The organism is Amycolatopsis sp. CFH S0740, from assembly GCF_004522315.1.
GTDB lineage: Bacteria > Actinomycetota > Actinomycetes > Mycobacteriales > Pseudonocardiaceae > Amycolatopsis > Amycolatopsis nivea.
The window spans coordinates 1-41,532 of sequence record NZ_SDLS01000051.1 but is presented as its reverse complement, the minus strand read 5'-3'; the positions used below and the strand labels follow the sequence as shown (position 1 = coordinate 41,532).

The 41,532-nt window shown below is 70.3% G+C and carries 38 protein-coding genes; 20 read left to right on the top strand and 18 right to left on the bottom strand.

Going from position 1 to position 41,532, the window contains the following annotated elements; translation table 11 throughout:
• Positions 1-62: 62 nt before the first annotated feature.
• From EIZ45_RS44225 to EIZ45_RS44215, 4 genes are read right to left on the bottom strand one after another with little or no spacing between them, the layout of a single operon-like run.
• Positions 63-1,037 carry a pirin family protein gene (locus EIZ45_RS44225; protein ID WP_134667689.1) on the bottom strand — a complete coding sequence of 325 codons (975 nt, stop codon included), beginning with the start codon at positions 1,035-1,037 and terminating at the stop codon, positions 63-65.
• Between the two features lie 21 nt (positions 1,038-1,058).
• Complete coding sequence (locus tag EIZ45_RS47240) at positions 1,059-1,538, bottom strand: lysophospholipase (RefSeq protein ID WP_240690861.1); 480 nt, start codon at positions 1,536-1,538, stop codon at positions 1,059-1,061.
• Positions 1,535-1,846, bottom strand: a complete 312-nt coding sequence (locus tag EIZ45_RS47235; RefSeq protein WP_240690862.1) for an alpha/beta fold hydrolase — start codon at positions 1,844-1,846, stop codon at positions 1,535-1,537. The genes EIZ45_RS47240 and EIZ45_RS47235 overlap by 4 nt, the downstream gene beginning before the upstream one ends.
• A gap of 10 nt (positions 1,847-1,856) precedes the next feature.
• Complete coding sequence (locus EIZ45_RS44215) at positions 1,857-2,915, bottom strand: hypothetical protein (RefSeq protein ID WP_134667691.1); 1,059 nt, start codon at positions 2,913-2,915, stop codon at positions 1,857-1,859.
• A 96-nt stretch (positions 2,916-3,011) separates the two neighbouring features.
• On the opposite strand from EIZ45_RS44215, the gene EIZ45_RS44210 reads away from it, so the two are divergent.
• On the top strand, positions 3,012-3,932 hold the full coding sequence (locus EIZ45_RS44210) for a hypothetical protein (RefSeq protein WP_134667693.1): 921 nt from the start codon (positions 3,012-3,014) through the stop codon (positions 3,930-3,932).
• Positions 3,933-3,938: 6 nt separating this feature from the next.
• On the opposite strand, the gene EIZ45_RS44205 is transcribed toward EIZ45_RS44210, so the two are convergent.
• Positions 3,939-4,406: a MarR family winged helix-turn-helix transcriptional regulator gene (locus EIZ45_RS44205; protein ID WP_043835735.1), complete on the bottom strand. Its 468-nt coding sequence runs from the start codon at positions 4,404-4,406 to the stop codon at positions 3,939-3,941.
• A 136-nt stretch (positions 4,407-4,542) separates the two neighbouring features.
• Between EIZ45_RS44205 and EIZ45_RS44200 the strand changes: the two genes are divergently transcribed.
• From EIZ45_RS44200 to EIZ45_RS44180, 5 genes are all read left to right on the top strand, one after another.
• On the top strand, positions 4,543-5,730 hold the full coding sequence (locus EIZ45_RS44200) for an FAD-dependent monooxygenase (protein ID WP_134667695.1): 1,188 nt from the start codon (positions 4,543-4,545) through the stop codon (positions 5,728-5,730).
• 184 nt (positions 5,731-5,914) lie between these two features.
• Positions 5,915-7,747: an FUSC family protein gene (locus EIZ45_RS44195; protein ID WP_134667697.1), complete on the top strand. Its 1,833-nt coding sequence runs from the start codon at positions 5,915-5,917 to the stop codon at positions 7,745-7,747.
• A gap of 72 nt (positions 7,748-7,819) precedes the next feature.
• A complete protein-coding gene (locus tag EIZ45_RS44190) occupies positions 7,820-8,587 on the top strand; it encodes an NPP1 family protein (RefSeq protein ID WP_205670206.1) in 768 nt (255 codons plus the stop codon).
• A 69-nt stretch (positions 8,588-8,656) separates the two neighbouring features.
• Positions 8,657-9,850: a CaiB/BaiF CoA-transferase family protein gene (locus EIZ45_RS44185; protein ID WP_134667700.1), complete on the top strand. Its 1,194-nt coding sequence runs from the start codon at positions 8,657-8,659 to the stop codon at positions 9,848-9,850.
• 33 nt (positions 9,851-9,883) lie between these two features.
• Positions 9,884-10,312, top strand: a complete 429-nt coding sequence (locus tag EIZ45_RS44180) for a MarR family winged helix-turn-helix transcriptional regulator (RefSeq protein ID WP_134667702.1) — start codon at positions 9,884-9,886, stop codon at positions 10,310-10,312.
• Positions 10,313-10,337: 25 nt separating this feature from the next.
• On the opposite strand, the gene EIZ45_RS47485 is transcribed toward EIZ45_RS44180, so the two are convergent.
• The 4 genes from EIZ45_RS47485 to EIZ45_RS44160 form a co-directional block, all read right to left on the bottom strand.
• The gene (locus EIZ45_RS47485; protein ID WP_043835726.1) at positions 10,338-11,264 is read right to left on the bottom strand and encodes a LysR family transcriptional regulator; all 927 of its coding nucleotides are present in this window, start codon (positions 11,262-11,264) and stop codon (positions 10,338-10,340) included.
• A 421-nt stretch (positions 11,265-11,685) separates the two neighbouring features.
• Entirely contained in the window at positions 11,686-14,061 is a 2,376-nt protein-coding gene (locus tag EIZ45_RS44170) for a CoA transferase (protein WP_134667704.1), read from the bottom strand.
• 21 nt (positions 14,062-14,082) lie between these two features.
• On the bottom strand, positions 14,083-15,264 hold the full coding sequence (locus tag EIZ45_RS44165) for an acyl-CoA dehydrogenase family protein (RefSeq protein WP_134667706.1): 1,182 nt from the start codon (positions 15,262-15,264) through the stop codon (positions 14,083-14,085).
• Between the two features lie 2 nt (positions 15,265-15,266).
• A complete protein-coding gene (locus tag EIZ45_RS44160; RefSeq protein ID WP_134667708.1) occupies positions 15,267-16,328 on the bottom strand; it encodes an acyl-CoA dehydrogenase family protein in 1,062 nt (353 codons plus the stop codon).
• A 218-nt stretch (positions 16,329-16,546) separates the two neighbouring features.
• Here EIZ45_RS44160 and EIZ45_RS44155 point away from each other — a divergent pair, with 218 nt between their 5' ends.
• The 6 genes from EIZ45_RS44155 (at position 16,547) to EIZ45_RS44130 (ending at position 22,925) form a co-directional block, all read left to right on the top strand.
• Complete coding sequence (locus EIZ45_RS44155) at positions 16,547-17,731, top strand: thiolase family protein (RefSeq protein WP_043835779.1); 1,185 nt, start codon at positions 16,547-16,549, stop codon at positions 17,729-17,731.
• Positions 17,728-18,147 carry a Zn-ribbon domain-containing OB-fold protein gene (locus EIZ45_RS44150; protein WP_134667710.1) on the top strand — a complete coding sequence of 140 codons (420 nt, stop codon included), beginning with the start codon at positions 17,728-17,730 and terminating at the stop codon, positions 18,145-18,147. Before EIZ45_RS44155 ends, EIZ45_RS44150 begins: the two co-directional genes overlap by 4 nt.
• Complete coding sequence (locus EIZ45_RS44145; protein WP_134667712.1) at positions 18,137-18,931, top strand: crotonase/enoyl-CoA hydratase family protein; 795 nt, start codon at positions 18,137-18,139, stop codon at positions 18,929-18,931. Before EIZ45_RS44150 ends, EIZ45_RS44145 begins: the two co-directional genes overlap by 11 nt.
• A 79-nt stretch (positions 18,932-19,010) precedes the next feature.
• Positions 19,011-21,662 carry an FtsX-like permease family protein gene (locus tag EIZ45_RS44140; protein WP_134667714.1) on the top strand — a complete coding sequence of 884 codons (2,652 nt, stop codon included), beginning with the start codon at positions 19,011-19,013 and terminating at the stop codon, positions 21,660-21,662.
• Positions 21,649-22,311 carry an ABC transporter ATP-binding protein gene (locus tag EIZ45_RS44135; RefSeq protein WP_240690863.1) on the top strand — a complete coding sequence of 221 codons (663 nt, stop codon included), beginning with the start codon at positions 21,649-21,651 and terminating at the stop codon, positions 22,309-22,311. Before EIZ45_RS44140 ends, EIZ45_RS44135 begins: the two co-directional genes overlap by 14 nt.
• Before the next feature lie 14 nt (positions 22,312-22,325).
• The gene (locus tag EIZ45_RS44130; protein WP_240690864.1) at positions 22,326-22,925 is read left to right on the top strand and encodes an ABC transporter ATP-binding protein; all 600 of its coding nucleotides are present in this window, start codon (positions 22,326-22,328) and stop codon (positions 22,923-22,925) included.
• Between the two features lies 1 nt (position 22,926).
• On the opposite strand, the gene catC is transcribed toward EIZ45_RS44130, so the two are convergent.
• Genes catC through EIZ45_RS44110 form a run of 4 tightly spaced genes read right to left on the bottom strand, consistent with a single transcriptional unit; the run spans position 22,927 to position 26,103 of the window.
• Positions 22,927-23,205, bottom strand: coding sequence for a muconolactone Delta-isomerase (gene catC / locus EIZ45_RS44125; protein ID WP_037812322.1), 279 nt, complete (start codon positions 23,203-23,205; stop codon positions 22,927-22,929).
• 15 nt (positions 23,206-23,220) lie between these two features.
• Positions 23,221-24,063 carry a catechol 1,2-dioxygenase gene (gene catA / locus EIZ45_RS44120; protein ID WP_134667719.1) on the bottom strand — a complete coding sequence of 281 codons (843 nt, stop codon included), beginning with the start codon at positions 24,061-24,063 and terminating at the stop codon, positions 23,221-23,223.
• Positions 24,064-24,094: 31 nt separating this feature from the next.
• Positions 24,095-25,198 (bottom strand): mandelate racemase/muconate lactonizing enzyme family protein, encoded by a 1,104-nt coding sequence (locus EIZ45_RS44115; protein ID WP_037812318.1) that lies wholly within the window; start codon positions 25,196-25,198, stop codon positions 24,095-24,097.
• Positions 25,195-26,103, bottom strand: a complete 909-nt coding sequence (locus EIZ45_RS44110) for a LysR substrate-binding domain-containing protein (RefSeq protein WP_037812316.1) — start codon at positions 26,101-26,103, stop codon at positions 25,195-25,197. The genes EIZ45_RS44115 and EIZ45_RS44110 overlap by 4 nt, the downstream gene beginning before the upstream one ends.
• Before the next feature lie 229 nt (positions 26,104-26,332).
• On the opposite strand from EIZ45_RS44110, the gene benA reads away from it, so the two are divergent.
• The 4 genes from benA to EIZ45_RS44090 are packed head-to-tail and all read left to right on the top strand — an operon-like array spanning position 26,333 to position 33,377.
• On the top strand, positions 26,333-27,703 hold the full coding sequence (gene benA / locus EIZ45_RS44105) for a benzoate 1,2-dioxygenase large subunit (RefSeq protein ID WP_134667720.1): 1,371 nt from the start codon (positions 26,333-26,335) through the stop codon (positions 27,701-27,703).
• Positions 27,700-28,209, top strand: coding sequence for a benzoate 1,2-dioxygenase small subunit (gene benB, locus EIZ45_RS44100; RefSeq protein WP_037812312.1), 510 nt, complete (start codon positions 27,700-27,702; stop codon positions 28,207-28,209). Before benA ends, benB begins: the two co-directional genes overlap by 4 nt.
• 12 nt (positions 28,210-28,221) lie before the next feature.
• Positions 28,222-30,711 carry a benzoate 1,2-dioxygenase electron transfer component BenC gene (benC, locus tag EIZ45_RS47220; RefSeq protein ID WP_134667721.1) on the top strand — a complete coding sequence of 830 codons (2,490 nt, stop codon included), beginning with the start codon at positions 28,222-28,224 and terminating at the stop codon, positions 30,709-30,711.
• 29 nt (positions 30,712-30,740) lie between these two features.
• Positions 30,741-33,377 (top strand): LuxR C-terminal-related transcriptional regulator, encoded by a 2,637-nt coding sequence (locus EIZ45_RS44090; RefSeq protein ID WP_134667722.1) that lies wholly within the window; start codon positions 30,741-30,743, stop codon positions 33,375-33,377.
• Between the two features lie 538 nt (positions 33,378-33,915).
• On the opposite strand, the gene EIZ45_RS44085 is transcribed toward EIZ45_RS44090, so the two are convergent.
• Positions 33,916-34,827 carry a DUF5829 family protein gene (locus EIZ45_RS44085; RefSeq protein WP_205670207.1) on the bottom strand — a complete coding sequence of 304 codons (912 nt, stop codon included), beginning with the start codon at positions 34,825-34,827 and terminating at the stop codon, positions 33,916-33,918.
• 211 nt (positions 34,828-35,038) lie between these two features.
• Between EIZ45_RS44085 and EIZ45_RS44080 the strand changes: the two genes are divergently transcribed.
• The gene (locus EIZ45_RS44080; RefSeq protein WP_078870432.1) at positions 35,039-35,878 is read left to right on the top strand and encodes a GH25 family lysozyme; all 840 of its coding nucleotides are present in this window, start codon (positions 35,039-35,041) and stop codon (positions 35,876-35,878) included.
• Here the strand turns inward: EIZ45_RS44080 and EIZ45_RS44075 are convergent.
• The 3 genes from EIZ45_RS44075 to EIZ45_RS44065 are packed head-to-tail and all read right to left on the bottom strand — an operon-like array spanning position 35,835 to position 38,017.
• Complete coding sequence (locus tag EIZ45_RS44075) at positions 35,835-36,503, bottom strand: DUF3159 domain-containing protein (RefSeq protein WP_167756723.1); 669 nt, start codon at positions 36,501-36,503, stop codon at positions 35,835-35,837. The two genes, EIZ45_RS44080 and EIZ45_RS44075, sit on opposite strands and share 44 nt — an antisense overlap.
• Complete coding sequence (locus tag EIZ45_RS44070; RefSeq protein WP_134667724.1) at positions 36,500-37,111, bottom strand: TetR/AcrR family transcriptional regulator; 612 nt, start codon at positions 37,109-37,111, stop codon at positions 36,500-36,502. Before EIZ45_RS44070 ends, EIZ45_RS44075 begins: the two co-directional genes overlap by 4 nt.
• Positions 37,112-37,150: 39 nt before the next feature.
• Positions 37,151-38,017, bottom strand: a complete 867-nt coding sequence (locus EIZ45_RS44065) for a LysR family transcriptional regulator (protein WP_134667725.1) — start codon at positions 38,015-38,017, stop codon at positions 37,151-37,153.
• Positions 38,018-38,115: 98 nt separating this feature from the next.
• Between EIZ45_RS44065 and EIZ45_RS44060 the strand changes: the two genes are divergently transcribed.
• Positions 38,116-38,472 (top strand): DUF488 domain-containing protein, encoded by a 357-nt coding sequence (locus EIZ45_RS44060; protein WP_037812305.1) that lies wholly within the window; start codon positions 38,116-38,118, stop codon positions 38,470-38,472.
• 3 nt (positions 38,473-38,475) lie between these two features.
• Here the strand turns inward: EIZ45_RS44060 and EIZ45_RS44055 are convergent, their stop codons facing one another.
• Entirely contained in the window at positions 38,476-38,808 is a 333-nt protein-coding gene (locus EIZ45_RS44055; RefSeq protein ID WP_134667726.1) for a helix-turn-helix domain-containing protein, read from the bottom strand.
• Between the two features lie 74 nt (positions 38,809-38,882).
• On the opposite strand from EIZ45_RS44055, the gene EIZ45_RS44050 reads away from it, so the two are divergent.
• Together EIZ45_RS44050 and EIZ45_RS44045 are read left to right on the top strand one after the other, a co-directional pair.
• Positions 38,883-39,647 carry a group II truncated hemoglobin gene (locus EIZ45_RS44050; protein ID WP_134667727.1) on the top strand — a complete coding sequence of 255 codons (765 nt, stop codon included), beginning with the start codon at positions 38,883-38,885 and terminating at the stop codon, positions 39,645-39,647.
• Positions 39,648-40,033: 386 nt separating this feature from the next.
• The gene (locus EIZ45_RS44045) at positions 40,034-40,942 is read left to right on the top strand and encodes a LysR family transcriptional regulator (protein WP_134667728.1); all 909 of its coding nucleotides are present in this window, start codon (positions 40,034-40,036) and stop codon (positions 40,940-40,942) included.
• Positions 40,943-41,532 lie beyond the last annotated feature (590 nt).

The window sequence follows — 41,532 nt, the reverse complement described above, 5'->3', positions numbered from 1 at the left end:
GAGACACCAACTGTCGGCGATGTCCTGAGACTCAACACCCTCGCCTACACCGCGACAGCCGCTCACGAGGGGTTCCGGCGCGGTTTGATCCGCACCGCGGGCAGTGGGGGAGCGGGCAGCCGTGCCGGCCCGCCGGGGTACGGCTCGATCGCGCCGAACTGGTCGGAGTTCGCCTCCCAGGCTTCGCGGTATTCGGCGATCTCGTCGTGGCTGCGTCCGACGAAGTTCCACCACATCAGGATTTCCTCGCCGAACGGCGGCCCGCCGAGCACGATCGCCCGAGCCGGGGACGACCCGGGGTTGTGCAGGTCGAGCGTGGTCGCGCCGATGCCGAGGTAGCCGAGCTGGGCCCGCTGCAGCGGGGTGCCCGCGAAGGTGAGCTCTCCGGTGTCGAGCAGGACGCCGTGCTCGAAGGACGGATCCGCGGCGAGGCTGAGCGATGCGCCCGGGTCGAGGACGATTTCCGCGCCCAGCAACGGAGTGAAGGTCTTGACCGGCGAGGTTTCCCCGGCCAGCGTGCCGAGGAAGACGCGTACGGTGGCCCCGTCGAGGGCGGTGGCCGGCGGGACGTAATGCTGGAAGTCGCGAGCGGTGTGCCGGTGCTCGTCCGGCAGCGCTACCCACAGCTGGACCCCGTGCAGCGTCGTGGTTTCCGGCGTCGACACCTCTTCGTGGCAGATGCCGTGCCCGCCGGTCATCAGGTTCAGCTCGCCGGGCCGGACCATCGCGTGCGAGCCGAGGCTGTCGCGGTGCTCGATCTCGCCGGTGAACAGCCAGCTCACCGTCTGCAGCCCGGTGTGCGGGTGCGGGCCGACGGACATGCCGCCGCTGACGGAGGTGTCGTCGGGACCGTAGTGGTCGGCGAAGCACCACGCGCCGATCAGCGACCGCTGGCGTTGCGGCAGTGTGCGGCGGACCGGCATCGCGCGCGGGCCGCCGAGCGGCACGGAGCGGGCGTCGAGGATCTCGACCTTGCCGGGGTCAACAGGGTCGCCGCCGCACGCCAGTTCGGCCGGGTCGGTCTCGACGTTGCTCATGCCCGACACGATAACCGGCGGTCAGCGGGCGGGGAGGTTGCGCAGCCAGTCGAGCGCGGTCGGGAGCGCGTTGAGCACCGAGATGTGCCCGTCGTGCGGGCGGAGCCACAGTTCGGCGTCCGGGAGGTTCCGCAGGAGCCATTCGCTGTGGCTGACCGGAACGATCCGGTCCTCGCCGCCGTGCACCAGCAGCACCGGGACCCGCACGTCGGCGGCGGAGAAGCCCCACGGCGCGACGTACGCGAGGTCGTCGTCGGCTTCCGCGGCCACGTCCCCGGCAGCCCCGGCGTCCTCGCCGAGGGGACCCCACGTGCCGCGCAGCGCCGACCAGTCCGCGTCGGTGAAGCTTGTCGGGTCGAATTCCTGCGTTTCTCCGTGCTGCAGCCGGGTTTCGCGGCCCTTGCGGGCGGCCCGCAACGAGCTGTCGTCGACCATTCCGCCGTACCAGTCGTACTCCTCGGAGTACGGAGCCAATCCGGCCAGGCACACCGCCGCTGTCACCCGATCCGGCAGCAGCGCGGCGCTCCCATCACCGCGAACCGCGGCAAGTCCAGTGCGTCGGCCAGCTGGCGCACGTCGTCGGCAGCCGAGCCCACCGTGCGGCTGACCTGCGGAGTGGATCCGCCGTACCCGGGCCGCGCATAGGAAACGACCCGGAATCCTCGCGCGGACGCGGCCTCGACCACCGGCGGCAGCAGGCGACCGGATTGCGGAGTTCCGTGGTGCCACACCAACGGAAAGCCGTCGCCTCCGCTGTCGTGGACCCGAAGGTTGCGGCCGTCTGGCAGCGGCAGGTCAGTCGTCCCCATGCGGAGGACTCTAGCCACCCCGCCGCGCTCGATCGGCGAAATTGTCCCAAGCCTGGCGCACCAGCGCGGGATGCGCGAGGAGGTCCGACGCGGTGCGCGCCAGCGCCGAGGCCGTCGCGAGCAGCACCGTCCGGGCTCGCGGCGATCCGGTCGCCTCGGCGAACGCGCGGCTGCCGACCGCGCGCACCGGATCGTGGAGGGCGACGGACGGGTGGATCGTCGGCATCCGCACGCTCAGGTCGCCGACCTCGGGCCGGCCGGGGATCGCCGCGGACCCGGACGGGGACGCGTGGATCCCGCACGCCGCGAGATGCCGGGCGAAATGCCCGGACAGCACCGGATTGTCCTGGAACCGCGCGTGAATCGGGCCGAACCGTTCGACGTTCGCCTTGGTCCCGGTCGCCATCGCGGCGCCTTCGGCGGCGGTGGTCACTTCGGTGACGACGTGTCCGAGCGTTGCGGAGTCCGGCGCGCGCAACCCGAAGCGGGCTTCGGCGAAATCGGGCACTACATCGGTGGATTCCCCGCCGTGCGTCACGATTCCCTGCACCGCCGCGCCGGCGGGCAGCCGGGCCCGCAGCGCGGCGATCGCGGTGAAAACCTGCACCAGCCCGGCGACCGCGTCGGTGCTGTCTTCGGGCGCCGGCCCGGAATTCCCGTGGACGGTCACCCGCAGCTCGGTCCGCGCGGCGAGCGGCGCGGCGGCCCAGGTGTGCACGCCGGGCTGGAAGGTCAGCACTGCGTCGATCTCGTCGCCCGCGCGGTCGGTGACGACGACGGAACCGGATTCCAGCGTCGCGGCGGTGGCGAGCGCGGCGCCGAGCACCGCCGCGGCGACGAGGTTGTGCCCGAACTCCCGGTGCCGGTCGGAGGGGAGCAGCAGGGCGACGCACGGACGGCCGGAGCCGTACCGCGCGACACCGCCGTCGACGGCGAACCCGGCCTCGGCGAGCGGGCCGAGCTCCGGCCCCCGCTCGCCGTCCGGTTCGCGGGACCAGGCCCAGAGCCGCTCGGCGAGCAGCTCGATCTCGTGGTCGGTCCGGTCGTGCCGGTCCTCGTCGGACTCCATGCCGCCCAGGTACCCACCGGGCAGCGATTCGATCCCCTTCGAAAGTGGGTAATTCGGCCGTTGGCGCGCCCGGGCCGGTGCGCGAGGGTCACGGGCATGACAGCGGGAAGCTACCGGGTGCTGCCGGCCGAGGTGTCGGCGATCGTGAAGAACGTGGAGGGCCTCGGCGCCGCGGCGTTCTCGGCCGTCCGCGACCTCGAGACGCTCGTGATCGACGCCTTGTCGTTCGCGGGCATCGGCAGCGGGGTCGCCGCGGCGAACACCTTGCTGCAGTCGAAACTCGTGTCCTCGCTCGGCGATTTCGTGAAGCTGATCGAACAGGTCAACGGCAAGGTGCAGCACGCGGCGCGGAACTACGCCGACGCCGACACCGCCGTGGCCCAGGGCTACGGCGGCGGCACGGGCGGCGGGGGAGCCGGGGCGGGCGGCGGCGGTGCGGCTGCTGGGGGTGCCGCACCGCACCAGCTGGACGACCGGGTCGTCGATTCGATCATGCGCTCCGAGGGCGCGACCGGCGAACAGGGCGGCGTGCGCGAGGCGTACGGCTTCCGCGAGAGCATGAACAACGGCTACGACCAGATCATGGCCGCCCGCCGGGAATACGGCCTCGGCAGCGCCGAAGAACGCGCGGTGGTCGCGCAGCTGATGACCGCCAACGCGCGCCGCGCCGGGGCGATGGAGTTCACCGACGCGGGCACCCAGGCCGCGATCATGTCCGGCGCGCACATGCGCGGCGCGGGCGGCGTCCGGGCGATCCTCAACCACATGGGCGGCGCGGACATCGTGCAGAGCGCGCGCACCCTCGACCCGGATGCCGTGCAGCATCTGCAGAGCCTGACGCCGCAGGAATTCCAGCAGCAGTTCCACGACGCGCGGATCGAATACGACCGCGAGGTCTACGGCGACACGACCACCCGCCAGAACGGGCACACGCAGAACTGGTGGGACCGCTACGGAAACGGCCTGACCCAGCGCTACGACCGCGAGCAGCAGGAGTTCCTGCGGATGTCGCGGTAGTCCTCGTCAGTCCAAATCGGACAACCCGGCCGTCAGGTCCTCGACCAGCTTCTTCATCAGCCGGTCGAGGAGCTGGCGGTCTTCCGCTGTCCAGCCGCTGAGCGCTTGGGCGAACCAGCCTTCGATCACCCCGACGTAGCGTTCGGCCGCGGTTTTCCCTTCCGGCGTCAGCTCGATCAGCCGCGCCCGCTGGTCGTCCGGGTCGGGCACGCGCCGCACCAGCCCTCGGCTTTCCAGCCCCTGCACCTGCCGCGTCGCGTGCGGGCCGACGACGTTCATCCGGTTCGCGATCTCGCCGACCCGCAGCGGCGCGTCCTCGATGTGCAGGATGCCGAGCACGGTCATCGCCGGGCGGTCCAGCGGGAGCCCGGTGGCCTCGACCGCGCGCTCGAAGAGCTTGCCCCGGCGCAGCGTCCCGCTCAGTTCGTTCAGCCGGGGGAGCAGGTCCCGGAGCAGGGAAGGGACGGCAGACATCGCGGGCTCCTTGATTAGATACCTAACTTAGGTATACAGTTGGGTCACCGGGATCGCGCGAGGCGGTTCCGGCCGGTCTCGAAAATAATACCTAAGGTAGGCATCTATCGCCTGCCGGGGAACAAAGGGGAGAACCATGAGCAGGAGTGTGCTGATCTCGGGGGCGAGCATCGCGGGCCCGGCGCTGGCGTACTGGCTGAACCGCTACGGCTTCGCGGTCACTGTGGTGGAGAAGGCGGCCGCGGTGCGCGGCGGCGGGTACCCGATCGACATGCGCGGCCCGGCCGTCGAGGTGCTGCGGCGGATGGGGCTGGCGGAGCAGGCGCGGGAGCGGCACGTCGCCACCCGGCGGCTCTCGTTCCTCGACGCGGACGGCAGCGTGCTGAACAGCGTCGCGCCGACCGTGATCACCGGGGACGAGGCCGGGCACGACATCGAACTGGCCCGCGGCGACCTCACCAGCCTGCTGTACGACGCGGTCCGCGACGACGTCGAGTTCCGCTTCTCGGAGTCGATCGCCGCGCTGGACGACCGCGGCGACGCGGTCGACGTGACCTTCGCCAGCGGCCGGAGCCAGACGTTCGACCTGGTCATCGGCGCGGACGGGCTGCACTCGAAGACCCGTTCGCTGGCGTTCGGGCCGGAGGAGCAGTTCCACCGCTACCTCGGCTACTGCTTCGCCGGATTCACCATGCCGAACTACCTCGGCCTCTCGCACGAGGGCATGTCTTGGGCGGTGGCAGGCCGGTCGGCGTCGCTCTACGCCGCGGGCGACCGCGGCGGTGACCACGTGCACGGGTTCCTGGTGTTCACCCGCGCGGACGCGCCCTTCGAAGCGTTCGCCGACCCGGCCGCACAGCGCGACCTGGTCGCGAGTCGTTTCGAGGGCTGTGGCTGGGAGGTGCCGCGGATGGTCGAGGCGATGCGCTCGGCGGACGACCTGTTCTTCGACGTCGTCAGCCAGATTCACATGCCGGTGTGGTCGAAGGGGCGCGTCGCGCTGGCCGGGGACGCCGCGCACGCGACGTCGTTCCTGTCCGGGCAGGGGTCGAGCCTCGCGATGATCGGTGCGTATTTGCTGGCGTACGAGCTGACGGACGCTCCGCACGACGTCGCTTTCGCGGCGTACGAGCAGCGGTCGCGGGAGTTCGTGGAGGCCAACCAGGCGTTGGCGACGGGCGGGTCGGCGCTGATGTCGCCGCGGACCGAGGCGGAGGTGGCGGCGCGGAGCGCGGCGTTGCGGGCGCTGGACGGGCTGCCGGGGGAGGAGCACAGCGAGGTGCACAACCTGCTGACGCTGCCGCCGGAGCGCACGACCGTCTGAAGTCGTGCGCGGCTACGCCGGTTAGAACCGGAATTGCCGCGCACGAGGACGAGCGGTGAGGCGGTCGTGCGTGCCTGCCCGGGTTTGAACCGCGATCGCCGCACGGGCTTTCCCCGACGCGCGGCGCCCGGGCGCGGCGTGCGAGGCTACCCGGCGGCATTGCGCGGTGACGGAACGGGGCGGGATGAACGCGATTGCGCGCGGCGGCGGGATGCTCGCGGCGGTTCTGGTGGTCGTCGGCGGCACGGCCGGGCTCGGGGTGGCGCTCGGGCTAGGCGGGACGGCGGTGCTGGCCGGGCTGACCGCGTTGTTCTGCTTCATCGCCGCCACCGGCGGGCCGTTGCGGCCGGATCTGTGGCTGCTCGCGGCGTTCGCGCCCGCGGTGGTGATCGGCGGGGCCGGGCCGCGGTTGCTGGGCGAGGTGTCGCCGGTCGCGTCGATCGCACTGCTCGTGCTGGTGGTGTTCGCGGCGGCGGTGGTGCCCGCGCTCGGGCCGCGGTACGTGACGGTCGGGCTCGGACTCGGCATGGCTTCGGTGTTCGGTTACGGCTTCCAGTTGAGCGGGGCGGCCAGCCCGGTGCAGATCATCTGCGCGCCGGCGCTGGCCGTCGCGGTCGTGTTCGTGCTGCGGCTGCTGATGGGCCTGAGCGACCCGGGCAAGCCGACCCGCACTGCGCTGGCCGACGCGCTCGCCGGACCGGATCGCGCGAGCGCGGAGCGGGCGGTGCGGTTGTGGGTGACCGACCGGCCGCGCGCGTGGCAGGCGCGGGTTCTCGCTGGCGGCGCCCGGTACCACGGCACCGCCGCATTGCTGCGGGACCGGCTGCGCGCGCTCGACGAAGAGCAGGCAGCGGCGGTTTCCCGCGTGCTCGACGCCGCGGACGAACAGGTCGCGGAGTTGGCGGAAGCCGTGCGGGCCAAGACCGTTTCGGATCCGCCGGAGATCGAGCGGGTCGACCCGGACGTCGCGTTGCCCGGCGACACCGCTGCGCTGCTTGATGAAGCGTGGGCTGGGTTGTTCGCGATCCGGGAAGCCGTGCTGAACCGCGACGAGTCCATTGTGGACTTTCCGCGGCATCTCGTCCGCGAGGCCTTGCGGCGCGAGGCGACCGGGGTGTTCTCGTGGCGGTCCGCGCAGTTGCGGCACGCGGTGCGGTGCGCGCTGGGGATGCTGGTCGCCGCGGTGATCGCGACGTTCCGGCCCGGCGATCCGCTCACCGTGTCGTTCCTCATGACGACGTTCGCGCTCATGCAGCCGGAATGGCGGGACACGCTGGCGAAGGCGTGGCAGCGCGCGGCCGGTGCGGCGGCCGGGGCCGTGGTGCTGGCGGTCGCGTTGTGGTTGCTGCCGCCGGGCGCGTTGCTGCCGCTGGGGATCGTCGCGCTGCTCGTCGGGTTTCCGTTCATGCAGGTGCAGCCCATGGTGTTCAACGGGTGCATGGTGCTGATGAGCGTCGGGATGAACGCGACGACACGGCATCTGGACGCGGTGTCGGTGCTCGTGGAGTACCTGCTGCTCGTCGTGCTGGCGGTGGTGATCGGCCTGTTGTTCGGCTTCGCCGCGGTGCCCGGGGTGCCGAAACCTTCGGTGGCGCAACGGTTTTCCGACGCCGTCTCCGAAACTGGCGAGCTGCTCGCGTCGGTGGCGGAGCGGTTGCGCGGCGGAGGCGGCCGGCGTGAGGTCGGGCTGCGGTTCCGCGCGGCGGCTCGGACGCATCAGGACCTGCTGAGCCCCGAGCCCGGCAGCCGAGAGCCTTCGTCGGAGCAGCGAGAAGCCTTGGAAGAGGCCGGACAGGGGTTGCGCGGTCTCGCGGCTTCGGCGGGCGCGCTGCTGCAGCGGGACGGACAGTCGCCGACGATGGCGTCCTTCGCGGAGGCCGCGGCAGGTGCGCTGGCCGGAAGCGGGGAACTGCCGCCGCGACCGTCGGAGGCGGACGAAGAGGAACGGCTGCTGGCCGACCTCGTACGGGCTGACCTGCTGCGCGTGCACCGTGGCGCGGAGGTCCTAGCGAGCTGAAGGTCCGTGCGGACACCGGATGCTTCCCCTGCGTCCCTTCACCTTCCGCGTTCGCGGTGTCACCATCCGGACATGAGGAAACTCCCGCTCGCCCGGGTCGCGACGGTGGCAGCCTGCGTCGCGTTGCTGTTCCCGGTGTCCGCGGCGTACGCCGATCCGCCGCACAACCTGCCGCAGAACGCCAACGGATACGAGCAGTCCTTCTCGCCCGCCTACGACTACGACGGCGACGGTTGCTACGCCACGCCCGCGATCGGCCCGGACGGCACCCTCGCGCCCGGCCTCAAGACGACTGGCGCGGTCAACGGCAACTGCCACGACCAGTCCGACCTGGACAACTCCCAGACCTACTCGCGCTCCACCTGCAACCACGGCTGGTGCGCGGTCGTCTACGCGAGCTACTTCGAGAAGGACCAGGCCGTCGACGGCAGCGGCCTCGGCGGGCACCGGCACGACTGGGAGCACGTGATCTCGTGGATCGACCAGTCGTCGAACCAGGTCGAGTACGTGACGACCACGCAGCATTCCTCGCAGGTGACGTACCCGCGGTCGAAGGTGAGTTTCGACGGCGCCCACCCGAAGGCGGTGTACCACAAGGACGGCCCCGGCACGCACTTCTTCCGCCTCGCCGACGCCCACGACGAGCCGCCGGAGAACCACTACCACGATTGGCGCTACCCGCCGCTGGTCGGCTGGGACGGGTGGCCGTCGAGCGCGCTGCGCGACCGGCTCATGGCCGCGGACTTCGGCGCCGCGACGATCAAGATCAGCGACGGCCGGTACCAGGACCTGCTGGAGAAGTCGAAGCCGTCCGGCATCCCGTTCGACCCGCGCGGCTAGCTTTCCGGGTGCTCCACGCGACACAACTCACCCGAGCACCCCCGCGAAAACCGGGTAATAGTAATCGGCATGCACTCGGACTCCGCGCTCCCGCTCGACGGAATCACCGTCGTCTCCATCGAACAGGCAGTCGCCGCCCCGCTAGCCACCCGCACCCTGGCCGACCTGGGCGCGCGGGTCATCAAGGTGGAACGCGCCGACGGCGGCGACTTCGCCCGCGAGTACGACCACGTCGTGCACGGAACCGGTGCCCACTTCGTCTGGCTCAACCGAGGCAAAGAATCCCTGGCCGTAGACCTGAAAACCGCGGAAGGCCGCGACGCGGTCCACCGCCTGATCGCCCGGGCCGACGTCTTCGTCCAGAACCTGGCTCCGGGCGCGGCCGCGCGGCTCGGGTTCGGGGCCGAAGAACTCCGCGCCGGCCATCCGGAACTGGTGGCCGTCGACCTCTCCGGCTACGGCACCGGCGGGCCGCGGGAACAACGCAAGGCCTACGACATGCTGGTCCAGGCCGAAGCGGGCCTGATCGGCATCACCGGCACCCCGGACACCCCGGTCAAGACCGGCATCCCGACCTCCGACATCGCCTCCGGAATGTACTGCGCGCAAGCGGTGCTGGCCGCCCTGCTGCGCCGCTCGCGGACCGGGCAAGGTGCGACGGTCGAGGTGTCGATGCTGGAGGCGACCGTCGAGTGGATGGGCTACGCGATGTACAGCCAGATGTACTCCGGACGCCAGCCCGCGCGCATGGGCTTGAGCCACGCGTCGATCGCCCCCTACGACGCGTACCCGACGAAAGACGGTCAGATGCTGATCGGGGTCCAGAACGACAGCGGCTGGCGGACGTTGGTCACCTCAGTCCTCGAAGCCCCGCAGCTGGCCGACGACCCGCGATTCACCACGAATGTGCAGCGCGTCGAACACCGCGCTGAATGCGATGCGGCGGTCGCGGCCGAGACCGCCCGATGGTCCACAGTGGAATTGGACGAGCGGCTCGCGAACGCCGGAATCCCTGCGGCGCAAGTGAAACAGGTCGCCGACGTCGTGGCGGACCCGCAGCTTCGCGCGCGCGACCGCTGGCGCAAGATCGGCACCGAACACGCGACCGTCGACGCGCTGCTGCCGCCGGTGACGTTCGCGGACGTCGAGGCGCGGATGGGCGACGTGCCCGCGTTCGGGGCGCATACCCGTGCGCTGCTTGAAGAAGCCGGGGTCGACGCGGAAGACCTGCTGCGCCGGGGGATCGCCGCCGGGCCGCGTTGACAGTTGTATGGTGCATCTCTAGCATGCGGGGACATGCCGGGAGAAGACCGCGACGGCGATGCCCTGGACGCTATCCACCGCGCGATGATCCTGTTTTCCCGCGGGTCGCGGGTGCGCTCGAACGAACTGTACGAGGGGCTCGGGTTCGTGCAGTACACGATGCTGTCCTCGATCGACCTCGCGGACTGCGCGCACGCGGCGGATCTCGCCCAGGAGTACGGGCTCGACCCCTCGACGGTCAGCAGGCAGCTGGCGGAACTGGAGACCGCCGGGCTGGTGGTGCGCGGCCCGGACCCGCGGCATTCGCGCAGGCAGCGGCTCGAACTGACCGAAGCCGGGCATCGCGCGCTGGCGATTACCCGTGCGGCGCAACGGAACCGGCTCGAAGAGCGGCTGCGCGACTGGCCGAGCCGCGACGTGGCCGAGTTCGGGCGGTTGCTGAGCAGGTTCGTCGAGTCCTGACCGGTCCACTGTGGACGGACCCGGCTCAGCCGCGGCGGATCGGGCCCAGTTTCGCGGAAAGGGCCTCGGCGAGGTCGGCCGGACGGGGCGGCCCGGCGGCGCGGTCGGCGGCCCAGGCGAGCGCGAGCCTGCTCGGTTCCCAGCCGTCCTCGTCGATCCGGACCAGCTTGAACTCCGGCGGCGAGAACATCCGGCCGATGAACGACGCCGGCGCGTAGGACACGAGCGCGACCAGCCGCCGGTTGAACACCTGCGCGGCCATTTCGAGTTCCCCGCCGCGCCCGCTGACCGCGCGCACGATGTTCCGCACGCCGCGTTTGGCGAGTCTCCTGGTCAGCGCGGCGAGGATGACCGGGTTCGGCCGGGCGAAGTCGATGACCACCTCGCGGTCGCGCAGTTCCTCGATGTGCACGAGATCGCGGCAGGCGAGCGGATCGTCCGCGCGGACCGCGATCGCTCCCTGGTACTCCGCGACGGTGCGGGCGCGCAGCCGCTGATCCTCGACCGACAGGTGGATCAGCCCGAGCTCCAGATGCCCGGACACGAGCTTCGCGGTGACCTCGGCGGCGGAACCGGCGACCTCGAACGTCGCCGGAGCGGCCAGCCCGCCGACCGCGGTTTCCAGGTCCTCGAGCAGATCCGACGGCGCGTACGCGGTGGCCCCGACCCGGATCGGCGTGCCGTCCTCGAGAACTCCGGCCGCGATGTCCTTCAGGTCGTCGACCTGGCGCAGGATCGCCCGCGCCGGACCGAGCAGCGCCTGGCCGAGCGGGGTGAGCCGGACCTCGTGGTAGTGCCGCTCGAACAGCGGCCCGCCGAGCTCGCGTTCGAGCAGCTTGATCTGCTTGCTGAGCGGCGGAGGGGTGATCCGCAGCCGGTCCGCCGCGCGCTTGAAGTGCAGTTCGTCGGCGACCGCGACGAAGTACTTCAGCCGGGTGAAATCGATCTCCATCGTCCAATGTCCAGCGAGGCGAGCGGGTTGCGGCGATCATACGGCGGGGAGCGAAGTTCGGCGGGGCGCCGGGCGGGTTCCCGGGGTGGCTGGGCCGGGTTAGCGGGTTGGCGGGAGTGGCTTCGCGGGGCGGCCAGGCGGGCTTGGCGGGTTGCTGGGGTGGACAGGCGGGGCGGCTTCGTTCGGGCCGCTGGATTCTGGGGTGCCTGGCCACTCGGCGAGGGGCTGGGGCGGGTTCGCCGAGCGGCCGGGCGGATTGTGGCGTGGCGGGGTGCTTTCGCTTGGCTCCGTCGGGCCTGGGGCGGCGGACTGCCAGGCGGGCACTCGGCCCCGCCGCATCCTCGGGCGGCAGCATCGGCGAGGCGTCGGATGCGGCTTCGCGGGAAGCAAACGTTCGCCTCGAAGCTCGCCCCGCCGGAAATCACCCGGCGCGAGCAGCCCGCCCGCCCTGCTCCTCAGGCGCCTCCAACACCCCGCGAGCGACCAACCCAGCCGTCTCCGCGACCCCCAACCCCAGCAGTTCCGCCGCGATCTCGAACGTCTGCTCGCCCAGCAACGGCGCCTGCCCCGTCGGCGGATCGGCGACATGCGCGGCATGGATCTGCACGTTCTCCAGCACGTACGGCTCCTCCGCGCACGGATGCAACTCCTCCCGAAACACCCGCCGCTCCCGGTACTGCTCCCACTCCGGCAAATCACCCGCCCGCAGCATCGCCCCGGCCGGAACACCGGCGGCCTGCAGCAGATCCATCGCCTCGAACGGGGAATGCCGCTCCGTCCACTCGGTCACCGCCGCGTCGATCCGGGTCCGGGAAGCGGCGCGGCCGGAGCGGGTGGCAAGACCGGGGTCGGCAGCCAGGTCAGGGCGGTCCAGCACCGAGCACAACGCACCCCAATCCGCGTCGTTCCGTACCGTGACGGCGAGCCAGTCGTCGTCGCCGGCGGTCGGGAACACGCCCCACGGCGCGTCGTGGGCCGGTTCGGTCAGGTGGTGTCCCCGGCGGGCCAGGTCTTCGGCGGCGATCCGGTCCGCGAAGTGGCTCAGCATCACCTCGGATTGCGCGACGCTCACCGACCCGGCCTCGCCGTCGCGTTCGCGCCGGACGAGCAGCGCCAGCGCGGCCAATGCACCGATCCGGGCGCACACGTGGTCCGGATAGACCGTGACGGCGTCGCTGAACGTGCCCGGTTCGCCCGGATAGATCCACTCGCTGGTGAGTCCGGTCGCGGCGCGCACCAGCGGGCCGTAGCCGAGCCGGGCGGCCCACGGGCCGGTCGGGCCGAAGGCGGAGCTGTCCACGACGACGATGCCCGGGTGCACCTCGGCCAGCGCGGCCCGGTCGAGCCCGAGCGAGGTGATGACGCCGGGTTTGAAGTTGGTCAGCACGACGTCCGACTGCGCGACCAATCGCCGCACCAGCGCTTGGCCTTCCGGATCGCGCAGGTTGACGCCGATGGCGCGTTTGTTGCGGTGCCCGGCGGCGAAACCGTGCGACATCAGGCCGGGCAGGGCGGCGCGGGAACCGTCCGGGAAAGCCGAGTTCTCGATCTTGATGACGTCCGCGCCGAGGTCGCCGAAGAGCCGTCCGGTGTCGCCGCCGACCACGATCACGCCGAGGTCCAGGACCCGGATTCCCTCCAGCGGACGTCCTTCGCCGCGCCGGGAGCGTCCCGCGAGGATCGGCGCGGCGGTGACGCGTGCGCCGGTTTCGGGGCCGGCGACGGCGCGGTGTCCGTCGATCTCGGTGATTCCGGCCGGGACCGGCGCGACGAGTCCGGGGGACAGTTCGGTGTCGCGGAAGAACCCGCGTGCGGCGAGCTGGTCGGTGTGCAGGGCTTCGGCGAGCGTGAGCACCGCAGCGGTCGGCACGCCGTGGCGCTGGCCCTCGCACTCCAGCGCGGCGCGGGTCTGATCGGCGAAGAAGCGGCCGATCGCGGGCAGCAGGTCCGGCGACGCGTAGCGTTCGCGCACCTGGTCGTACTTCGGATCGGCGAATTCGGCCGGGCTGCCCATCCACTCGAACATCCCGCGCCACTGCCGCCGCGACAGCAGGCAGATCCGGATGTACCCGTCCTGGCACGGGAAAATCGGGTACCGGTGGCGTTCTTCGGTGCGTCCGCGCGGGAGGTCGCTCAACGGCACCCCGGCGGCCGCGCTGCCGACCATGCCGAACGCCGGGTCCAGCGCCTGCATCGCCCCTTCGAGGACGGCGAAATCGATGCGGTCGCCGCGTCCGGTGCGCAGCCGGTCCAGGTACAGGCTCACCGCCTGGAACGCGGCTTGCGCGGCGGCGACGTGGTAGGGCAGTTCGCCGGGCGGCAGCAGCGGCGCGCGGCCGGGGATGCCGGACCGGGAGAGTTCGCCGGTCAGCGCGTGGAACACCGGCGTGGTGGCCTGCCAGTGCCGCCGGGTCGTGGCGCGGCCGAAGTCGCTGATCGACAGGACGACCAGCGCGGGATGCCGGGTGCGCAGGCCGGGGACGTCGAGCCGTTCTTCGGCGGGCGAACCGGGCGGAGTGGTCTCGATCAGCAGGTCGGCGTCGGCCAGCAGCTGTTCCCAGCCGTGCGAGCCGGGTTCGGCGGTGGCGTGGGCGAAGCCGTGCCGGTCGATCGCGGTGCCGATCGCGACGCCGTCGACGACCGGTCCGGTGGTGCGTTCGTCGGTGACGCCGGGCAGGACGACCCGGGTGACGCGCGCGCCGAGATCGGCCAGCAGCCGTGCCGTCGCGGTCATCGGGCCGGACGACAGATCGAGCACGCGGACCCCGGACAGCGGCGGGTCGTAGGTGTCGGGCAAGGGAACCAGCCTCCTCGGGGCTCAGCTGCGGCGGACGGCGCGGAAGGGCAGGTCGCGGTCGACCTCGGGTTCCTTGGGAAGCCCGAGGACGCGTTCGGCGATGATCGTGCGCTGGATCTGGTCGGTGCCGCCGCCGATGGACGTGAAGAACGCGTTGAGCGCCAGGAAGTTCACGTCGTCGGCGACCGGGTTCTCGTCCCCGGCCAGCAGCGTTTCCGGACCGGCGATGTCGGTGCGCAGCCGCCCTTCGGCGTGCAGGATGCCGGACATCGCGAGCTTTCCCAGCGACATCACCGAACTCGACGTGCCCTGTTCGGCCGCGGCTTTCGCCCGGGCGTTGTTCAGCGCGTTGAGTTCGCGCAACGCGAGCACAGTGGCCAGGTTGTCGCGGATGACCGGGTCGGCGAGGCGGCCGCGTTCCCGTGCCAGTTCGACGAGGTCGTCGGCGATCGAACCGTGTCGCGAGGCCCGCGCGCCGTCGCCCATGATCGAGCGTTCGTACGCGAGCGCGGTCTGCAGCACACGCCAGCCCTTGCCCTCTTCGCCGACCAGGTAGTCCGCCGGGATTTCTACGTCGGTCAGGAAGACCTCGTTGAAGTGCGCTTCGCCGGTGATCTGCACCAGCGGCCGGATGTCGACGCCGGGCTGGTGCATCGGCACGACGAAGTAGCTGAGGCCCTTGTGCTTCGGGACGTCCCAGTCGGTCCGCGCGATCAGCAGCGCGTAGTCCGCGGTTTTCGCGCCGGACGTCCAGACTTTCTGGCCGTTGACGATCCAGCGGTCGCCGTCGCGGACCGCGGTGGTGCGCACGCCGGCGAGGTCCGAGCCCGCGCCGGGTTCGCTGTAGAACAGGCAGGTCCGGGAGCGTTCGGTGAGGACGTCGTGCAGCAGGTCGTTCTTGAGTTTCTCGGTGCCGAATGCGAGGACGGTGTTGGCCGGGATGCTGTATTTGTCCTGACGGGCGCCGGGTGCGTCGACGGCGTCGAACTCCGCCGCGATCACGTCGGCCAGTTCGGCCGGGTAGGCGCGGCCGGACCATTCGACCGGCCAGGTCGGCACGGCGTATCCGGCGGCGACGACCTTTTCCAGCCACGCGACGCGTTCCGGGGTGGTGCTCCAGCGATCCGCGGCCGGGGCGAGCCCGGTCCATTCGGCGGCGAGCCACGCGCGGACTTCTTCCCGGAGTTGATCGACGGTGATCATGGTCAGGCCCCCTTCGAGACGAGGTAGCGCTCCCGGTGCAGCCGCGAGCCGCCGAACAGCTGTGCGCCGGAGCGGGCGCGGCGCAGGTACAGGTGCGCCGGGTGTTCCCAGGTGAAACCGATCCCGCCGTGCATCTGGATCGCCGACAGGGCAACGGTTTCGTACGCTTCCGCGCACGCGAACCCGGCGAGCGCGATCGCGCCCGGGCTGCCGTCGGCCGCGGCGTGCCGGGCGGCCGACGTCGCCGACTCGACGTCCAGGAGCCGGTCCGCGGCGAGGTGCTTCATCGCCTGGAAACTGCCGATCGCGCGGCCGAACTGGACGCGGGTGTTGAGGTAGTCGACGGTCGTTTCGAAAATCTGCCGGGCACCGCCCGCTTGTTCTCCGGCGAGTGCGATCACGCTGACGTCCAAGGCTTTCTGCACGGCTTCCCAGCCTGCGGTACCAATTCGTCGCGCTGGTGTATCAGCGAAGGTGAACTGGGACAGCCGCACGGTCGGGTCGAATACCGACTCCGCGGTACGAGTGAAACCCGACGCGTCGGGTGCGACCTCGAAGATGCCGATGTCGTCGCCGGTGCGAGCCACCACGAGAATGACGTCGGCAACCTGGCCGAAGGTCACATAGGGCGTGGTCCCGATGAGAGTTCCATTTGCTTGCACTGCAACGCTTTCGGGCGTCCAAGCGGCGCTGACGGCGACGGTCCCGATTGAAGACCCGTCGGCCAGCGCGGGCAACAGACGTTGTTTGTCCTCTTCGGACCCGGCGGCGTCGATGAGCGTCGACGTCAGCACCGCGCTGGACAGGAACGGCGACGGCAGCAGCGCCGCCCCGATTTCCTCCGACACCGCTTCGAGTTCTTCCGCGCCCAGGCCGACTCCGCCGTATTCCGTCGCGATCAGCAGGCCGGGCAATCCCAGTTCGGCCAGTTGTTTCCACAGCTGCGGGTCGTAACCGGAGTCGCTCGCCATCACGCGGCGTACGTCGGACTCCGTGCAGCGGTCCGCGAGCAGGTCGCGCACCGCCTCTCGCAGCTGTTCGGTTTCCGCGGCGCTGATCGCCATCGCCGGACCGCCTTTCCCGTCGTCGGGTCTCGATTCCCATGCTGGGCGCGGAAATCCGCGATGTACATCACGGATTCCGACACCGGCAGGTTTCCGGGAGCGACATCGGCGCACGTGTCGCGGGCGCACATCTGCCGGTGTCCCGACCGGTCGTTTACGCCGCGTCAGCGGGATGCGAACGTGGAGGTGCGACCACCGGTCGGGAACGGAGTGCGATGATGACGAGCAGGCGGGAGACCCCGGCGCGCCGGAGGGCGGCAATCGCCGGTCTCGGGCTCACTGAGCTGGGCAAAGTCTACGGTCCGAGCGCGCGGCAGTTCGCCGCGCAGGCCGTCCGGCGGGCAGCCGCGGACGCCGGGATCGGGCTGTCCGACATCGACGGGCTGCTGGTGTCCGCCGGCACGACGCCCGGCGTGGACCTCAGCCTGCAAGTCGACTTGGGACTGCGCGACCTGCGCCTGTTCACCCAGATGCAGGCGTTCGGCTCGACGGCGGGTGCGATGGTGCAGTATGCCGCGATGGCCGTCGAAGCGGGCATGGCCGACACCGTGGCCTGCGTCTTCGCCGACGCGCCGCTCAAGGAGGGCAAAGCGACCGGCGCGGCCTACGGCGGACGGCGCACGACCCCGACCGGCTGGGGAAGCCTGCTGGGCTCCAGCGGTTTCGCCGGGCCGAACTCGTTCTACGCCCTCGCCGCGCGACGGCACATGAAGACTTACGGCACCACGAGCGAACAGCTCGGCGCGATCGCGGTCGCGCAGCGCGCGTGGGCGGCGAAGAACCCGCTGGCACAGCTGCGGGATCCGATCACCCTGGCGGACCATCAAGCGTCGCGGTTCATCGCGGAGCCGTTCCACCTGCTGGACTGCTGCCTGGTGTCGAACGGCGGCGCGGCGGTGATCGTGACGTCGGCCGAGCGGGCGAAAGAACTCGCCCAGCCCGCGGTGCAGGTGCTCGGCTGGGGACAGGCGCACCCGGGCAATTCCTTCCGCCGCAACGACAATCTCGGTCTCGTGAGCGGTGCGGCCCAGTCCGGTCCGGCGGCGATGGAGATGGCCGGAGTGACCATCGAGGACATCGACGTCGCCGAAATCTACGACTGCTACACCTTCACCGCTCTGCTCACCCTCGAGGACTACGGGTTCTGCGGCAAGGGCGAAGGCGGCGAGTTCGTCGCGACGCCGGGCATGCTCGGCCCGGACGGCAAGCTCGCGGTCAACACCGGCGGCGGCCAGCTGTCGTCCTACTACCTCTGGGGCATGACGCCGCTGTCCGAGGCGATCATCCAGGCCCGCGGCCAGGGCGGCGAACGTCAGGTGCCGAAACACGACACCGTGCTGGTTTCGGGCAACGGCGGCATTCTGGACCACCACAGCACGCTCGTGCTCGGAACGGAGGCATGACAGTGCGGATCAACCCAGTCGCCCGCGACGAGGAGTCCGCGGCGTTCTTCGACGGCACCGCGGCCGGCGAGTTCCGGCTGCTGCGGCGGCGCGGTACCGGCGAGTACCTGGACCCGCGCACGGTTCCGGACCCCGACGACGATCTGGAGTGGACGGCCGCCGCCGGAACCGGCACGGTGGTGTCGTGGTCGGTGGTGCACAAGCGGGCGCGCGACGGCGGCGAGCCGGAGCGCGTGGTCGTCGGCATCGTGGAGCTGGCCGAGGGACCGTGGTGGTGGTGCCGGCTCGACGCCGACCCGGACGCGGACCTCTGGCAGCTGCCGGTGCGGGCAGTGTTCGTGCCCTCCGGTCCCGAATCTGACCACGAGAAGGTGCCGGTCTTCGCGCCGGCGGAGGAGGACGGTCATGCCCGCTGACGCCCCGGCCGCGCTTGTCGAACAGCGCGGACACGTCCTGGTCGTCACGCTCAACCGGCCGCACGCGATGAACGCGGTCAACGCCGAGCTGAGCGAACTCGTCGGCACCGCGCTGGACCGGGCCGAACAGGACCCGGAAACGCGCGTCGTCGTGCTGACCGGCGCGGGGGAGCGCGCGTTCTGCGCCGGCGCCGACCTGAAAGCCGTGTCGCGGGGCGAATCGCTCGCCGCGCCCGGGCACGAGGAATGGGGCTTCGCCGGATACGTGCGGCACCCGATTTCCAAGCCGACGATCGCCGCGGTGAACGGATTCGCCCTCGGCGGCGGCACCGAACTCGCGCTGGCCAGCGACCTGGTCGTGGCGGCCGAATCGGCGAAATTCGGGCTGCCCGAGGTGAAACGCGGCCTGTTCGCCGCGGCGGGCGGGGTGTTCCGGCTGCCGCGGCAGATCCCGCAGAAGATCGCGATGGAGATGATGTTCACCGGCGAACCCCTGGACGCCGCCCGCGCGGCGGCGCTGGGGCTGGTGAACCACGTCGTCCCGGACGCCGACGTGCTGACCGAGGCGCTGGCGCTGGCGGAGAAGATCGCCGCGAACGCCCCGCTCGCGGTGCAGGCCAGCAAACGCGTTGCACTGGGCATTGTGGACGGTGCGATCGCGGCCGACGACAGCGACTGGGACAACACTCGGGAGAACGCCGTCGGGGTCATGACGAGCGAGGACGTCCGCGAGGGAACCCTGGCGTTCGTCGAGAAGCGCGCGCCGGTCTGGCAGGCGAAGTAAGCGTTCTGTACTCGGGAAAACGCGCTCTGTGCGCATCGACCGGCGCCCGCCGGGGCCGAGATCGTGGCAGACTCGGCAGATGCGCGGGTGGGGGGCGACGCCGTGGACGCGGGCGCCGAAAACGGGGTGGCGGCAACCAGCGGTCGTCGTGGCGGCGATCGCGGCGGCGGTGCTCGTCGCGCTGCCCGCCGCGGCAGTGGCGTTGTTCCTGTCGTCGGCCGGGAACGCGACGCTGCACGACCAGATGAGCCGGGCGTGCCAGTGGGCGGTCGGCGCGGAGTGGTCCGGCGGGCTGCCGATGTCCCAGCCGTACCCGGGCGCGACCGGACCGACCGGGAAGGCGCTCGACGACGCCCGGCTCGCCGTCGCCCGGGGCGCGGCTCGCGAGGTGCCGCGGCTGTCCGGCGTGCGGTCGACGCTGACCAGCCGCGCGAAGGTCAACCCGGTCCGGCCGGGCTCGCCGAACCCCGAGCAGTCCGCGATGTGGCTGGTCGCCCAGGACGATTTCGCCGCGCACCTGCAGGTGCTGGAGGGCGGCAAGGGCCAGGGGATCTGGGTGCCGAGCCAGTTCGCGCAGGCGCGCGGGCTGCACGCGGGCGACCAGGTGGCGATCCAGGGCGGCTGGAGCCCGCGGACCGGGGTGCCGCCGGGAGCGCCGGTGGCGACAATGCCGGTCGCCGCGGTGTACCGCGACCTGCGCGAGCTGCCCGACCAGCCGTTCTGGTGCCATCTGCAGCCGCTGTACCGGCCCAATCCGCTGAGCGAGGCTCCGGTCTTCCCGGTGGGGTTCGTGTCGCGGGACGCGCTGTTCGGGCTGACCCCGGCCGATTCGGGCGTCGGCAGCATGCTCGAAGCCTCGGTCGACCAGAACGGGCTGACCACCGCGAACGCGCCGGACACGATCGCCGGGCTGGAACGGGTGCGCGAGCGCACCGAAAACACTCCCGAACTTTTCGCGCAGCGCGGCCGGATGCAGTTCACGTCGTCGCTGGGCGGCATCGCGGACCGCGCGGACCAGGTCGAATCCTCGCTCGCCGCCACGGTCGTGCCGATCGGCGTCGCCGGGTCGCTCACCGGGCTGGTCATTTCGGCGACGGTCGGGTCGTTCTGGGTCGAACGCCGCCGGGCCGAGCTCGCGGTGCTGTCCGCGCGCGGGGCGGGGCCGGGTGCGCTGGCCGGGAAAGCGTTGCTGGAGCTGGGTTCCATCGCACTGCTCGGCACGGTCGGCGGCTGGTTCGCCGCGCGCGGGCTGGTGAGCGCGCTGGGGCCGAGCCCGCTGGTGACGTCGTCCGCGCTCGGCTTTTCGATCGGCGGCGCGGCGGTGGCGTTCCTGGCGACACTGGCCGGGATCGCCGGGTCGGTCGTCTTGCGCACGCGGGCGATGTTCGACGCGCGCACGTCGCGGATCCGGCATCTGCCGTGGGAAATCCTCCCGCTGGTCGCCGCGGTGGTCTGCTACTTCGCGCTCGGCGACGGCACGCAGACCGGGCTCGGCCAGGCGGGCTCGGTCGCGCGGATCCCGCCGCGGCTGATCGTCGTGCCGTTGCTGCTGGTGCTGGGCCTGGCGATGCTGGTGACCCGGATCGTGCGGCTGACCTTGCCGCGCGTGCGTGCGGTGCGGCGGGAACGCGCGGTGGCGTTCCTGGCCTGGCGGCGGCTGGCTTCGGCCCCCGCAGCGGCAGCCGTGCTGGTCGGGGCGACCGCGGTACCGGTGGCGCTGTCGATTTTCGCCACCACCGTCACCAGTTCCGTCCAGCGCACGCTCGCCGACGAGGGTCAGCTCGTGGTCGGCTCGGACGTCGTGGTGCATCTGACCGGCCCCGCCGCGATCCCGCCCGGCCTCGCCGGGCAGGCCGCGCTGGTCGACCGCTACGACTCGGCGTACCTGGGCAGCAAGACGGTGAACGTGCTCGGCGTCGACCCGGCGACGTTCGGCTCAGCCGCGTTCTGGGACGACCACCTCAGCGGGCCGACCCTGCCGGAGCTGCTGGACGAGCTGTCCGGCGACAATGCGGTCGGCATCATCGCCGGGGTCCCGGACGCACCTGCGCAGGCGACACTGAGCATCGGCGGCAAAGACCTGCCGTTGCGCGTCATCACGGTGGCGCAGCTGCCCGGGAAGAGCGCCGGATTCCCGGAATTGCTGCTGCGCAAGGACATTCTCGCCAAGTTCGCCGGAGAGAGCGTGCACCGCGAGCTGTGGGCTCGCGGCGATCCGGCGCAGGTGCTGCCGGAACTGGGCAAAGCCGGGGTTCCGGCCGGGACGGTGAGCCGCGCGACCGACGTCACCGCGCACGGCGTCTACGGCGGAGTCACTTACACTTTCGCGTTCTTGACCGCAGTGTCCGCTTTGGTCGGTGTCGTAGTCCTAGTTGGACTGTTGTTGTATCTCAACGCCCGGGCTCGCGCGCGGCGCGGAGCGTATGTCCTCTTGCGACGGATGGGCATCACCTCGGGCGCGCATTGGCGAGCGCTTGCGTACGAAGTCGGCGGGTTGCTGGCGGCCGGATTCGCTTTGGGCGTCGGGTTCGCAGCCGTCGCGGTCTCGGTGACTTACGAGGGTTACGACCTCGATCCGGCGACGCCGCCCGGCACCGTGATCCCGGTGCCGTGGGGACCGGGTGGGCAATTGCTGCTCGCGGCGGTGGTCGTCGCGCTTGTCGTTACTTATGCGGCCCAACGCGCGGCTGCGCGGGCACTGCCTTCGGAGGTGTTGCGTGACACTGCCTGATGCTGTCCGGGGTACCGGTTTGACGCACAGCTACCGCACCGCCGGTCGTTCGCTGACCGCTCTGCACGAGGTGTCGATCGCCGCCGCACACGGCCGGATCACCGCGCTGGTCGGCCCCTCTGGCTCCGGCAAATCGACCTTGCTGCGTCTCTTGGCGTGCCTGGAACGACCGGACGAGGGCCGGGTCGAGGTCGGCGGCACCGACGTCACCGCGTTGTCCGCGCGAGCGCGCCGGGCGGTACGGCGACGGCGGATCGGTTACGTCTTCCAGAATCCCGTCGACAATCTGCTGGATTACCTTACCGTGCAAGAACATCTGGAGCTGGCCGCGAAAATGCGCGGCACCAGCCTTTCCCTGGCCTTGCTGGAGCGGCTGGGTCTGGACCACCGCCGCGGCCACCGTCCGCGTCAGCTTTCCGGCGGCGAGCAGCAACGGACCGCGCTGGCCTTCGCCGCGGTCGGTGACCCGGATGCGGTGCTGGCGGACGAGCCGACTGCGCAGTTGGACCGTTCGTCGGCCGGGTTGGTGGCGGAGGCGTTTCGTGCGCTGGCGGAGTCGGGGCAGACCGTGGTGGTCGCGACCCATGATCCGGTGCTGGCCGAGGCGGCGGATGACGTGGTGGAGCTGGTGGACGGGAGAGTCCGGTGAATGCGCTGCTCAGCGTGTCCGACGTAAGCCGTTCGCACGGCGGGATGCCGGTGCTGCGGCACACGAGCCTGGACCTGGCGGCGGGCGAACTGGTCGCGCTGACCGGCCCGTCGGGCTCAGGCAAAAGCACGCTGCTGATGATCGCGGGCGGCTGGGACAAGCCGGACAGCGGGACCGTCACCGCGCATCCGCCGATGCCGGACCTGCCGGTTTCGGAACAGCCGTGGCACGCGCTGGCTTTCGTGCCGCAGTCGATCGCGCTGTTCGAGGAGTTGACGGTCGCGGACAACCTGGCGTTCGCCGCGCGGACCGCGGTGGAGCCGCCGGATCAGTCGAAACTGCTGGAAACCCTGGACCTCGCGAAGCTGGCGGATCGGCTGCCGAGCGAGGTTTCGCGCGGGGAGCAGCAACGGGGCGCGGTGGCGCGGGCTTTGGCGGCGGGACCGCTGGTGCTGCTGGCGGACGAGCCGACGTCGCATCAGGACCGTGCGCACGCCGAGATGGTGCTGACGGCTTTGCGCCGGGCAGCGGATCGCGGGACGGCGGTTGTGGTGGCGTCCCACGATCCGCTGCTGGCCGGGCACGCGGACCGGGTGGTGACGGTCGGCGAGTGAGTCAGTCCACTTTGGACGGATGCCGCGCGAGTGCGGTCACCTGGATGTCCATGTACGGGAACAGCGGCAGGTTCGACAGGATCTGGTGCAGCTCGTCGTGGTCGGCGACGTCGAGCACCGAGTAGTTCGCGTACTCCCCGGCGATCCGCCAGATGTGCGGCCATTTCCCGCTGCGCTGCAGCTGCTGGCTGTACTCCTTCTCGCGCGCGATGAGGGCGTCGCGGACCGCCGGGTCCAGGTCCGGGGGAATGCGGACGTCCATCCGCACGTGGTAGAGCATGGTTCTCCGATCGAATCAGGCCGGGTCGAGGACGAAGTCGTACTCGATCGTCTCGCCGTTGTCCGCGGGTTTCGGGTCGAGCAGCAGTTCCGGCTTCACCGCGGACGCGATGTCGTCGTCGTTGTGCTCGTCGCCCGGGAAGTACAGCTGCGCGGTGAGCAGTTCGTGGCCCGGCGCGGACACCTTGACGTGCAGGTGCGCCGGACGCCACGCGTGCCAGCCCGCCGCCGCGATCAGTTTGCCGCAGGCGCCGTCGGTCGGGATCTGGTACGGCGCGGGCCGCACGGTGTGGATTTCGAAGCGGCCCTCGTCGTCGGTGGTGAAGGTGCCGCGCAGGTTCCACTCCGGGATGTCCGGCGCGAACTGCGAGTACAGCCCGTCCGCGTCCGCGTGCCACAGTTCGACCTTCGCGCCGCCCAGCGCCGCGCCGGTGGTCGAGGTGACCTGTCCGGTCCAGGTGAGCGGCGTGCCCGGCTCGTTTTCCCGCGAGGGAACCGAACCGCGCGCGCCCTGCTCGGGGGCGTCCGGCACGTAGTAGGGGCCTTCGATGGTGCCCTTGTTGCCCTTGCGGTGCTCGGTGGCGACGTCCTCGACGACGTGCTCGACCCAGACGTCGAGGAACAGCGGCCATTCGCCGTCCTCGCCGACGCTGATCAGCCACGACTTGAGCGCGTTGTACTCCTCGTAGGTCACCTTGTGCTTGCGGATGGTCGCGTGCACGGCCTCCAGCACCTCGCGGGCGAGCAGGCTGACCCGTTCCTTCGGGGTGCCCGCGACGCCGGCGAGCTTGTCGCTCTTGAACCGTTCGGTGGCGTTGGCTCCGGACGCGGCGGCGGTGGGGGAATGCGTGGCAGTCATGAATCCTCCTTGATCCATCGGGGTTTCCGGCTCAGCGGTCTTGCCGGTAGTGCCGGAGCTTGCCGGGGTCGAGTGCGGCGCCGAGGCCGGCGCCGGGGCGGATGACCAGTTCGCCGTCCGCGATGCACAGCGGTTCGGCGAGCAGGTCGTCGGTCATGTCGAGGAAGTTGGACAGTTCGCCGGGACGGCGCGACGTCAGCTCGTACGCCGATCCGAACGCGACAGTGCACAGTGAACCGATCTGGCCGTCGATCTGGTTGCCCATCACGACTTCCAGCCCGAGGCCCTCCGCGAGGTGGTGCGTGCGCTGCGAACGCGTGAAGCCGGTGCGGGCGGTCTTGATGCTGATCGCGGTGGCCGACCCGCCGAGGATCTCGCGGGTCACGTCGGCCGGGGTCACCGCGGATTCGTCGGCGATGAACGGAACGTCCAATTGCGACACGAGCCAGCGGCGGCCGAGCACGTCGTCGGCGGGGCACAGTTCCTCGGCGTACAGCAGGTCGAGGTCGGCCATTTCCCGCATCGCGCGGGCGGATTCCGCGGCCGTCCAGCCCCGGTTGCCGTCCACGTACAGGTCGACCTCGGCGCCGAAGCGCTCCCGCAACGCGCGAACGACCGCGGTGTCGAGGGAAACCGGACGGCGGCCGACCTTCACCTTGAACGTCGTGATGCCGTAGCTGTCGCGAATCCGTTCCGCCTCGGCGACCATCGCGGCAGGCTCGTCGAAGCCGAGCATGTGCGACACCTTCATGCGGTCGGTGTAGCCGCCGAGCAGTTCGGTGACCGAGACGTCGAGGCTTTGCCCGAGCGCGTCCCAGATCGCCATGTCCACAGCGGACTTCGCAGCCGGGTTGCCGACCGTGCGCCCGAGCCGGGCGTGCACGGTCTCGCGTTCGAGCAGGCTCAGGCCCACCACCTGCGGGGCGAACACGGTCTCGATGACGGCCACGATCCCGGCCTGCGTCTCGCCGTAGGTGAACGGCCGGGGCGGTGCCTCGGCAACGCCGACCACGCCGTCGTCGGTGTGCACGCGGACCAGCACGTGCTCGGCCGTGTGCACCTCGCCGGAAGCGAAACGCAGCGGTTTGCGGTAGGGGATGGCGAACGGGATCGCCTCCACCCGGGTGATCTTCATCGTGTCCTCCCTGACACGGGCACTTCGACGGGGAACAGCTCGCCGAGCGCGTCGAGCACGGCCGGGACCAGTGCCGAGGCCCGGTCGCGGTGCCAGGCGAGCGCGAGCTGGACGGTGGCCGCCCCGGCGAGGTCGCGGAACACGACCCCGGCCAGCGGCAGCGCCCGCGCGGACGCGGGGACGACGCCGACGCCGAGACCGCCGGCGACGAGTGCGAGCAGCACCGCGGTGCCAGCCGCTTCGTGCTCGCGTTGCGGGGTGAATCCGGCGTCGCGGCAACTGCGCAGGACCGCTTCGTTGACGACGGAGTAGCTGGCCGGATAGGTGACGAAAGCTTCGGCGCGCAGATCGCTCATCGCCACGACCGGTTCCACCGCGAGCCGGTGGTCGGCCGGGACGGCGAGCACGAGCGGCTCGGTCTCGACGATGCGCAGGTCGAGGTCTCCGCCGGTGACCGGCGGACGCAGCACGCCGATGTCGAGCGTGCCGTCGCGCAGCTGTTCGCACTGCTCGCCGGTGAGCAGGTCGGCGTGCACCTCGAGTTCGACCTCGGGCAGCCGGTGCTGCAGCGCGCGGGCGACCTGCGGCAGGTGCGACAGCGCGGCGGTGCCGGTGAAGCCGATCCGGGCGAGGCCGCGGCGGCCGTCGGCGATGCGCCGGGCTCCGCGCGCACCCGCCTCGACGGCGTCCAGGATCCGCTGGGCCTCGGCCAGGAAGAACCGGCCCGCCGGGGTGACCTGCACCTGCCGCGTCGTGCGGCTGAGCAGGGCGACGCCGAGCTCGTCCTCCAACTGCCGGATCGCGTGCGACAGCGCGGGCTGGGCGAGGTGCAGGCGTTCGGCGGCGCGGCCGAAGTGGCAGGTCTCGGCGACGGCGGCGAAGTACCGCAGGTGGCGCAGTTCCATCGGGCTGCCTCCTCACCGGCTCCTCGCGTGGTCCCGCTCACCGTAAGTTCCGGCATTGAGTGAAGACAAGGAGCGATTTACGTGCGATTGATAAACGACATCGAATAATTACACCCTAGGTCAGGACTGGGTCTTGCCCTGGTGTGGCGGCGGCCACGGGCTGGCACAGTGCGGGAAACGCCCTGCTGGGGAGCCGATCAGTGCAGATCAGAGGCCCGTTGGAGGAGTCATGACCGAGACGCTGGACCACGCTGCTTCCGTAGTCGCGGACGCGGTGGTGGAGGACCCGGAGGCGGGCGTGTACCGCGCGAACCGCCGGATCTTCACCGACGAGGAGATCTTCGAACTCGAGATGAAGCACATCTTCGAGGGCAACTGGATCTACCTCGCGCACGAGAGCCAGCTGCCGAACCCCGGCGACTACTTCACCACCACGATCGGCCGCCAGCCCGTCGTCGTCACCCGCGACAAGGCAGGCGACCTGCACTGCCTGATCAACGCCTGCGCGCACCGCGGCGCGATGATCTGCCGGCGCAAACGCGACAACCGGCCGACGCTGACCTGCCCGTTCCACGGCTGGACCTTCCGCAACGACGGCAAGCTGCTCAAGGTCAAGGACCCGGACGGCGCGGGCTACCCGGAGTCGTTCGACACCGGCGGCTCGCACGACCTGACGAAGGTCGCCCGCTTCGAGTCCTACCGCGGGTTCCTGTTCGGCAGCCTCAACCCGGACGTGCTGCCGCTGACCGAGCATCTCGGCGACGCCACGAAGGTGATCGACATGCTCGTGGACCAGTCGCCGGAGGGGCTTGAAGTACTGCGCGGGGCCTCCACGTATACCTACGACGGCAACTGGAAGGTCCAGGCGGAGAACGGCGCGGACGGCTACCACGTCACCGCGACGCACTGGAATTACGCCGCCACCACGGCCCGGCGCAACACCGGCGAATCGGCGAACGACACCAAGACCCTCGACGCCGGGTCGTGGGGCAAGTCCGGCGGCGGGTACTGGTCGTTCCCGCACGGGCACCTGTGCCTGTGGACCTGGGCGGGCAACCCGCAGGACCGGCCGCTGTGGCCGCGGATGGCGGAGCTGAAGGATCGCTACGGCGACGCCAAGGGCGAGTTCATGGTGCGCGGGTCCCGGAACCTCTGCGTGTACCCCAACGTGTACCTGATGGACCAGTTCTCCACGCAGATCCGGCATTTCCGCCCGATCGCGCCGGACAAGACCGAGGTCACCATTTACTGCATCGCGCCGAAGGGCGAGAGCGCCGAATCGCGGGCGTGGCGGATCCGGCAGTACGAGGACTTCTTCAACGCCTCGGGCATGGCGACGCCGGACGACCTGGAGGAATTCCGGTCCTGCCAGCTCACCTTCCGCGCGACGGCCGCGCCCTGGAACGACATGAGCCGCGGCGCGCAGCACTGGCTCACCGGACCGGACGAGGTCGCGTCGTCGCTGGGGCTGGACGGGGTGGTGTCGGCCGGTCAGAAGAACGAGGACGAGGGCCTTTATCCGGTGCAGCACGGGTATTGGCAGGAAACCATGCGCGCGGCGATCGCCCGCGAGCAGGCCGTTCGAGGAGAAGCCCGATGACCGCCGCCGCCGAGAAGACCATCACCCAGCACGATGTCGAACAGTTCCTCTACCGCGAGGCGCGGTACCTGGACGACCGCGAGTTCGAGAAGTGGCTGGACTGCTACGCCGACGACGTCGTGTACTGGATGCCGTCCTGGGGCGACGACGATCTGCTCACCGAGGACCCGCAGCGCGACATTTCGCTGATCTACTACCCGAACAAGGGCGGGCTCGAGGACCGGGTGTTCCGGATCCGCACCGAACGCTCGAGCGCGACGTCCCTTCCGGAACCGCGGACGAGCCACAACATCACCAATGTCGAACTGATCGAGCGGCACGGCGATCTGGTGGACGTGCGGTTCAACTGGCACACGATGTATTTCCGCTACAACACGGTCGACCCCTATTACGGGACTTCGTTCTACACCGTCGATTTCTCCGGGCCGTCCCCGCTGATCCGGCGGAAGACCGTGGTGCTCAAGAACGATTACATCCACCACGTCGTCGACGTGTACCACTTCTGAGCGGAGGCGGTCATGAACCACCGGATCGCTCTGTCCTTTGAGGACGGCGTCACGCGCTTCGTCACCTGTGCGGCGGACCAGACGGTCGCGGACGCGTCGTACCGGCAGCGCATCAACATTCCGCTCGACTGCCGCGACGGCGCGTGCGGAACCTGCAAGGCGTTCTGCGAATCGGGGGAGTACGAGGGCGGGTCTTATCTCGAAGACGCGTTGAGCGCGGACGAGGCGGAGCGCGGTTACGTCCTGCCGTGCAGCATGAAGCCGAAGTCCGATCTGGTGCTGCAGATCGCGAGCACGTCGGCGGTCGCGAAGACGCAGGCCGCCGAGCATCACGGAACTCTCGTCGCGCTGGAACGGCTTTCGCCGACGACGATGTCGCTGACCGTCGAGATCAGCGATCGGGACCGGCTCGCGTTTCTGCCGGGGCAGTACGTGAACATCACCGTCCCGGGGACCGAGGTGACGCGGTCGTACTCGTTCAGCAACGCGCCGGACGACAAGCGGCTGACCTTCCTGGTGAAGCTCACGCCGGGCGGCGTCATGTCGGATTACCTGACCGGGCGGGCGAAATCCGGCGACGAATTGACCTTCACCGGCCCGCACGGGAGTTTCTTCCTGCGCGAGACGGACCGGCCGGTGCTGCTGCTCGCCGGAGGCACCGGGCTCGCGCCGATTCTGTCGATTGTGCGCACTATGCGCGATTCCGGCGTGGCCCGGCCGGCGCATCTCGTGTACGGCGTCAGCACCGACGACGACCTGGTCGAGACCGCGACGCTGGACAAGCTCGCCGCCGAGGTTCCGGGCCTGACCTGGGACTACTGCGTGTCGGATCCGGGGAGCGCCGCGCCGAACAAGGGTTACGTGACCACGCTGATCCGGGACGAGCACCTGCACGGCGGGGATGTCGCGGTGTACCTGTGCGGCCCGCCGCCGATGGTGGAGGCGGTGCGCGGGCATTTCGCGTCCGCCGGGTTCGAGCCGACCGGGTTCTACTACGAGAAGTTCGCGCTGGCGGCGCCAGTCCGGGCGCCTGAGATCCCAGTCGAGCCGGTTGTCGCGGCACTGCCGGAACCTGAACCGGAGCTGGAGTTCGTCGCGGGCCGCGCGCTGGCCGGGCAGGAGCTCTTCCCGGAGGCCGAACTGGCCCCGTTGCGGGCCGGGGCGGTGTTGTCCGCGGCGGAAGAAGCGCGGGTCGCGCGCACGATCGCGGGCCAGGAAATGCTGCCCGCGGCCGAGGAAACGCCGGGCGAGTACGAAATCGGCGAGGAGCACCCCTCGGTGCACGAATCGGACGCCGTTTTCGAGGCCCGGCAAGCTCTCGAACTGGGTGCGCTCGAACTGACCATCGGACGGCTGACCTCGGGCCAGCTCGCCGGATACCGGCTGCTCGCCGAGTCGACCGTGCCCTATGTGGACGGTGACCGGTTCCTGGACGCCGCCGCCTACACCGAAACCAACGCGGCGTTCCACGACTACCTGTTCACGCTCACCGGCAACGAGCATCTGCTGCAGGCATATCAGGCGCTCGGCGTGAAGGGCCACATGGCCGAGACGCTGCGCAACGCGACCTGGTGCCATCCGCGATGCACGCAAGACCACCTGGACCTGGTCGCCGCGTTCGAATCCGGGGACCGGGCGACCGCGCGACGGCTGGTCGCCGAGCACGCGGAACGGTCGAAGGTCACCACCCGGCGGGCGATGGGCGGCGCGGCGGCGCGACCGAAATTCCTGTCGCCGGGGCGGTTCGCGGGCAAGGTCGTGGTGGTCACCGGGGCCGCGCAGGGGATCGGCGAGGCGACCGCCCGGCGGATCGCCGCGGAGGGCGGCGCGCTGGTGCTCGCCGACCGGTCCGGCCTGGTCAGCGGCCTTGCTGACGAGCTTCCCGAAGCCGCCGCGGTGGTCGCCGACCTGGAGACCTGGGCCGGCGCGCAGGCGGTCGTGGAAGCCGCGCTGGCTCGGTTCGGCCGGATCGACGTGCTGGTGAACAACGTCGGCGGCGCGCTGCGGTTCAAGCCGTTCACCGAGTTCGGCCCGGACGAGATCGAGGCCGAACTGCGCCGGTCCTTGCTGACCACGCTGTTCTCCTGCCGGGCCGCGCTGCCGTCGATGGCGCAGCGGGGCGGCGGGGTGATCGTGAACGTGTCGTCGGCGGCCACCCGGGGCATCCACCGGATCCCGTATTCGGCGGCGAAGGGCGGGATCAACGCGCTGACCGCGTCGCTGGCGTTCGAGTACGCCGACGCGGGCATCCGCGTGGTCGCGACCGCGCCGGGCGGCACCGAGGCCCCGCCGCGGCGGATCCCGCGCGGCGGCCCCGATCCGGCCACTGACCAGGAACGGGAGTGGTTCCAGGCGCACATCGACCAGACTGTCGGGTCGTCATTGCTCAAGCGGTACGGCACCCTGGACGAGCAGGCCGCGGCGATCGCGTTCCTGGCCTCGGACGAGGCCTCGTACGTCACCGGCACCGTCCTGCCCGTGGCCGGGGGCGATCCCGGCTGACGGAGGCATTCGGCGAAGCGGGGAGGACCGTGACGACCGCGGCGGAGGAGCTGGCCGGCCTGCTGTCCCGGGCAGGACGCGCGGTGCTGCTGTGCGGTCCGGCCGGGTCCGGGCGCACCACGCTGGCGCGACGGGCCGCCGACGCGTTCCCCGGCCCGGTGCTCCAGGCGACCGCGGCCGAATGGGAGAGCGACAGCGCGTTCGCCGTGCTGCGGCAGCTGTTCCCGGGCCTGTCGACCGACGGCGGGCCGCTGCCGCTTGCCAGCCGGATTGCGGCGGAGCTGGTGCCTGGGACGTTGCTGGTGATCGACGATGCGCAACTGGCCGATGTGGACTCCGTGCGGACGCTGTCGTCGTTGCTGCGACACCATCCGGCGACGCGGGCGACGGTGCTGCTCACTGTCGCGACCGGCGATTCTCGCGCACGTGCGGACGTTCTGGAGCTGCTTGCCCGGATGTCCGGCGACGAGGTGCGCATTCCGCCACTTGACGCTGCGGAAGTGTCCGAATTGGCCTCGGCGCGCGGCATCGCCTTGCACCCGACGATGGCTGAACGATTGTGCCGTCACACTCTTGGCCGGCCGCGCAATGTCGTGCAGCTGCTGACCGAAGTTCCGCGTACGACGTGGGCGGGGTTCGATCCGAATCTGCCCGCACCGGCCGCGGTCGCCGCTTCGGTCCGCGAACGGGTCTCGCGGCTTTCCCCTGCGGCGGAACGGTTTGTCGCGGCCGCCGCGGTACTCGGCACTGGTGCGGCGGTGCGGTCGGTGGCGTCGCTGGCCGATCTCGACGGCGATCCGTTGCCGGTGCTGGACGAGGCGTGCGCGGCGCGGCTGGTCGAACTCGCGCCGCGCGGGCTCGCCGAGGTGGGGCCGCCGGATCCGATGGTTCGCGCGGCGGTGCTCGCCGGACTGGGTCCGGAACGGCGGTCGAAGCTGCAGCGGCGGGCGGCGGAACTGGTCGAGGATCCGGCGCGGAGCTTGCGGTTGCTGGTCGCGGCCAGCCCGGTGCCGGACGCGAGCGTCGCGGATCGGCTCGACGCGCTGGCGGTCGAGCGGGCTGCGGCCGGGGCGTGGGGGACGGCTGCGGTGCTGCTCAACGACGCTGGGCGGCTTACCGAGGATGCTGAGCTGCGCCAGGCCCGGATCACCCGGGCCGTCGATGCGCTGATCGGTGCTGGCGATGTGTTCCGGGCGGCTGCGCTGGCTCCGGAAGTCGAGAGCGTGCGCGAGACGCCGTTGCGGGACGCGGTGCTGGGTTATCTGGCGGTGGTGCGGGGTCGAGCCGCTGAAGCTGGCGGACGGCTGAGCCGGGCGTGGGATATCGTCAACGCTTCGCGGGACCCGGAGACGGCCGCGTTGATATGTCAGCGGTACGTGCTTGACGCGCTTTGCCGGTACTCGGCAGAGGACCTCGTGCGGTGGGCGGATCGCGCTCTTGAACTGGCCGTGCCGGAGACCCCGGCCGCAGTGGAGGCGGCGGCGATCCGAGGTCTCGGGCTCGCTGCTTCGGGGCGGGCCAAGCAGGCTCGGCGGGATTACGCACAATTGGCTGAGCGGATCCGGCATGGTGCGCAGGCGCAGCGGATCGTGATGGCGCGGGGATGGCTGAACCTGCTCACCGATCGGATCGACGACGCCCGGGTGGATCTGGAAAGTGCTGTGCCCACTAGTTATTTGGGCGGTTCGGCGCGGATTTCCTTGTGGGCGCAGGCTTGGCTGGCGCGGACGTTGTTCCTGAGCGGAGAATGGGACGACGCTCTGCGGGTGGTTCGGGAAGCACTCGTGCTGGTGGACCGGACGGGAATTGTGCTTACCGCGCCTTTGCTGCATTGGACCTCCGCCGCGGTGCACGCGTTGCGCGGGGATCAGGCGCGGGCGGAGGAGGCGTTGCTGGCTTGTGCTTCCGGGCCGCAGGATTACGAGATCATGCGGGTTCCTGCTTTGCTGGCCCGGGCGCAGGTCGCGGAGGCAGCGGCGGATTCTGCTGGGGTTTTGCGGGCATTGCATCCGTTGACTCGGTTGTCGTTGCCGACTTCGGTGGATGAGCCGGGGCATTGGCCTTGGCATGATCTGTACGCGCATGCCTTGGTCCTTAGTGGACGGTCTGACGAGGCGAATGCCTTTTTGGCTCCGCATGAGCGGGCTGCCGGGAAGCGGGAGCATGCTTCGGCTCGGGCTCGGCTTGCTGCTGCGCGGGGGCGGTTGCTGGGGGCGCGGAATGATCATGTCGGGGCGGTGGCGGCGTTTGATGCTGCGGTGGAGATGATTTCGGGGTTGCCGTTGCGGTATGACCAGGCTCGGATCGCGTTCGCTTACGGACAGACGTTGCGGCGGTTGGGTCGGCGGGCTCGGGCGGATACGCAACTGGTTGCTGCTCGGGACGGGTTCGCTTCTTTGGGGGCGGTTACGTATGTGGCTCGGTGTGAGCGAGAGTTGCGGGCCGGTGGGGTGCATTTGCCGCGGGGAGGGGTGGATTCGTTGACGCCGCAGGAGGAAGCGGTGGCGCGGATGGTGGCTCGGGGGCAGTCCAATCGGGAGGTGGCTGCGGAGTTGTTTTTGTCGGTGAAGACTGTGCAATATCACTTGACGCGGATTTACGCGAAGCTGGGGATTCGGGGGCGTACTGAGTTGGCTGTGTTGCGGTCTGGGGAGGAGGAGGGGTGACTGCTCGTCGCCTGGCGGCGACATCGCGTTCCTTGGTTGCGTGGGGCACCCCGAAGGTTGATTGTGCTGACGGTTCGGGGGTGCTTGTCAAGGCGGGAAAGATGCCTTGACAAGCACCCCCGAACCGCAGATGCGCTTCGTATCGGGGTGCGGGGGAGGGGCTGGGTGCCCTCGATGGTTGGGTGCATCGGTTCCGGTGTGCGTTAGTGCCCCCAACGAGATCTTCTCAGTCGCTGTGGTGCATGGGCTTCGGTCCGGCCGATGTGCAGCATCGGCCGGTTCTCCGCCGCGCCCTGACAAACACCGTTACCACGAACCCACCGCACACCGCGCTCCGGTGAAGATCCCCAATGTGGCATTGGGTGCGTCAGATGCACCCAATGTGGCGTTCGGTGCGTGGGATGCACCCAATGCCGCATTGGGGCGCACCCGGCGACGGGGCGGGCCGGTCCGTGAAGGGACCCCTCACAACTCGGTAGCGGTCGTGAGGGGAACCCTGACGGAATCTGATTCCCTCAGGGGTCCCCTCACGTACGGATCAGCTACGGATAGCGAAGGTCCAGCGAGCGTGCGCACCTGGGCCAACAGCGAGAGTCGAGTGCCCCAGCTGCTCAACGTGCCGCGTGCCAGCGGGGCCGTTCAGAGCCAGGTCGAGTTGGCGCAAACCGACTTGGTCTGCGGTTACGGTGTCGAAGCGGATGGTGGTCATGCCGTCGAAGGCGACGGCGCCGGTGGGGAACTGACGTACGGTCATTCCTCCGGCGCGCAGCAGGGGCAGGGTGTTGCCCAGGTCGCGTGCCGTGATGCCCAGGCGGATGCCGGTGACGTCGCGCATCTGGTGGTTGCGGTAGTCGTCCGGCAGGTACCGATTGCGGCTGATGTCGCCGGGGTATTGCGCGGGGCCGGTGTTGCTGCGCGGGTCCGCGAAGTACTCCTCGCGGTATTCCATGCCCCACGCGCCGAAGGTGTCGTACTGGTCGGTGGTGAAGACTCCGTTGAACCACGGGACCGGCTTGCCGTCGCCGAAGTCGCGGGTTTGCAGGAATTCCAGCGGGTTTGTGATCCCCGCATCGTGGAGGCGCTGGACCACTGTGGACAGTTGTCCGGTGTGTTCGACCGAGACTCCCAGGCCCGCCGAACCGAGGTCGCCGTCCTTGCCGGGGACGTCGCCGACACCGAAGAGTTCCACGTAGGTTTCCCGGCCCATCAGGTAGCGGCCGGTCCATTTTTCGCCGCCCGCGCCCGTGGTGGTGCGGACCTGGAAGTTCGCGAAGTCCTTGAGATAGGCCGAATGCTCGATGGCGTCGGCGGTCTCGCGGTCGAGGACGCCGTAGCCGTGGTTGAAGTGCAGCAAGGTCTGCTCGCTCGCGTGTGCGGTGCCGGTAGCGGCCAGGGTCAGGAGCACGACCAGGAGCTGGAGGATCGTCCGGGTTCTTCGAGGTTTCGACATGGCCGAGGAGAGTAAGGCGGCGGCGGCCGGACGGCGGCGTTTTCGCGGAACTCGACCGCAACGGCCTACTGAGAATGTCTTTCTCGTTGTCCGGTCAAGTGGAAATTAGTTCTCTTGGAGCAGTGACAGTGCATCACATTTAGTAACAGAATCAGGTCCTCGTGCCACCTGATCGGGTGGCGCGTCGCGAGGGCATCCGAAAGGACCTGTCATGACCACTCACCACTGGGGACCCGCCGGGAGGGCGCGCCGCCGCCTGACCGGTGCGGTGCTCGCCGCGGCTGCCGCCCTGCTCGTGGCGACCGCGCCGGACGCTGGGGCCGCACCTGCCGCGGCCTCGGGCACCTCGGCCGAAACTCCGGACAACCACCAGATGGGCGCCTCCATCCGGGCGCACGAAGGAGGCGGCACGGGGGTCGCGCCGGCGTCGGTCGAGGCGACCACGTCGGGCATCGACGTGAGCAGCTACCAAGGGGCGGTCGACTGGCAGTCCTATTGGAACCAGGGCAAACGGTTCGCCTACGTGAAGGCGACCGAGGGCACCGGCTACCAGAACCCGGACTTCACCCAGCAGTACAACGGTTCGTACAACGTCGGCATGATCCGCGGCGCGTACCACTACGGCCGCCCCGACCTCTCGGGCGGCGCGGCGCAGGCCGACTACTTCGTCGCGCACGGCGGCGGCTGGTCGAAGGACGGCAAGACCCTGCCGGGCACGCTCGACATCGAATGGGGACCCAACTCCGCCTGCTACGGGCTGAGCCAGTCCGCGATGGTGTCGTGGATCAAGGCGTTCAGCGACGAGTACCACGCGAAGACGTCGCGCTGGCCGGTGATCTACACGGCCACCAGCTGGTGGACCCAGTGCACCGGCAACAAGGGCGACTTCAGCTCGACCAACCCGCTGTGGGTGGCGGCGTACTCGTCGTCGCCGGGCGCGCTGCCGTACAACTGGGGCTTCTACACCTTCTGGCAGTACACCTCGACGCCGCTCGACCAGGACTACTTCAGTGCGGGCATCGACCGGCTGAAGGTTCTGGCCACCGGCTGAGCCTGGCCCGTTCGGGAGTCCGGTCCGGCCGGGCTCCCGGACGGGGCCGTGCCCAGGCGAGGACGGCCAGCCCGGCCAGCGTGCCCGGCAGTCCGGTCGCGACTTTGGCCGCGACCAGCCAGGCGTTCGCCGGGTCGAGGCTGAGCAGGCCGGTCACCGCCGCCCGGACGAGAAACCCCGCGGCGAGGATCGCGGTCGCGACCGTGAACCGGCGGCGCGCGGCGCGTTCGGTCCCGGCGCGGCCGATCGCCGCCCAGCCGATACCGACGAGCGGCCGCCGCACGACGATCGACCCGGCCAGCACCAGCGCGGCCAGCAGGTACCAGACGAGGTCGGGCAGGAAAAGCCCGCCGCCGGATCCGGTCTGCCAGGCGATGAACCCGGCGATGCCGACGCCGACCAGCCCGCCGAACGCCGGTCCCTTCGGATCTCCGCGCCGGATCCGGACCGCTGCGAGCACGGCGGCGAGGGCAGCCGCGGCGCCGACCGCGATTCCGGTGCCGGCGACGGCGTTGAGCGGCGCGAGGACCGCCGAGGGGATTGCGGACAGCACGATCCCGGACGGCGTGTCGATCCGCGGTCTCGGTGCGGGGTTTCCTTTGCTGCCAAGGAAACGCCGCTTCACTGCAGCGCTCCCGCCACTGACCGCGCCGCCTGGTCGGGCGCGTCGCCGTACCCGATCGCCAGCCGTACCAGCAGATCCGCTAGCGCCGCCCGCCCCGCGGCCTCCGGCAACGCGCCGCTGAGCACCATCGTCGCCAGCCCGTGCTGCGTGCTCCACACCTGAGCCGCGCACATTTCCGTCTGCTCCGCGGGCACGCCGGGAAACCGGCCGGACCCCACCGCCTGGTCGAGAAGCTTCCGCAGCAGCAAGAAACAGGCCTCGCCCGCACGGTCGTCGTCCAGCGGACGGTCGACGAACATCGCCCGGTACAGATGCGGTTCGGCCATCCCGAACCGGAAAAATGCCGCCACCGCCGCGGCGAGGGCGGTCACCGGGTCCTCGGCGGGCGAGTCCATCGTTTCTTCGAGACGGCGAAAGCCCTCCAGTCGCACCTCCCGGCGCAACTGTTCGACGCTGCCGAAGTAGGTGTAGACCGCCGTCGTCGACACGCCCAGTTCGCGGGCCAGCCGCCGAGTCGACAAGGCTGGACCGCCTTCCTCGGCCAGCACCTGGGCGGCCGTCGCCAGAAGGCTTTCGCGAAGTGCGGCATCACGCTGTCTCGGGCTCACATCCTCGATAGTAAAACGGCGTTGCGTAACAGTGCAACACTAAAAATTCGCCAGCACCTCCATGACCGCGCCGACGATCCGCCGGGTCTGCGGCTGGCACGCCGCCCACGTCGTCAGCGGGACGCCCGGCTCGACCAGTTCGCTCCAGGCCCACTCGGGCAGCATCCGGTTCGCACTGGGGCGGCTGAGCAGCACCGCGTCCGCCTCGACCGCCTCCGCGCAGGCCAGCGCGTTCTCGTTGAACCGCGCGAGCCGCCAGTTCGGCGACACTCCGAGCCCGTGCGCCGCGGCGAGCATCTGGTCGTGCCCGGCCGGGACCTGCGCCCGCGAATGCGCCAGCACCCGGACGTCGTCGAGATCCCGCAACCGGCAGTGCTCGCGTCCGAAAAGCTTGTGACCAGGCCGGATCGCGACGCCGAAGGGATGTTCGAACAACAACCGCCCATGCAGCGTCGACGGCGGGTTCTGGTGGATCAGCCCGATGTCGATCCGCCCCTCGCTGAGCATTCGCAGCTGCTCGGTGCTGCTGGCGTCCAAAAACGACAGTGCGGCATCCGGCACTTGACGGCGGATTTCCGCGAGCGCCGCGAGCACCCAGTCCTGCGGAATCCCCGGCGGCAACGCGATCTCGACCTGCTCCTTGACCGGAGCCGCGGACCGCGTGACCTCCCGTGTCGCGTCCGCGAGCCGCAGCAGTTGCCGCGCGTGCTCGTGCAAGGCCCGGCCGGCGACCGTCGCCTGCACGCCCGTCGGCACCCGGTCGAACAACGGCGTCCCGAGTTCGCGTTCGAGGACCCGGATCTGCCTGGTCAGCGCGGGCTGCGACATCAGCAGCAACCCGGCCGCCCGGCTGATCGACCCCTCGGTGAACACGGCCACGAAATACCGCAGCTGACGCAGTTCCATACCCTGGGGTTATACCCCCTTCGTTTGCGCCGCGGCGGCTGCCGGCGGACGCTGGGTGGCGACGGGAACCGCTGACACCGGAAGGAGCCGCTGCCCCGATGAGCAAACGCCAAGTCCAGGTACGCCGGGTCTACGACGCCCCGGAATCCAGCGACGGCGCGCGGGTCCTGGTCGACCGGCTGTGGCCGCGCGGGCTGAGCAAGGACCGCGCGCATCTGGACGACTGGCTCAAGCAGATCTCCCCGTCGACGGACCTGCGCAAGTGGTACTCCCACGACCCCGACCGCTACGACGAATTCGCCGAACGCTACCGCTCGGAACTGGAAGAACCGGAACGCGCGGAAGCCTTGGACCAGTTGCGCGCACTGGCGAAAAAGGGCCCGCTGACTCTCTTGACCGCGACCAAACGCAGCGACATCAGCGAAGCGGCGGTCCTGGCCGACCTGCTCAGCTAGCGTTCAGCCGCCGACCTGGATACCGTTGCGCTCGGCATACCGGCTGCCCCATTCGTACAACGCGGTCAGCGCCGGGCGCAGTTCGTCGCCTTCGGGGGTCAGCCGGTACTCGACCGTCGGCACCCGGCCGCCCACCTCGGTCCGGTCCACCAGCCCGGCCGCGGCCAGCTCCCGCAGCTGTTCGGTGAGCACCTTCTCGGTGATCGACGGAATGGCCCGGCGCAGCTGGCCGTAGCGGTGCGGGCCTTCCTTGAGCCGCGCCAGGATCACCGGCTTCCACTTCCCGCCCATGACGTCGACGGCCAGCTCGACCGCACAGGAGTAGCGCGCTTTCATCCCTCCATCATCGCCTAGTACGCACCGGAAAGTGCGTACTAGGCGCGCGGCCGGGCGCGTGCTTGGGTGATCCGGTGATCATCGAGTACATCCGGTACCGCATCCCGGACGGCGGGCACGCGGACTTCGAAGCCGCCTACCGCCGCGCGGCCAAGTCGCTCGCCGCCGCGGAACAGTGTCACGAGTACGAACTCTCGCACGCCGTCGACGAACCGGGAAGCTATGTCCTCCGCATAGTCTGGACCTCCGCCGAAGCCCACCTCAAGGGCTTCCGCGGCGGCCCTCATTTCGCCGCGTTCTTCGCCGAGATCCGGCCCTACGTCGAGCAGATCGAAGAGATGCGGCATTACGAACGCACCGAAGTGACCGGCCCGGGCGGTGCGGTGCCGACGCTCTATGAGTGGGCAGGCGGAGCGCCCGCGCTAGCCAGGCTGACCGAGGCGTTCTACGCGAAAGTGCCCGAGGACGACCTGCTGGCCGAGGTGTTCGCGGGGATGAGCCCGTCGCACCCCGCCCACGTGGCGGTTTGGCTGGGCGAGGTATTCGGCGGACCGCCCGCGTACACCGAGCGACACGGCGGACACGCGCACATGATTTCCAGGCACACTGGCCGCGCGATCACCGAACCGCAGCGGCGCCGGTGGGTTTCGCTGCTGCTGGCTACTGCGGACGAGGTCGGGTTGCCTAATGACCCGGAGTTCCGCGCCGCGCTCGCGGGATATTTGGAGTGGGGCAGCAGGCTCGCGGTGGTGTTCTCCGCCCCGGACGCCGGGCCGGTGGGCGACCAGCCGGTGCCTCGGTGGGGCTGGGGGTCGGCTCCTCCGTGGAGCGGGAGCTGAATCCGCGTTATCTCTTGCGGCGATGAGAAGTGCCGCACAACCAGAAACGACATCACGGGTCCAGTAAACTGCGGGCATTCCACAGTAGACCGTCGGCCGACGGTCACGCTGGCGATTCCCTTCGGCGCTCCCGGCAATGACATCGTCCTGTTCCGCGCGAATGTTTCGCCCGCTCCGGAAGCCCAGGCGAATTCGGCTGTTCGCCGCAACCGCGATTCGGGCGTTCGGCGGCACCCGCGGCGGGGTAGTTGGGGCACGCTCGGTGTCCTTCGGGGCGCGAAAATCCCGGTTCGAGCCGGTGTTTCGCGTCGCGGGCCAAGGGAGGGGGCCGCGCTGGCGTCTACTGTGGACGTCCGGGGCCGTTCGTTTCGGATATGGTTGGCGGAATGGCTGATCTGACGCTCACCGGCCTCCGGGTCGTGGTCGAGGTTGCCCGCACCGGGTCGTTCAGTGCTGCCGCGCATCGGCTCGGCTACACGCAATCCGCGGTGTCGCGGCAGATCGCGGCGAGTGAACGTGCTACTGGAACCGCGTTGTTCGAACGGCACGCACGTGGAATCCGTCCTACGACAGCAGGCGAAGTGCTGATCCGGCACGCCGGTCGGGTGCTGGAAAGCGTGAGCGCGGCCGGAAAAGAGCTCGCCGGACTGCGCGACCGGCTGGCCGGGCGGATCTCGGTCGGCGGATTTCCCGCCGCGTCGGCGGTTTTGCTGCCGCGCGCGGTTTCCCGGCTGCTGCGGGCGCATCCGGGCGTGGAGGTGCAGCTCGCCGAATCCGCGACGTCCGCGCAACTCCAGTCGCTGCGCCGCGGCCGGCTCGACGTCGCGGTGGTCGTCACCGGCGACGGTTTTCCGGAATACGATTTCGAAGGCTTGCGCCGCAGCGAATTGCGTAGCGGAATCGGGTACGGAGTGGCGGTAGCGGAATCGCATCCGTTCGCCGGGCGAAGCTGGGTCGAGCCGGACGAACTGGCCGAACAGCAGTGGATCGTCGGCGCGGGCGGTTCGCCGGAATTCGGGACGTGGCCGGGCATCGCCGGGCCGTCGATCGCGTTCGCGGTGCGCACGTGGCCGACCCGGCTGGGCCTGGTCGCGGCGGGGCTGGGAATTTCGCTGGTGCCCGGGTTCGCGGCGGATTCACTGCCTGCCGACGTCCGATGGATCCCCGTACGCGACGAGTGCGGCGGGTTGCGGCGCACGTTGTGGGCGGTGACGGGGGAGCGGCCGGAGCCCGCTGCGGTGGCGATGGTGCGGGCGCTGGAGGAGGAGGCCGGGTCGATCGGCCGGGGGTGCTAGGCGAGGGGTTCGCGAGTGGCTGGTTTTGGCGCGATGCGCGCGCTATGACTCCGTGCGGTGAGGTGTGCCGTAACGAGTGGGTGACCGAGCTTTACCTGGCCGAGCGATGCGGTATCGAACAGGTGTTCGACATGCTGGTGAGGTGTCGAAAACAAGGTTTCTCCCGGCGCGACAGCCGCGAACCCGGGAGCGAAGAGAAGAGTCTTGGCGGATCGCCCAGCGCGGAGTTCAGCCGAAAACACGTGTGCCGTATGCGTTCCTGCCGTATTTCGGAGCGGGTCGGTTCCCGCTCGGAGGCTTTCGCGGATGGAGGCGACGGCGCTCTCTCGACCCGGAACAGTCGCCGGGCCGAGAGACGCCGTTCCGAACAGCGAGCTGCCGCGCGTCCCGGTGGCCCGGGCTGCGGCGTTGTCGGCTGCGCGCCTGGCTCCGTGTCCTTCGGGGAGTCGGGAGCGGCAGGAATGAGCGCCTCGAAACCCGACGTCGCGGCTACCCGTTTGCCGTGGGGCTGAGTCTGACGGGCCGGTCCGCGCGTTCGGAACCGGTCTTACTACTCCAGCTGTAGTTCGTGATCGGGTGCTGGTTGTTGG

Excerpts from the sequence above, each read along its gene's own strand:
- EIZ45_RS44205 (WP_043835735.1), bottom strand. The coding sequence starts at position 4,406 with ATGTCTGCCGTCCCTTCCCTGCTCCGGGACCTGCTCCCCCGGCTGAAC.
- benB (WP_037812312.1), top strand. The coding sequence starts at position 27,700 with ATGACCGCCGCCGCCGAGAAGACCATCACCCAGCACGATGTCGAACAG.
- EIZ45_RS44150 (WP_134667710.1), top strand. The coding sequence starts at position 17,728 with ATGACAGTGCGGATCAACCCAGTCGCCCGCGACGAGGAGTCCGCGGCG.
- EIZ45_RS44185 (WP_134667700.1), top strand. The coding sequence starts at position 8,657 with ATGCACTCGGACTCCGCGCTCCCGCTCGACGGAATCACCGTCGTCTCC.
- EIZ45_RS44200 (WP_134667695.1), top strand. The coding sequence starts at position 4,543 with ATGAGCAGGAGTGTGCTGATCTCGGGGGCGAGCATCGCGGGCCCGGCG.
- EIZ45_RS44190 (WP_205670206.1), top strand. The coding sequence starts at position 7,820 with ATGAGGAAACTCCCGCTCGCCCGGGTCGCGACGGTGGCAGCCTGCGTC.
- EIZ45_RS47485 (WP_043835726.1), bottom strand. The coding sequence starts at position 11,264 with ATGGAGATCGATTTCACCCGGCTGAAGTACTTCGTCGCGGTCGCCGAC.
- EIZ45_RS44155 (WP_043835779.1), top strand. The coding sequence starts at position 16,547 with ATGACGAGCAGGCGGGAGACCCCGGCGCGCCGGAGGGCGGCAATCGCC.
- EIZ45_RS44045 (WP_134667728.1), top strand. The coding sequence starts at position 40,034 with ATGGCTGATCTGACGCTCACCGGCCTCCGGGTCGTGGTCGAGGTTGCC.
- EIZ45_RS44140 (WP_134667714.1), top strand. The coding sequence starts at position 19,011 with ATGCGCGGGTGGGGGGCGACGCCGTGGACGCGGGCGCCGAAAACGGGG.
- EIZ45_RS44160 (WP_134667708.1), bottom strand. The coding sequence starts at position 16,328 with ATGGCGATCAGCGCCGCGGAAACCGAACAGCTGCGAGAGGCGGTGCGC.
- EIZ45_RS47235 (WP_240690862.1), bottom strand. The coding sequence starts at position 1,846 with ATGGGGACGACTGACCTGCCGCTGCCAGACGGCCGCAACCTTCGGGTC.
- EIZ45_RS44080 (WP_078870432.1), top strand. The coding sequence starts at position 35,039 with ATGACCACTCACCACTGGGGACCCGCCGGGAGGGCGCGCCGCCGCCTG.
- EIZ45_RS44060 (WP_037812305.1), top strand. The coding sequence starts at position 38,116 with ATGAGCAAACGCCAAGTCCAGGTACGCCGGGTCTACGACGCCCCGGAA.
- EIZ45_RS44225 (WP_134667689.1), bottom strand. The coding sequence starts at position 1,037 with ATGAGCAACGTCGAGACCGACCCGGCCGAACTGGCGTGCGGCGGCGAC.
- EIZ45_RS44115 (WP_037812318.1), bottom strand. The coding sequence starts at position 25,198 with ATGAAGATCACCCGGGTGGAGGCGATCCCGTTCGCCATCCCCTACCGC.
- EIZ45_RS44215 (WP_134667691.1), bottom strand. The coding sequence starts at position 2,915 with ATGGAGTCCGACGAGGACCGGCACGACCGGACCGACCACGAGATCGAG.
- catA (WP_134667719.1), bottom strand. The coding sequence starts at position 24,063 with ATGACTGCCACGCATTCCCCCACCGCCGCCGCGTCCGGAGCCAACGCC.
- benC (WP_134667721.1), top strand. The coding sequence starts at position 28,222 with ATGAACCACCGGATCGCTCTGTCCTTTGAGGACGGCGTCACGCGCTTC.
- EIZ45_RS44145 (WP_134667712.1), top strand. The coding sequence starts at position 18,137 with ATGCCCGCTGACGCCCCGGCCGCGCTTGTCGAACAGCGCGGACACGTC.
- EIZ45_RS44165 (WP_134667706.1), bottom strand. The coding sequence starts at position 15,264 with ATGATCACCGTCGATCAACTCCGGGAAGAAGTCCGCGCGTGGCTCGCC.
- catC (WP_037812322.1), bottom strand. The coding sequence starts at position 23,205 with ATGCTCTACCACGTGCGGATGGACGTCCGCATTCCCCCGGACCTGGAC.
- EIZ45_RS44110 (WP_037812316.1), bottom strand. The coding sequence starts at position 26,103 with ATGGAACTGCGCCACCTGCGGTACTTCGCCGCCGTCGCCGAGACCTGC.
- EIZ45_RS44065 (WP_134667725.1), bottom strand. The coding sequence starts at position 38,017 with ATGGAACTGCGTCAGCTGCGGTATTTCGTGGCCGTGTTCACCGAGGGG.
- EIZ45_RS44180 (WP_134667702.1), top strand. The coding sequence starts at position 9,884 with ATGCCGGGAGAAGACCGCGACGGCGATGCCCTGGACGCTATCCACCGC.
- EIZ45_RS44210 (WP_134667693.1), top strand. The coding sequence starts at position 3,012 with ATGACAGCGGGAAGCTACCGGGTGCTGCCGGCCGAGGTGTCGGCGATC.
- EIZ45_RS44055 (WP_134667726.1), bottom strand. The coding sequence starts at position 38,808 with ATGAAAGCGCGCTACTCCTGTGCGGTCGAGCTGGCCGTCGACGTCATG.
- EIZ45_RS44085 (WP_205670207.1), bottom strand. The coding sequence starts at position 34,827 with ATGTCGAAACCTCGAAGAACCCGGACGATCCTCCAGCTCCTGGTCGTG.
- EIZ45_RS44195 (WP_134667697.1), top strand. The coding sequence starts at position 5,915 with ATGAACGCGATTGCGCGCGGCGGCGGGATGCTCGCGGCGGTTCTGGTG.
- benA (WP_134667720.1), top strand. The coding sequence starts at position 26,333 with ATGACCGAGACGCTGGACCACGCTGCTTCCGTAGTCGCGGACGCGGTG.